Below are 57,671 nucleotides of genomic sequence, written 5' to 3'. Positions count from 1 at the left end.
ACGCGCGGGCGCGGGTTCCTCGACACGGTCCGCGACGCGCTGCTCGACGGTGGGCATGGACATGATGCTTGTCACTGTAAAGCTGAATCGCGCAGCCGCGTCACAAATCGCCGGCGGCCAATTCGCCCCCGGCGTCCCCATTCCGCGAAAACCGGCGTTATGCAACGCTTTCCGCCCCGGGCCCGCGCATTTGAATGTTTTGTCACCGGCGATATTGTCCGTTGGCTCGGCGATGTCCCGCAAATTGTGGACACGCCGCGCCACGCGGTGTCGCTAATCTGTTCCCTCTGCCACGGGCAAACGCGATACTGTCTTGGGTTGGCTGACCAACCGAAACTGGGAGGGTAAATGGGCGCCTATCAGACTGTGGTGGTGGGAACCGACGGCTCGGACTCGTCAATGCGCGCGGTAGACAGGGCGGCGCAGATCGCCGGGCCGGACGCCAAGCTGATCGTCGCCTCGGCGTACCTGCCCCAGCATGAGGACACCCGGGCCGCGGACGCACTGCGCGACGAGAGCTACAAGGTGTCCGGCACCGCGCCGATTTACGCGATCCTGCAAGACGCCAAGGAGCGTGCGCACAAGGCCGGGGCCAAGAACGTCGAGGAGCGCCCGATCGAAGGCGCTCCGGTGGACGCGCTGGTCAAGCTGGCCGAGGACGAGAAGGCCGACCTGCTGGTCGTCGGAAACGTCGGCCTCAGCACGATCGCCGGCCGGCTGCTCGGCTCGGTGCCGGCCAACGTCTCACGACGCGCCAAGGTCGACGTCCTGATCGTGCACACCACGTCCTAGGGAAACCGATGGTGGCGACCCGCGTCGCCCGGCCACGCCGCGCTCGCGATCGCCACGGCTCGATGGTGGCGACCCGCGTCGCCCGGCCACGCCGCGCTCGCGATCGCCACGGCGGAGGGACCGGGGCCTCACCAGCCCCGCTCGCGCCATTCGCCCAGGTGGGGGCGTTCGGCGCCGAGCACTGTGTCGTCCCCGTGGCCCGGGTAGATGACGGTGGAGTCGTCGTACACGCCGAACACCCGGGTGGTGACGTCGTCGAGTAGCTGGGCGAAATCGCCCGGCTGCCAGGTTTTTCCGACGCCGCCCGGGAACAGGCAGTCGCCGGTAAACAGCTGGGTGACCCCGCCCGTCGCCGGCCCGTCGAGGGCGAGCGCGATCGAGCCTGGCGTGTGTCCGCGCAGGTGGATCACGTCGAACCGCAGCTCGCCGATGTCCACGGTGTCACCCTGGGCCAGCAAACGGTCCGGCTTGACCGGCAGGGCCTGGGCGTCGATCTCGTTGGCGGCGGTCGGTGCCCCGGTGGCCGCGGCCACGGCTTCCAGCGCCTGCCAGTGGTCGAAGTGCTGATGGCTGGTCACGATCAGCGACAGCCTGGGTGCGTTTCCCCGGATCAGACCGATCAGGGTGTCCGCGTCGTTGGCGGCATCGATCAGCAAGGTCTCTCCGGTCGCGGAACACGTCACCAGATACGCATTGTTGTCCACAGGGCCCACCGAAGCCTTTAGGATCGTGGCGCCGGGTAGGGTCCGGCGCGCCGCGGTACCGGGGTCGACGTGTCCGGTGTAGTTGTCGCTTACCTCATCGGGGGCGGTCATAGCGGCCACGTTACTGGTCAAACGTTGCTTGTCGGTATGGGCACCTAGCATGGAATGCGCCGTGCGCATCAACGGCTGCAGCACCTAAAAGATCCATTGAGAGAGGGCAGCGTGGCTGACCGCCTGATCGTCAAGGGCGCCCGCGAACACAACCTGCGGGGCGTCGACCTCGACCTGCCGCGCGACGCGCTGATCGTCTTCACCGGGCTGTCGGGATCGGGCAAGTCGTCGCTGGCGTTCGACACGATTTTCGCCGAGGGGCAGCGCCGGTACGTGGAGTCGCTGTCGGCCTACGCGCGCCAGTTCCTGGGCCAGATGGACAAGCCGGACGTCGACTTCATCGAGGGCCTGTCGCCGGCGGTGTCCATCGACCAGAAGTCGACCAACCGCAACCCGCGCTCGACCGTCGGGACCATCACCGAGGTGTACGACTACCTGCGGCTGCTCTACGCGCGCGCCGGCACGCCGCACTGCCCGGTCTGCGGCGAGCGGATCGCCCGTCAGACGCCCCAGCAAATCGTCGACCAGGTGCTGGCGATGCCGGAAGGCACCCGGTTCCTGGTGCTCGCCCCCGTGGTGCGGACCCGCAAGGGGGAGTTCGCGGACCTGTTCGAGAAGCTGAACGCGCAGGGCTATAGCCGGGTCCGCGTCGACGGCGTGGTGCACCCGCTCACCGATCCGCCAAAGCTGAAGAAGCAGGAGAAGCACGACATCGAGGTGGTGGTGGACCGCCTGACCGTCAAGGCCAGCGCCAAGCAGCGGCTCACCGATTCGGTGGAGACCGCGCTGAACCTGGCCGACGGCATCGTGGTGCTGGAGTTCGTCGACCACGAGCATGACGCGCACAACCGGGAGCAGCGGTTCTCCGAGAAGCTGGCCTGCCCCAACGGGCACGCGCTGGCGGTCGACGACCTGGAGCCGCGGTCGTTCTCGTTCAACTCGCCCTACGGCGCGTGCCCCGAGTGCACCGGCCTGGGCATCCGCAAGGAGGTCGACCCCGACCTCGTGGTGCCCGATCCGGAGCGCACGCTGGCCGAGGGCGCGGTGGCGCCGTGGTCGACCGGCCACACCGCGGAGTACTTCACCCGGATGATGGCCGGGCTCGGCGACGAGCTGGGCTTCGACGTCGACACGCCCTGGCGCAAGCTGCCGGCCAAAGCGCGCAAGGCGATCCTCGAGGGCTCCGACCACCAGGTGCATGTGCGCTACCGCAACCGCTACGGCCGAACCCGTTCGTACTACGCCGATTTCGAGGGCGTGCTGGCGTTCCTGCAGCGCAAGATGGCGCAGACCGAATCGGAGCAGATGAAGGAGCGCTACGAGGGCTTCATGCGCGACGTGCCGTGCCCCGAGTGTGAGGGCACCCGGCTCAAGCCGGAGATCCTGGCGGTGACGCTGTCCGCGGGGGACCGGGGCGCCAAGTCCATCGCCGAGGTCTCCGAGCTGTCGATCTCGGACTGCGCGGACTTTCTGAACGCGCTCACCCTGGGCACCCGCGAGCAGGCGATCGCCGGACAGGTGCTCAAGGAGATCCAGTCGCGGCTCGGCTTCCTGCTCGACGTGGGGCTGGATTACCTGTCGCTGTCGCGCGCGGCGGCGACGCTGTCCGGAGGTGAGGCCCAACGCATCCGGCTGGCCACCCAGATCGGGTCCGGCCTGGTGGGCGTGCTGTACGTGCTCGATGAGCCGTCGATCGGTCTGCATCAGCGGGATAACCGCCGGCTCATCGAAACCCTCACGCGACTAAGGGATTTGGGCAACACGCTGATAGTCGTCGAACACGACGAGGACACCATCGCGCACGCGGACTGGATCGTCGACATCGGCCCACGGGCCGGTGAGCACGGCGGCCAGATTGTGCACAGCGGGACCTACAGCGAGCTGCTGGCCAACAAGGACTCGATCACCGGTGCCTTCCTGTCGGGCAAGGAATCCATTGCGATGCCGGCGATCCGGCGTCCGGTCGACCGCAAGCGACAGCTCACCGTCGTCGGCGCCCGCGAGCACAACCTGCGCGGCATCGACGTCTCGTTCCCGCTGGGCGTACTCACCTCGGTGACCGGGGTGTCCGGCTCCGGCAAGTCGACCCTGGTCAACGACATCCTGGCCACGGTGCTGGCCAACCGGCTCAACGGTGCCCGGCTGGTCCCGGGGCGGCACACCCGGGTGACGGGTCTGGACCACCTGGACAAGCTGGTGCGGGTCGACCAATCGCCGATCGGTCGCACGCCGCGGTCCAACCCGGCCACCTATACCGGAGTGTTCGACAAGATCCGCACCCTGTTCGCGGCCACCACCGAGGCGAAAGTCCGTGGCTACCAACCGGGCCGGTTCTCGTTCAACGTCAAGGGTGGCCGCTGCGAGGCGTGCACGGGCGACGGCACCATCAAGATCGAGATGAATTTCCTGCCCGACGTTTACGTGCCCTGCGAGGTCTGCCACGGCGCGCGCTACAACCGCGAAACCCTGGAAGTGCACTACAAGGGCAAGACGATCTCCGAAGTGCTGGACATGTCGATCGAGGAGGCGGCGGAGTTCTTCGAGCCGATCACCGGCATTCACCGCTACCTGCGCACGCTCGTCGACGTCGGCCTGGGTTACGTCCGGCTGGGCCAGCCGGCCCCCACCCTGTCGGGAGGTGAGGCCCAGCGCGTCAAGCTGGCCGCAGAGCTGCAGAAGCGTTCGACGGGGCGGACCGTCTACATCCTCGACGAGCCCACCACCGGGCTGCACTTCGACGACATCCGCAAGCTGCTCACCGTGATCAACGGGCTGGTGGACAAGGGCAACACGGTCATCGTCATCGAACACAACCTGGACGTCATCAAGACGTCGGACTGGATCGTCGACATGGGGCCCGAGGGCGGGGCCGAGGGCGGAACCGTGGTGGCCGAGGGCACTCCGGAGGACATCGCCGCGGTGCCCGAGAGCTACACCGGGAAGTTCCTCGCCGAGGTCATCGGCCGCGCCGCCCCGCCGCCGCGGTCGAGTCGGCGTCGCAAAGTCACCGCCTGAGCCGATCAGCCCGCGGCGGCGCCGGCTTTCGACAGCGGCGACGGGAAGCGGGGGTTGATGCGCACGCCGTCCAGCCACGCGGTGAGCTCGTCGGCGCGGCGCTGGAGGGCGCGCCGCCCGTCGCGGCCGGGCTCCTCGAGGAGCTGCAGCCGGACGCGCGCGCCGTCGTCTTGATACCAGCCGCCCATTACGCGTCCGTTCCACCACGCGGTGGGTCCGGCGTTGCCGCTGCGGTCGAACACCTCATCGCGATGGTCACCGAGGTACCACTCGCGCTGAAACCAGCCCATGGTGGTGGCGTCCAGCCCGGGCAGCAGGGCGCACCACGGGGCCGCCTCGGGCTCGGGATCGAGGTCGTCGGGCAACGCCCAGCCGGTGCCGCCGGGGCTGCCCTGCAACTCGACTTCCACCGCCCCGATATCGCTCAGGGCGTTCCGGGCCACGGTCAGCGTGCTGCCGAGCCACCACTTGATGTCGGCTACGGTGGCGGGCCCGAAGGTCGCCAGCCAACGGCGGACCAGGTCGGCCTGCGCGGCGTGCCGGGGTGGGGCCTGGACGGGCTGGCCGAGCCAGTCGCCGGTCCTGGCCCAGCGCGGCCGCGACGTGGTCCAAGCCCCATCATTCGGCCCGCGCACGATTTCGGCTCGTGCCGAGAGCACCGTCAGCACCCGCGGGGCGAGCGGAACCTGGCCGCCCCAGCGCTTTCCGGGAGCCGGGTCGTAGGTCCCGGCCAGCTCGGGCAGCGCGGCCCGCAGCTCGGTGCTGCTGGCCGGCCCGCTGTCAGCGAGATGGCGCAATACCGCCGAACAGGCGCGGTCAAGCCAGCGCTCGCCGTCGGCGGCCACACCGGCCTTGCGCACGTCGGCGGCCAGCCGGCGCCGCTCGTTCTCGGCGACCCGCTCGCTGGACGCCGACTGAATCATGGGCAGGTCGTCGCGGCCGACCAGCCACAGCGTCCGCCGCATCGCAAGCTGCCTGACCGCGGCGCGTTCCCGGTACAGCTGCAGCTCGAGGTCGGCGGTCAGGAAGCCGGGGGAGCGCGCCCACAGCGACAGATACGGCGTCGCGGGGTCGGTCGCATGCAGCCCCACCAGCCCGGCGATCACCCGCGTCAGCGGTGGTGGGTCGCTTGCCGAAAGGAAATGCCTGCGCGCCAGGCGGTTACGCCGCTCGTCGACGGTGAATCTGCGCACCTCAACGCTCGTCGGAGCGCATCGACTCCCGGATCTGCCTCAACCGCTCGGCGGCCGCGCGTTCGCGCTCCTCGAACTGTTCCTCGACCGACCGGCCCTCCGCGGACTCGGCGTCGAGCTCCGCGGCGCCCTGCGCCGTCGCGTACCGACCTTCGATCTTCTCGCGGACCGATTCGAAGGTCGGCACACCGGCGGTGTCATACCCGGGATCGGGTGGGGTTGGTTCCTCAGGCATGGCCACGCTCCCGTTCCAGATACCGCACCATCTGTTGCCAGTACACCAGTGTGAGCGCCATCTGCACCGCGATCGCGACCGCCGCCGACAGCGCCCGACGCCGGCCGGCGGCGGCGACGGCACACAGCGCGGCCACCGACGTCAGCGCGCCGATCACCAGGGCAGCGTCCCGGGGGCGACGGCTGATCCACAACTCCTCGCCCAGCATCGCCCGGGTCGACCAGGCCCGCTCGTGCGCCGGCCTGCCGAACACGAACGGGTTGACGGCCAGCCACAACGCAATCCACGCCGCATGGCGCCAGCGCCGTGTCCACGGCGGGATCAGGATCAGCGGGGTGCTGGCCCAACGGGTCCAGGCGCTCAACGGGTTGCAGTGCCGCGCGAAGATCGCACGCCGTACCCGCGCACCGGACGGCACCGGGCGGCGCCGGGCAGCGCGGGCGGGCGAGCGCCGGGCAACGGCGTCCGGGGAATTCCCGGCGTGCCCAATCGCCCTGCCAGCCACGGCAGCGCGGCGGCGAACGCCCGGTCCGCGAACGGCCAATCGTGCTTGCCGGGCTGGGGCAGCACCGCGCAGTCGATCCCGTTGGCCCGCCCGAGCGCGCACAGCGAATAGGCGGCCGCCGTCTGGTTGCCGGGGTCGGCGGCGGCCTCCCGGCCGGCGAGACGGATCGCGCCGATATCGGTGCCGGGCAGGTCGCGGCGCGTCGCCGGCGGCCCTTCGGAGGAGATTGCGAACCAGCCGGCTACGTCGGTGTACGGACCGTGCCGGCTGATCACCGTCGTCGGGTCGAACGCCGCCCACGCGTCGGCGTTGCCGCCGAAGAGCCGGGCGATGGTCTGCGCCTTGTTCCCGGCGTTCGGGAAGAAGTCGCCTGCGACGTCGACGAACGCGCTGAACATGTCGGGGTGCATGACGGTCAGGTCCACGGCGCAGGTTCCGCCCATCGACCAGCCGGCGGCGCCCCACCGGGTGCGCTCGCGGCTGACGCCGAACTTGGAAACCATATACGGGACAACGTCTTTGGTCAGGTGGTCGGCGGCGTTGCCGCGGACGCCGTTGACGCATTCGGTGTCGTTGTTGAAGGCGCCGCCGGAGTCGACGAACACCAGGACCGGCGCCTTGCCGTCATGGGCGGCCGCAAAGTCGTCGATCGTCTTCACGGCGTTGCCGGCGCGCGTCCAGTCGGCGGGCGTGTTGAACTGGCCCCCGATCATCATGACCGTCGGCAACACCGGCGGCGGGCTGCTGGTGAACCATTCCGGCGGCAGATAGACCAGCTCGCCACGGTGCTTGAAATGGGATGCGTCGGAAGGGATCACGACCGGAACCACGCTGCCGTGCGGTGGTCGCGCCCGTTTGGCGACCATGGCGGTGACGGTGGCCGGGTCGGTCTGATCGGGCAGCGGGCCGGAGGTGAGCTGGTTCCACGCCGCCTGCACGGTGGGGAAGTAGCCCACCCACAGGTTGAGCACCAGGGCGGCGCACAGCGCGCACAACGGGATGGCCAGCAGCCCGGCTCCGCGCCGCCAGCGGCGGGCGCCGCGCCACCCCAGGATCAGGACCGCGACGGCCGTGCCGGTCAACGTGATCCACAGCCACAGCGTGGCCGGCGCGGGCTCGTCGGACATGCCGCGGTCCACGATGTACCAGTGCGTCAGGTAGGCGACGGCGGCACCGGCCAGCGCAGCCGCCGGCAACCACACCGTCCGCCACCGCCGCGACCGCCAGCCGACGGCCAGCGCCAGCACGACCGCGGTCACCGCCTGGATCGTGGTGGGCAGCCAGCCGTGCATCAGCGACGTGTGACTACTTGCCAGCAACTGCGCCGTGGCGCTGGTCGTCGACGCGGTCACGGCATTCATTGTGATGCATTGTTAACCGGCCTGGAACATATTCACCGAATGTTCGCCCCGGCCGCGCCGGGCGTCCCCGGGCCGGCTAGTGGGGCTTGGCCAGCGGGAATGGCAGGGTCTCTCGGATGCTGCGGCCGGTTATGAGCATGACGAGCCGATCGATGCCCATGCCCAGCCCGCCGGTGGGCGGCATCGCGTACTCCATGGCCTGTAGGAAGTCCTCGTCGAGCTCCATCGCCTCGGGGTCGCCGCCGGCGGCCAGCAGCGACTGCGCTTGCAGGCGCCGCCGTTGCTCCACCGGATCCGTCAGCTCGCTGTAGGCCGTCCCCAGCTCGACGCCCCACGCCACCAGGTCCCACCGCTCGGCGACGCCGCGCCGGCTGCGGTGCGGTCGGGTCAGCGGCGAAACGGACGTGGGGAAGTCGATGTAGAAGGTCGGTTTCTCGGTCCGGTCCTCGACCAGGTGCTCGTACAGTTCCAGCACCACGGCACCGGCGTCCCACTGCGCCCGATACGGAATGTGGGCGGCGTCGGCGAACTTGCGCAACACGGGCACGGGGGTGTCGGGATCGATGTGCTCCCCGAGCGCTTCGGAGACCGCGTCGTGCACGGTCTTCACCGGCCAGTCGCCGGAGATGTCGACCGGGTGGAGGTGGCCGTCGTCGGTTCGGGGCCGCAGCACCATCTGCTCGCCGTGGGCGGCCTGCGCGGCGTTTTGGATGAGCTCGCGGGCGCCGTCGATCCAGACCTTGTAGTCGGCGTGCGCCTGGTAGGCCTCCAGCAGCGTGAACTCCGGGTTGTGGCTGAAGTCGACGCCCTCGTTGCGGAAGGCCCGGCCCAGCTCGAACACCCGCTCCACGCCCCCGACGCACAACCGTTTGAGGTACAGCTCCGGAGCGATGCGCAGGAACAGGTCCATGTCGTAGGTGTTGATGTGGGTGACGAACGGCCGGGCGGTCGCGCCGCCGTGGATCTGCTGCAGGATCGGCGTCTCGACCTCGATGAAGCCCTTGGCGAACAGCGTTTCCCGGACGGAGCGCAGGACGCTGCTGCGGGCCGTGAGCAGCTCGCGGGACTCCGGATTGACCGCCAGGTCGACGTAGCGGGTCCGCACCCGCGCCTCCGGGTCGGTCAGCCCCTTCCACTTGTTCGGCAGCGGCCGCAGGCACTTGCCGATCATCCGCCAGTCGCCCACGATCAGCGAGCGGGTGCCGTTCTTGGAAAAGCCCATGTGCCCGGACATCTCGACGAGGTCACCCAGGTCGATGGCTGCGGTGAAATCCGCGGTGCGCCCCTGCTCCAGGCGTGAATTGTCAAGCAGCACCTGCAGTTCGCCCGACCAGTCCCGCAGCTGCGCGAACAACACCCCGCCGTAATCGCGGATCCGCAGGATCCGGCCCGACACCGAGATGGTCTCCTGGTCGTCGGCCTCCAGCGCCCGGGCGATGGTGTGGCTGGGCGGCGACCCCACCGGATAGGCGTCAATGCCCTTGCGCCGCAGTATTTTCAGCTTGGCCAGGCGCACCCGCACCTGTTCGGGTAGGCGGGCCCTCGACTCTTCCAACTCCGCGTCGTCGCGTTGCTGCTGCAACTCGCTCACATCCGGCGCCGAGCCGTCGTGATGCAGCAGGCCCGACTCCACCAGCCTGGGCGGCACGGCGGGGTGATGGCCGGTGTGCACCCGATCGCGCCGGGTGAACGGCAGCACCAGGAAACCCTCCGCGATCACCGAGGCGACGCCGACCCGGGGGATCAGGCGCGCGTCCTCGTAGCAGGCGTAACGCGGAACCCATTCGGGTTGGTACTTCATGTTCGAGCGGTACAGCGTCTCCAGCTGCCACCACCGCGAGAAGAACAGCAGCAGCCCACGCCACAACCGGGCGATCGGTCCGGCGCCGAGTTGGGCGCCCTGCTCGAACGCCGAGCGGAACATCGCGAAGTTCAGCGAAATACGGCTGATGCCAAGGGTTTCCGCGGTCAGGGCGAGCTCGCTGACCATGAGCTCGATGGTGCCGTTGGGTGATTGCGGGGAGCGGCGCATCAAATCCAGGGAGACGCCGGTGGTTCCCCACGGGACCAGCGACAGCATCGCCACGACGGCGCCGTCGCGGTCCATCGCCTCGACCAGCAGGCAATCCCCGTCCGCGGGATCGCCGAGCCGGCCCAGGGCCATGGAGAAGCCGCGTTCGGTCTGGGTGTCGCGCCAGGCGTCCGCGCGGGTGATGGTCTCGGCCATCTCCTCGGCCGAGATGTCACGGTGCCGCCGGATGCGCACCGTCAGCCCGGCCCGGCGGGCCCGGGTCACGGCCTGGCGCACACCGCGCATGTCGGGGCCGGAAAGCCGGAAGTCCGCGGTGCGCAGGATCGCCTCGTCGCCCAGCTCGAGCGCGTTCAGCCCGGCCTCCCGATAGACCCTTGCCCCCTGCGTGCTGGCCCCCATGACGCCCGGCGCCCAGCCATAGGTCTGGCACAGCCCCAGCCAGGCGTCGATGGCCTGCGGCCACGCCCGGGGGTCGCCGATCGGGTCGCCGCTGGCCAGGCACACCCCGACCTCGACGCGGTAGGTGATGGCGGCACGGCCGCTCTGCGCGAACACCACCGACTTGTCGCGGCGCGTCGCGAAGTAGCCGAGCGAGTCGTGCTTGCCGTACAGCTCGAGGAGCCCGCGGATGGCCGACTCGTCCTCACCCGTCAGCGCGTTCTCGGCGCGCTGGGACTGGAACAGCACGATGGTCGCCAGGATCAGCGCCAGCGCGCCGAACAGGCCGAAGATCGCGTTGAGGAACACGTGCGGCCTGCCGGTGAACAGGTCCGGATCGGCCAGGGCGAATCCGACCACCCGGTTGGCCACGTAGGGGAGGCGGTCCTGGCGGGCCAGCGTTCCGGGCCACAACTCGACCAGGCCCCACGAGATCAGGATTCCGACCACATCCCCGGCGACCAGCACCGCGGCGGCCTTGACCAGCGCGCCTTTGCGGACCTTGGCCCAGAACTCCCGGTACGCCAACACCAGCAGCACGATCGCGACGATGTGCACCGAGAACCCGAGGTTCTCCCCGAAGGTCTCGGCCGCGGTGTTGTCGCCCGCGGCGATGTCGGCGACGTTCAGGCCGGCGGCCAGGATCATCTGGCCGAGCAACACCAACCAGGCGACGCGTTTGCGGGCGGTCAACGCCGCGGCCAGCAACGCGAGCACGAACGACCACGCGATGCTGGTGTCGGGGAAGTTGAACAGATAGTTGTTGATGAACTCGCGTGGGACCTTGATCAGCCACCGGATGGCGGGGGACACGCTCGCCAGCAGCGACACCGTCGCGATGACGCCCACGATCCACCCGGCCGCCGCCGGTACCCAGCGATACCGGGATTGCGACCGGCCGCGGGGTCCCGAACGGGACCCCGAACGAGAGGAAGCGAGTGTCACAGACCGCGAGGATATGCCCTCAGTCCGTGAAAAGCTTGGCGAAGCGCTAAGAGCGGCCGGCAATAATTCGCCCGGTGGCGGACGTGCGTCGGCGCCCGCCGAACGAGGCCGGGGGCGAAGTACGAAAAGCGGCCTCGTGGCTGCTAAACTGGCGTCCACGACCATCCCGGCGAAGGCCAGGAACAGTTAAGTGGAGTCCCACTCCCACCGCGGGCCACGAATTTTTCAAGGCTTTGCGGTCCGGTCACAGACATCGCGCATGTCTGTTCCGCGAGCGACGCGGGCGGCTTGACCAATGGCAGGCCGTGATCGGTCGGCATTGGGCCCTGCTACGTGCGGGGCTTTTCTGCTGGTGGTGTGGTGTTTCCGCCGCTGCATTCCGACTCGGACCCAGGCTCTGGCCGTGATGGCACGACACGTATAAGCCCAACAAGGGAGGCCCCATCAGCACTGAGACCCGCGTCAACGAGCGCATCCGCGTACCTGAAGTCAGATTGATCGGCCCCGGGGGAGAGCAGGTAGGCATAGTGCGCATCGAAGACGCACTGCGCGTCGCTGCGGACGCCGATCTCGACCTTGTCGAAGTCGCCCCCAATGCCAGGCCCCCGGTCTGCAAGATCATGGACTACGGCAAGTTCAAATACGAGGCGGCGCAAAAGGCGCGCGAATCCCGCCGGAACCAGCAGCAGACCGTCGTCAAAGAGCAGAAGCTGCGACCGAAGATCGACGATCACGATTACGAGACCAAAAAGGGTCACGTGATCCGCTTCCTGGAGGCGGGTTCGAAGGTGAAGGTCACCATCATGTTCCGCGGACGTGAGCAGTCACGGCCCGAACTGGGCTACCGCCTGCTGCAGCGGCTGGGCGCCGACGTCGCCGAATACGGCTTCGTCGAAACGTCCGCCAAACAGGATGGCCGCAACATGACGATGGTGCTGGCCCCGCACCGCGGCGCGAAGACCCGCGCCAGGGCTAGGCACCCCGAGGGACCCGGGGAGGGCGCGGCATCGGACGCCGATGCGGGCGCCGACACCCCTTCACCCAACTGACCTGAGACTGACTAGCGAGAAGTAGAGGAAACATGCCCAAGGCCAAGACCCACAGCGGGGCTTCGAAGCGGTTCCGGCGCACCGGAACCGGCAAGATCCTTCGCGAGAAAGCGAACCGTCGGCACCTGTTCGAGCACAAGCCGTCCACCCGGACCCGTCGTCTGGAAGGCCGCACGACCGTGGCGGCCAACGACACCAAGCGGGTTAACAAGCTGCTGAACGGCTGACCTTCAACAAGCCGAGCGCCGGCGCCGCTGCCGGCACCCGACCATTACTTAGAGAGTAGGAACCCCCATGGCACGCGTGAAGCGGGCGGTCAACGCCCACAAGAAGAGGCGCAGCATTCTCAAGGCCTCGAAGGGCTATCGCGGCCAGCGCTCGCGGCTCTACCGCAAAGCCAAAGAGCAGCAGCTGCATTCGCTGAACTACGCCTACCGCGACCGCCGCGCGCGCAAGGGCGAGTTCCGGAAACTGTGGATCTCGCGGATCAACGCGGCGGCTCGCGCCAACGACATCACCTACAACCGGCTGATCCAGGGGCTGAAGGCCGCGGGCGTCGAGGTGGACCGCAAGAACCTCGCCGACATCGCGATCACCGATCCCGCGGCGTTCACGGCGCTGGTCGACGTCGCCCGGGCCGCGCTGCCCGAGGACGTCAACGCCCCGTCGGATTCCGGAGAGGCCGCCTAGCCCCTGCTGACCGAACGTTCGGCCCGGGTCGCCGCGGCGGTCAAACTGCATCGCCACGTCGGCCGCCGCCGCGCGGGGCGGTTCCTCGCTGAAGGCCCCAACCTGGTCGAGGCGGCCGCCGCCCGCGGCCTCGTGCGCGACGTCTTCGTCACCGAAGCCGCCGGGCAGCGGTATGCGTCGTTGCTCGGCGCGCAGCAAGCGCAGGTCCATCTGGTCAGTGAGCGGGCCGCAAAGGCGCTGTCCGACACCGTCACCCCCGCCGGGCTGGTGGCGGTCTGCGAGATGCCGGCGACGCGGCTGGCGGACGTCCTGGCCGGTGCGCCGCGGCTGATCGCCGTCGCCGTCGAGATCGGCGAGCCGGGCAACGCGGGCACGCTCATTCGCATCGCCGACGCCATGGGCGCCCAAGGCGTCATCCTCGGCGGCCACAGCGTCGACCCGTACAACGGCAAGTGCCTGCGCGCCTCGACGGGCAGCATCTTCTCCATCCCGGTGGTCGCCGCGCCGGACACAGTCGCCGCGCTGCGAGCCGTGCGCGATGCCGGACTGCAGGTGCTGGCCACGACGGTGGACGGCGAGACGCGCCTCGACGAGGCCGCCGACCTGCTCGCCAGGCCGACGGCATGGTTGTTCGGGCCCGAATCACAGGGACTGCCAAGCGAAATCGCGGCGGCGGCGGACCACCGCATGCGCATCCCGATGTCCGGCGGTGCGGAGAGCCTGAACGTTGCGTCGGCCGCGGCGATCTGCCTCTACCAGAGCGCTCAGGCGCTGGGCGTGTTCACGCGGCCCTGACGCGCGCCCGGGCGGGCCGCAGACCCGCCAGTGACAGCGTTCCGTGCACCAGCGAGCCGGCACGCTCCATCAGCGCCTTGGCCGGGTCGAGGGGCGAGCGAAGAGCCGGGCGGGAATGGGGAGGGAAGTAGTGCATCGGCAACCCGCGCCGGTCGCGGGGCGGCCCCATGAACGTCGGCGCCTCGACCAACGGCGCGTCGCTGGGCAGCCGGCCCTCGGCGCGGCGGTAGGCGGCCAGCGCGCGCGGGTGCAGCCGGATCTCGTCGGGAACCGCCAGGAAGGCCAGCTCGACGAGCTTGCCGAATAGGCGCAGCAACACCTCGTCGCCCGGCGTCCAGCGCATGCCCGCCTTCTCGCGGACCGCGGGCTCGAACAGGCCCGCGGCGATCCAGCGCTGGCCGGCCACCAGGGGCCTGAACATCTGGTCCCAGATCGGCGTGGGCATCAGCACGAACTTGGGTTTGGGGATCCGGATCCGGAAGATGTCCAGGGTCGCCTGGTTGATCTCCAGTTGGTCGCGGCAGACGCGGTCCCAATACTCCTGGAACTCCTCCCAGGAGCCGGGCACCGGCCGCATGCTCATCCCGTACATTCGGTACCACCGCACGTGCTCGTCGAAGAGCTGGCGCTTCTCGGCCTCCGTCAGGCCCCCGCAGAAGTATTCGGCCACCTTGATCACCAGCATGAAGAAGGTGGCGTGCGCCCAGTAGAACGTTTCGGGGTTCAGCGCGTGGTACCGGCGCCCGGTCGCGTCGACGCCCTTGATGGTGTGGTGGTAGCTCGTGATCTGGCGCCCGGTCGCCGCGGCCCGGTCACCGTCGTAGACGACGCCCATGATCGGGTACACCGAGCGGGCCACCCGCTGCAGAGGCTCGCGCAACAGGATCGAATGCTCCTCGACGCCCGCTCCCAGCTCCGGATACATGTTCTGGATCGCGCCGATCCAGACGCCCATCATTCCCGTGCGCAGGTCGCCAAAATACTTCCAGGTCAGGGAATCTGGCCCGAGCGGATCGTCGGATTTGGCTGGAATGGCAGTCATCTCGGCCTCCTGCGCTCACGATAACTTTGACAACGTACGTTGTCTACGATTTCGGCCGTGCGCCCCCGCGGGTGTTATCGAGCGTGAACAGCCACGTGGCGCCTCCGTGATCAGGCGATACGTTGCGAGCTGTGACACAAAGCGCACGGCCTTCATTGCCCGCCTGCGGCGGGAGGAAATAACCTGGCCGGGTGGAAGTCGCGCGTCGCGATTCGGATTCGGGCGAGCCCGGGGCGCCGACGGTGACGCCATCCGAGCCGCCGCGGCGTTCCCCGGTCTCGGTGCACAACGCGACACAGTGGCTGCACAGCCGAAATCACAGCCCCGGCGCCGTGGCCTTCATCCGCCGGGCGCGGCGGCTGCTACCCGGCGACCCGGAATTCGGCGACCCGCTGTCCACGGCCGGCGACGGTGGCCCCCGCGCCGCCGCCCGCGCGGCCGACCGGTTGCTCGGGGATCGCGACGCGGTGTCGCGGGAGGTCAGCCTCGGGGTGTTGCAGCTGTGGCAGGCGCTGACCGAGTCGGTTGCCCGTCGGCCGGCGAATCCCGAAGTGACGCTGGTCTTCACGGACCTGGTCGGGTTCTCGTCGTGGTCCCTGCAGGCGGGGGACGAGGCGGCGCTCACGCTGCTGCGCCAGGTGGCCCGGGCCGTCGAGCCGCCGCTGCTGGACGCCGGGGGCCACATCGTCAAGCGGATGGGCGACGGCCTGATGGCCGTCTTCGGCGATCCGACGGTCGCGGTGCGCGCCGTCCTGGCCGCCAAGGAGGCGCTGAAGTCGGTCGAGGTGGCCGGTTACACCCCGCGGATGCGGGCCGGCATCCACACCGGTCGGCCCCAGCGGCTGGCGGCGGACTGGCTCGGTGTCGACGTGAACATCGCCGCGCGGGTGATGGAACGCGCCACCAAGGGCGGGGTCATGGTGTCGGGTTCGACACTCGACCTGATCGCCCAAAGCGAACTGGACGCGATGGGTGTTGTCGCCAAACGCGCACGTAAACCCGTGTTTGCGGGCAAGACCACGGGCGTTCCGGCCGACTTGGCGATATATCGTCTGAGGACTCATAGGGAGTTGACAGCGCCGGATCACAGCGCCGAAACAAACTAGCCGACATAATGGAGGCAATGTTTGGGGGCATCCTTGCCCGGCTCGCCCGGGTCCAGTTCACGTTGGGTTACGTGGCGATGCTGCTTGCCGTCAGCTGCGCCATCCTGGTGCTCGGCCCGCACGCCCACGACGTGCTGGTCGAGCGCGCCAGCACCAACCTGCACAACCTGGCCCACGGCCACGTGGGCACCCTGTTGGGCAGCGCGCTGGTCGTCGACGCCGGTCCGCTCTACTTCTGGCTGCCCTTCCTGACCTGCCTGCTAGCGCTCGGCGAGCTGCACCTGCGCACCATCAGGCTGATCGTGGCGTTCCTCGTCGGGCACATCGGCGCGACGCTGCTGGTGGCGGCCGCCCTGGCCGCGGCGGTCGAGTTCGAGTGGATGCCGGTGTCGATCACCCGGGCCAGCGACGTCGGCATGAGCTACGGCGCCCTGGCGGTGCTCGGAGCGATGACGGCGGTGATTCCCCAGCGCTGGCGGCCCGCCTGGGTCGGCTGGTGGGTGGCGGCCGGCATCGCCTCGGCGATCATCGGCGGCGATTTCACCGACGCCGGTCACACCGTCGCGGTGGTCCTGGGCGTGTTGGTGTCCGCCCGGTTCCGCCAGCCCATCCATTGGACGCCGGTGCGCATCCTGATGCTGGCCGCCTCCGCGGGCTTCGGATTCCTGCTGCTGGCCCACCACTGGGGGACCATGGCCGGCGCGCCCGCGTTCGGCCTCCTGGGCGCGTTGGCGGCGCACAAGCTCGTGCAGTTCCTCAACGGGCGCACCGGGCGCACGGCGCTGGACGACGCCGCCCTGGCCGGTGCGCAGCCGGTCGCGGCGGGCTAGACGCCGGGCCGCCTCACCCCGAAGCGCCCGCCGGGCAGCACCAACCGCATCACTATGATCGGCACTTGCCGCTGGGCAACTTCCTCCCAGCCCCTCATCAGCAAGGAGAGTGTCGCCGCGTGGGTGCTCAGCCCGTCGACCTGTCGCCGGATGCCTTGGCCAAGGCGGTCGGCGTCGCCCAGAAGGCCATCGCGCTCGCCGGCGATCTGGACGCGCTCGCGCGGGTGAAGACCGAGCACCTCGGCGACCGTTCCCCGCTGGCGCTGGCGCGTCAGGCGTTGGGGGGCGTCCCCAAGGGGGAGCGCGCCGACGCCGGCAAACGGGTCAATTCCGCGCGGACCGAGGTCCAGCGCAGCTACGACCAGCGCCTGGCCGCGCTGCGCGCCGAACGCGACGCCGCGGTGCTGGTCGCCGAAAGCGTCGACGTCACCCTGCCGTCGACGCGCCAGCCACCCGGCGCGCGGCACCCGATCACCATCCTGGCCGAACACATCGCCGACACTTTCATCGCGATGGGCTGGGAGCTGGCGGAGGGGCCGGAGGTCGAAACCGAGCAGTTCAACTTCGACGCCCTCAACTTCCCGGCGGACCACCCCGCGCGCAGCGAGCAGGACACGTTCTACATCGCACCGGACGATTCCCGGCAGCTGCTACGCACCCACACCTCGCCGGTACAGGTGCGCACCCTGCTCGCCCACGAGCTGCCCGTCTACATCGTCTCGATCGGCCGCACCTTCCGCACCGACGAGCTGGACGCCACCCACACCCCCGTCTTCCACCAGGTGGAGGGGCTCGCGGTGGACCGCGGCCTGTCCATGGCCCACCTGCGCGGCACCCTGGACGCGTTCGCCCGCGCCGAGTTCGGGCCCGAGGCGCGCACCCGCATCCGGCCGCACTTCTTCCCGTTCACCGAACCTTCCGCCGAGGTCGACGTGTGGTTCGTCGGCAAGAAGGGCGGCGCCGGCTGGGTGGAGTGGGGCGGCTGCGGCATGGTGCACCCCAACGTGTTGCGGGCCGCGGGCATCGACCCCGAGGTGTACTCCGGCTTCGCCTTCGGCATGGGCCTGGAACGCACGCTGCAGTTCCGCAACGGCATCCCCGACATGCGTGACATGGTCGAGGGCGACGTGCGGTTCTCGTTGCCGTTCGGGGTGGGTGCCTGATGCGGATCCCCTACAGCTGGCTGCGGGAAGTGGTGGCGGCCGGCGCCCCGGGCTGGGACGTCAGCCCCGCCGACCTCGAGCAGACGCTGGTGCGGATCGGCCACGAGGTGGAGGAGGTGGTCGCGCTCGGTCCGGTCGACGGCCCGCTGACCGTGGGGCGGGTGACCGCCATCGAGGAGCTCACCGGCTTCAAGAAGCCCATCCGCGCCTGCCAGGTCGACGTCGGCGAGCCCGAGCCGCGCGACATCGTCTGCGGGGCAACCAACTTCGCCGTCGGCGACCTGGTGGTGGTGGCCTTGCCCGGGACCACGCTGCCCGGCGGGTTCGCCATCGCGAGGCGCAAGACCTACGGCCGCGACTCCGACGGCATGATCTGCTCGGCGGCCGAACTCGGTTTGGGCGCAGACCATTCCGGGATCCTGGTGCTGCCGCCCGGCACCGCAGAGCCGGGCGCCGACGGCACCGCGGTGCTGGGACTGGACGACGTGGTCTTCCACCTGGCGATCACCCCCGACCGGGGCTACTGCATGTCGGTGCGCGGGCTGGCCCGCGAGGTCGCCTGCGCCTACGACCTGGACTTCGTCGACCCCGCGGACGTCAAACCCTTGCCCGCCAACGGCGAGGCCTGGCCCCTGGCCGTCCAGCCCGAAACCGGTGTCCGGCGCTTCGCGCTGCGGCCCGTGACCGGCATCGACCCCGCCGCGGTGTCGCCGTGGTGGCTGCAACGCCGGCTGCTGCTGGCCGGCGTCCGCGCGACCTCGCCAGCGGTGGACGCCACCAACTACGTGATGCTCGAGCTCGGCCACCCGATGCACGCGCACGACTGCGATCGCATCTCCGGCGGCCTCGGCGTGCGGTTCGCCCGGGCCGGCGAGACCGTCGTCACCCTCGACGACATCGAGCGCCGGCTGGATCCGGCCGACGTGCTCATCGTCGACGACCGGGCGACGGCCGCGATCGGCGGCGTGATGGGCGCGGCGAGCACCGAGGTGCGCGCCGACTCCACCGACGTGCTGCTCGAGGCCGCCGTGTGGGACCCCGCCGCCGTCTCGCGCACCCAGCGCCGGCTGCACCTGCCCAGCGAGGCCGCCCGGCGCTACGAGCGCGGCGTGGACCCGGCCATCTCGGTGGCCGCGCTCGACCGGTGCGCCGCGCTGCTCGTCGAGATCGCCGGGGGAGCGGTGTCGGAGAAGCTGACCGACTGGCGGGGCGACCCGCCGACCGACGACTGGTCGCTCCCGCCGATCCGGATCCCCGCCGAACTGCCCGACCGGATCGCCGGGGTGGCCTACCCGCCCGGGACCGCCGCGAGGCGCCTGGCGCAGATCGGGGCTTCGGTGAGCGACGAGGGCGACACCCTGACGGTGACGCCGCCGAGCTGGCGACCCGACCTGCTGCAGCCCGCCGACCTCGTCGAGGAGGTGCTGCGGCTGGAGGGCCTGGAGGCCATCCCGTCGGTGCTGCCCGCGGCGCCCGCGGGCCGGGGCCTGACCGCGGTGCAGAAGCGTCGCCGCGCCATCGGCAAATCGCTCGCGCAATCCGGGTATGTCGAGATCCTGCCGACGCCGTTCCTGCCGGCGGGCGTCTTCGATTTGTGGGGCCTGCCGGCCGACGACCCGCGGCGCGCCACCACGCAGGTGCTCAACCCGCTCGAGGCCGACCGCCCGCACCTGGCCACCACGCTGCTGCCCGCCCTGCTGGAGGCGTTGGTGCGCAACGTGTCCCGCGGGCTGGTGGACGTCGCGCTGTACGCCCTGGCGCAGGTGGTGCAACCGACCGAGCAGACCCGCGGCGTGCAGCCCATTCCCGTGCACCGCCGGCCCACCGACCACGAGATCGCCCTGCTGGACGCGTCGTTGCCCCGCCAGCCGCAGCACGTGGCCGCCGTCCTGGCGGGCCTGCGCGAACGCCGCGGCCCGTGGGGCCCCGGCCGCCGTGCCGAGGCCGCCGACGCGTTCGAGGCGGCCCGCATCATCGCCCGCGCCAGCGGGGTCGAGGTGAGCCTGCGGGCCGCCCGGCACCTGCCGTGGCACCCGGGCCGGTGCGCCGAGGTGCTCGTCGGGGAGACCGTCGTCGGCCATGCGGGGCAGCTGCACCCGGCGGTGATCGAGCGCTCCGGACTGCCGAAGGGTACCTGCGCCGTCGAGCTCAACCTCGACGCGATCCCCATCGCGGTGGCGCTGCCGGCGCCCCGGGTGTCGCCGTTCCCGGCGGTGTTCCAGGACGTCAGCCTGGTGGTGCCGGCCCACGTCCCGGCCCAGGCGGTGGCCGACGCCGTCCGGGAGGGCGCCGGCGAGTTGCTCGAAGACCTGCAACTGTTCGACGTCTTCACCGGCCCGCAGGTCGGCGAGGACCGCAAGTCGCTGACGTTCGCCCTGCGCTTTCGCGCGCCGGACCGCACGCTGACCGAGGACGACGCCAGCGCGGCCCGCGACGCCGCGGTGCGACGCGCCGCCGACGCGGTCGGCGCCGAACTGCGCACCTAGCCCGCCCTTGTAATGGATTTGCAAAGCAATGCATAACCATGCAGAATCGGCGGAATGGCCGACGTATTGAGGGTGGCGGTTGCCGGGGCCAGCGGCTATGCGGGCGGGGAGATCCTGCGCCTGTTGCTCGGGCATCCGGCCTACGCCGACGGCCGCCTCGCCATCGGGTCGCTGACCGCCGCTTCCAGCGCCGGCAGCACGCTCGGCGAGCACCATCCGCACCTGACGCCGCTGGCGCAGCGCGTGGTCGAGACGACCGACCTCGCCGCGCTGGCCGGGCACGACGTGGTGTTCCTGGCCCTGCCGCACGGGCATTCGGCGGCGCTGGCCGAACAACTCGGCCCCGACGCGCTGATCGTCGACTGCGGCGCCGACTTCCGGCTGACCGATGCGGGCGCCTGGGAGCGGTTCTACGGCTCCCCGCACGCCGGCAGCTGGCCGTACGGGCTGCCGGAGCTGCCCGGCGCGCGGGAGCGGCTGCGCGGCGCGCGCCGCGTCGCGGTGCCGGGCTGCTACCCGACCGCGGCGCTGCTGGCGTTGCTGCCGGCGGTGGCCGAGGACCTGATCGAGCCGGCCGTCACGGTGGTCGCCGTCAGCGGCACCTCGGGCGCGGGCCGGGCCGCCAAGACCGACCTGCTGGGTTCCGAGGTGATCGGGTCCGCGCGGGCCTACAACATCGCGGGCGCCCACCGGCACACGCCCGAGATCGCCCAGGGTCTGCGCGCCGTCACCGACCGCGACGTCACGGTGTCGTTCACGCCGGTGCTGATCCCGACGTCGCGCGGCATCCTGGCCACCTGCACCGCCCGCACCCGCGCGCCGCTGTCGCAGCTACGGGCCGCGTACGAGAAGGCCTATGACGGGGAGCCTTTCGTGCACCTGCTGCCCGAGGGCCAGCTGCCCCGCACCGGTTCGGTGATCGGCAGCAACGCCGCCCACCTCGCCGTCGCGGTGGACGAGGCCGCAAGTGCGTTCGTGGCCATCGCCGCCATCGACAACCTGGTGAAGGGCACCGGTGGCGCCGCCGTGCAATCCATGAATCTCGCGCTGGGTTGGCCGGAGACCGAAGGCCTTTCGGTGGTCGGGGTCGCGCCGTGACCCACCTTGCCGAGGCGCGCCTGGTGCGCGAACAGGGCGTCACCGCGCCCGCCGGGTTCCGGGCCGCCGGCATCGCCGCCGGCATCAAGGCGTCCGGCAACCGCGACCTGGCCCTGGTCTTCAACGAGGGACCCGACTACGCGGCCGCCGGCGTGTTCACCCGCAACAAGGTCAAGGCCGCGCCCGTGCTGTGGACCCAGCGGGTGCTGACCACCGGCGCGTTGCGTGCGGTGATCCTCAACTCCGGCGGCGCCAACGCCTGCACCGGTCCCGGCGGCTTCCAGGACGCCCACGCCACCGCGGAGGCCCTCGCGGCCGCGTTGTCGGACTGGGGGACCGAGACGGGGGCCATCGAGGTCGCGGTGTGTTCCACCGGCCTGATCGGGGACCGGTTGCCGATGGACAAGGTGCTCGCCGGGGTCCGGGCGGTCGTGCAGGACATGGCCGGCGGGATGAGCGGAGGAGACGAGGCCGCGCGCGCCATCATGACCACCGACACGGTGCCCAAACAGGTTGCGCTGCACCACCCGGGCAACTGGACGGTCGGCGGGATGGCCAAGGGGGCGGGCATGCTGGCGCCCTCGCTGGCCACCATGCTCTGCGTGCTCACCACCGACGCGGCCGTCGACGCCGCCGCGCTCGACACCGCGCTGCGCCGCGCCACCGCCCGCACCTTCGACCGCCTCGACATCGACGGCAGCTGTTCGACGAACGACACCGTGCTGCTGCTGGCGTCGGGCGCCAGCGAGATCACCCCGTCCCAGGCCGAACTCGACGACGCCGTGCTGGCGGTCTGCGACGACCTGTGCGCGCAGCTGCAGGCCGACGCCGAGGGCGTCACCAAGCGCGTCACCGTGACCGTGACCGGGGCCGTCTCCGAGGACGACGCGCTGACCGCCGCGCGGGTGATCGCCCGCGACAGCCTGGTCAAGACCGCGGTGTTCGGGTCCGACCCCAACTGGGGCCGGGTGCTGGCGGCGGTCGGCATGGCGCCGGTCACCCTCGACCCGGACCGGATCCGGGTGTCGTTCAACGGTTTTGCCGTGTGCGTCGACGGCGTCGGAGCGCCCGGCGCCCGCGAGGTGGACCTGTCCGGCGCCGACATCGACATCACGGTCGACCTGCGTGTGGGCGACGCCTCCGCCGCCGTCCGCACCACCGACCTGTCGCACGCGTACGTCGAAGAGAACTCGGCGTACAGCTCATGACAGTCAACACTCAAGAGCTGTCCACCGCGGTCAAGGCGCAGGTGCTGGCCGAGGCGCTGCCCTGGCTCAAGCAGCTGTACGGCAAGGTCATCGTCATCAAGTACGGCGGCAACGCCATGACCGACGACACGCTGCGGCACGCGTTCGCCGCCGACATGGCCTTCCTGCGCAACTGCGGCATCCACCCCGTCGTCGTGCACGGCGGCGGCCCGCAGATCACCGCCATGCTGCGGCGCCTGGGCATCGAGGGCGACTTCAAGGGCGGCTTCCGGGTCACCACACCGGAGGTGCTCGACGTGGCGCGGATGGTGTTGTTCGGGCAGGTGGGTCGCGAACTGGTCAACCTGATCAACGCGCACGGGCCCTACGCCGTCGGCATCACCGGCGAGGACGCGCAGCTGTTCACCGCCGTGCGGCGCAGCGTCACCGTGGACGGCGTGGCCACCGACATCGGCCTGGTCGGGGACGTCGAGCGGGTCAACACCGCCGCGGTGCTGGATCTGATTGCGGCGGGCCGCATTCCGGTGGTGTCGACGCTCGCGCCGGACGCCGAGGGCGTGGTGCACAACATCAACGCCGACACCGCCGCGGCGGCGCTCGCCGAGGCCCTGCGGGCCGAAAAGCTGCTGATGCTCACCGATGTCGAGGGCCTCTACACCAGCTGGCCGGACCGGGATTCGCTGGTCAGCGAGATCGACACCGCGACACTGTCCCAACTGCTACCCACGCTGGAGGCGGGCATGATTCCCAAGGTCGAGGCGTGCCTGCGGGTGGTCACCGCGGGCGTGCCGAGCGCGCACATCATCGACGGCCGGGTCGAACACTGCGTGCTGGTGGAGCTTTTCACCGACGCGGGCACCGGGACCAAGGTGGTGAGCGCGTGACCAAAGGGGATCTGATGCAGCACCGCTGGCAAGCCGTGATGATGAACAACTACGGCACCCCGCCGCTGGCCCTGGCCGCCGGCGACGGCGCCGTGGTCACCGACGTGGATGGCAACACGTACCTCGACCTGCTCGGCGGCATCGCCGTCAACGTCCTGGGCCACCGCCACCCCGCCGTCATCGAGGCCGTCACGCACCAGATGACGACGCTGGGCCACACCTCCAACCTCTATGCCAGCGAGCCGGGCATCGCGCTGGCCGAAGAGCTGGTCGCCCTGCTCGGTGCGGACGCGCCCGCGCGGGTGTTCTTCTGCAACTCCGGAACCGAGGCCAACGAGGTCGCGTTCAAGCTGTCGCGGCTGACCGGGCGCACGAAACTGGTTGCCGCGCAAGGCGGTTTCCACGGCCGCACGATGGGCTCGCTGGCGCTGACCGGCCAGCCGAGCAAGCAGGCGCCGTTCGAGCCGCTGCCCGGCTTCGTCACCCACGTGCCCTACGGCGACGCCGACGCGCTGGCCGCCGCCGTCGACGACGCCACCGCCGCGGTGTTCCTCGAACCGATCATGGGCGAGGGCGGCGTCGTCGTCCCGCCCGGGGGCTATCTGACCGCCGCGCGCGACATCACCGCGCGGCACGGTGCCCTGCTGGTGCTCGACGAGGTGCAGACCGGAATGGGCCGCACCGGAGCGTTTTTCGCCCACCAGCACGACGGCGTCACCCCCGACGTCGTGACCATGGCCAAGGGCCTCGGCGGCGGGCTGCCCATCGGCGCCTGCCTGGCCGTCGGGCCGGCCGCCGAGCTGATGACCCCCGGCCTGCACGGCAGCACCTTCGGCGGCAACCCGATCTGCGCCGCGGCCGCGCGGGCGGTGCTGCGGGTGATCGCGGGCGAGGACCTGGTCCGGCACGCCGAGGTGCTGGGCAAGTCGCTGCGCCACGGCATCGAGTCGCTGAACCACCCGCTGATCGACCACGTGCGCGGCCGCGGGCTGCTGCAGGGCATGGTGCTGACCGCGCCGCGCGCCAAGGACGCCGAAAACGCCGCGCGCGACGCCGGATTCCTGGTCAACGCCGCCGCGCCGGACGTCGTCCGGCTGGCCCCGCCGCTGATCGTCACCGAGGCCCAGCTCGAGACCTTCGTCGAGGCGTTGCCGGCCATTCTGGACAGGGCCGCGGCATGACGCGCCATTTCCTGCGCGACGACGACCTGTCGCCCGCCGAGCAGGCCGAGGTGCTGCAGCTCGCCGCCGAACTCAAGAAGGACCCGTTCAGCGCCCGGCCGCTGGAGGGCCCGCGCGGCGTCGCGGTGCTCTTCGACAAGAACTCCACCCGCACCCGGTTCTCCTTCGAGGTGGGCATCGCCCAGCTCGGCGGGCACGCCGTCGTCGTCGACGCGCGCAGCACCCAGCTGGGTCGCGACGAGACGCTGGGCGACACTGCGCGGGTGCTGTCCCGCTACGTCGAGGCCATCGTGTGGCGGACCTTCGCCCAGGACCGGCTCGAGGCGATGGCCGAGGCCGCCGCGGTGCCCGTGGTGAACGCGCTCTCCGACGAGTTCCATCCCTGCCAGGTGCTCGCCGACCTGCAGACGATCTCCGAACGCAAGGGATCGCTTGCGGGACTGCGTATGTCCTACCTCGGCGACGGCGCCAACAACATGGCCCACTCGCTACTGCTCGGTGGGGTGACCGCCGGCATGCACGTCACCGTCGCCGCGCCCGACGGCTTCGCCCCCGCGCGCGCGTACGTGGCGGCGGCCCGCGCGCGGGCCGAGACCACCGGCGGCTCGGTCGCCCTGACCGCCGATCCGGACGCGGCGGCGACCGGGGCCGACGTCCTGGTGACCGACACCTGGACGTCGATGGGGCAGGAGGACGACGGGCTGGACCGCCGCACACCGTTCCGGCCCTTTCAGGTCAACCAGCGGCTGCTCGGCCTGGCCGATCCGGAAGCCATTGTGCTGCACTGCCTTCCGGCCCACCGCAACGACGAGATCACCGACGAGGTGATGGACGGGCCGGCCAGCGTCGTGTGGGACGAGGCCGAGAACCGGCTACACGCCCAGAAGGCGCTGCTGGTGTGGCTGCTGGAGCGGTCCCGATGACCCGCTCGAAAACCACCCCCGAGATCACCCGGGCCGGCCGCCAGGACCGCATCGTGGCGATCCTGTCGTCGGCGTCGATCAGCAGCCAAAGCGAGCTCGCCGCCCGGCTGGCCGACGAGGGCATCGAGGTCACCCAGGCCACCCTGTCACGCGACCTCGAAGAGCTGGGCGCGGTGAAGCTGCGTGGCGCCGACGGCGGCGTCGGCGTCTACATCGTCCCCGAGGACGGGAGCCCGGTGCGCGGCGTCTCCGGCGGCACCGCGCGGTTGTCCCGGCTGCTCAGTGAGCTCTTGGTCTCCGCCGACGCCAGCGCCAACCTCGCCGTGCTGCGCACCCCGCCCGGCGGCGCCAACTACTTGGCCAGCGCGATCGACCGCGCGGCGTTGCCGTACGTCGTCGGCACCATCGCCGGCGACGACACCGTCTTCGTGGCCGCCCGCGAGCCGATGACCGGCGCGGAGCTGGCCCGCACCCTCGAAACTCTCACCACAACCTAAGGAGATTGGTTCATGTCAGATCGCGTCATCCTGGCGTATTCCGGCGGACTGGACACGTCGGTCGCGATCAGCTGGATCGGCAAGGAAACCGGCCGCGAGGTGGTGGCGGTCGCGATCGACCTCGGCCAGGGCGGCGAGGACATGGAGGTCGTCCGCCAGCGGGCCCTGGACTGCGGCGCGGTGGAAGCCGTCGTCGTCGACGCCCGCGACGAGTTCGCCGAGGGCTACTGCCTGCCCACCATCTTGAGCAACGCCCTCTACATGGACCGCTACCCGTTGGTGTCGGCGATCAGCCGGCCGCTGATCGCCAAGCACCTGGTGGCGGCGGCCCGCGAGCACGGCGGCACCACCGTCGCGCACGGCTGCACCGGCAAGGGCAACGACCAGGTCCGGTTCGAGGTCGGATTCGCTTCGCTGGCACCGGATTTGGAGGTGCTGGCCCCGGTCCGCGACTACGCGTGGACGCGGGAGAAGGCGATCGCATTCGCCGAAGAGAACGCCATCCCGATCAACGTCACCAAGCGCTCGCCGTTCTCCATCGACCAGAACGTGTGGGGACGCGCGGTGGAAACCGGCTTCCTGGAACATCTTTGGAATGCGCCCACCAAGGACATCTACGCCTACACCGAAGACCCCACCATCAACTGGAACACCCCCGACGAGGTGATCGTCGGGTTCGAGCGCGGCGTCCCGGTGTCCATCGACGGCAAACCGGTGTCGGTGCTGGCCGCCATCGAGGAACTCAACCGCCGCGCCGGCAGCCAGGGCGTCGGCCGCCTGGACGTGGTCGAGGACCGGCTGGTGGGCATCAAGAGCCGCGAGATCTACGAGGCCCCGGGGGCGATGGTGCTCATCACCGCCCACACCGAGCTCGAACACGTCACGCTGGAGCGCGAGCTGGGCCGCTTCAAGCGGCACACCGACCAGCGGTGGGCCGAGCTGGTCTACGACGGGCTCTGGTACTCCCCGCTGAAGACCGCGCTGGAGGCGTTCGTCGCCAAGACCCAGGAGCACGTCACGGGCGAGGTCCGAATGGTGTTGCACGGCGGGCACATCGCGGTCAACGGCCGGCGCAGCGCGCAGTCGCTCTACGACTTCAACCTGGCCACCTACGACGAGGGCGACAGCTTCGACCAGTCGGCCGCCAAGGGCTTCGTCTACGTGCACGGGCTGTCGTCCAAGATCGCGTCCCGCCGGGACCTGGCCACATGACCGCGAGCGACCGTGTCTGCACGACGACACGCCGCATTGTGCGTACAAACGCGGTCGCTCGCGCGGGGGCGAGGGCCGAAGCGTGAGCACGCGCGAGGGGTCGCTGTGGGGCGGGCGGTTCGCCGACGGCCCGTCGGACGCGCTGGCGGCGCTCAGTAAGTCCACCCATTTCGACTGGTTGCTGGCCCCCTACGACATCGTCGCCTCGCGGGCCCACACCGTGATCCTGTTCCACGCCGGGCTGCTCACCGCCGAGCAGCGCGACGGGCTGCTGGCCGGGCTGGACAGCCTCGCCGAGGACGTGGCCGACGGCAGCTTCGCGCCGCTGGTGACCGACGAGGACGTGCACGCCGCGCTGGAGCGCGGGCTGATCGACCGGGTCGGCGCCGACCTGGGCGGCCGGCTGCGGGCCGGGCGGTCGCGCAACGACCAGGTGGCCACCCTGCTCCGGATGTGGCTGCGCGACGCAGTGCGTCGGGTCGCCGACGGGGCGCTGCAGGTGGTGGCCGCGCTGGCCGCCCAGGCCGCCGCGCACCCGACGGCGATCATGCCGGGCAAGACGCACCTGCAGTCCGCCCAGCCGGTCCTGCTGGCCCACCACCTGCTCGCGCACGCGCACCCGCTGCTGCGCGACGTCGACCGCATCGTCGACTTCGACCGGCGCGCGGACGTGTCCCCGTACGGCTCGGGGGCGCTCGCCGGCTCGTCGCTGGGGCTGGACCCGGACGCGATCGCCGCCAAGCTGGGATTCAGCACCGCCGCGGACAACTCCATCGACGCGACCGCCGCCCGGGATTTCGCCGCCGAGGCCGCGTTCGTCTTCGCGATGATCGCCGTGGACATCTCGCGGCTGGCCGAGGACATCATCCTGTGGAGTTCGACGGAGTTCGGCTACGTCAGGTTGCACGATTCGTGGTCCACCGGCAGCTCGATCATGCCGCAGAAGAAGAACCCGGACATCGCGGAGCTGGCCCGCGGCAAGTCCGGGCGGTTGATCGGCAACCTGGCCGGCCTGCTGGCGACGCTGAAGGCCCAGCCGCTGGCCTACAACCGCGACCTGCAGGAGGACAAGGAGCCGGTGTTCGACTCGGTCGCCCAGCTGGAGCTGGTGCTGCCGGCGATGGCCGGCCTGGTGGCCAGCCTGACGTTCGACGTCGAGCGGATGGCGGCCCTGGCCCCGGCCGGCTACACGCTGGCCACCGACATCGCCGAATGGCTGGTGCGCCGCGGGGTGCCGTTCCGGGCCGCGCACGAGGCCGCCGGGGCCGCGGTGCGCGCGGCCGAGGGGCGCGCCGTCGGACTCGACGAGCTCACCGACGACGAGTTGGCCGCCATCAGCCCCGAGCTGACGCCCCAGGTGCGGGAGATCTTGACGGTCGAGGGCTCGGTGTCGTCGCGCGATCGGCGGGGCGGCACCGCGCCCGCCCGGGTCGCCGAGCAGCTCGAAGCCGTCTTGGCCCGCAGCGAGGAGCTCGGCGCGCGGCTCGGCGGCCGCGAATCATGACGTTCATTTACGCTCCGGTCAATTCCAATCCGACTAGAATTCCGGCTGAAGCGATGCGGCTGAACCTGTCATGCCGGATCCTCGTCATCAAGGGGTGGGACCAATGAGCGTCGTCGCGGGCGTGTCCGGTGCCTTGCCGCCGTATCGCTACTCCCAGCGAGAGCTCACCGACTTCTTCGTCGGCATCCCGGACTTCGAGGGCTACGAGGACATCGTCCGGCAGTTGCACGCCAGCGCCAAGGTCAACAGCCGCCACCTGGTGCTGCCGCTGGAGCGGTACCCCACGCTGACCGACTTCGGCGTGGCGAACCGGATCTTCATCGACAACGCCGTCGACCTGGGCTGCGAGGCGCTCTCGGGCGCGCTCGACGAGGCGGGCCTACGGCCGCAGGACCTGGACGTGCTGATCACGACGACGGTCACCGGCCTCGCGGTGCCGTCCCTGGACGCCCGGATCGCCGGGCGGCTGGGGCTGCGCGACGACGTCCGCCGGGTTCCGCTGTTCGGCCTGGGCTGCGTGGCCGGGGCCGCGGGCGTGGCCCGGCTGAACGACTACCTGCGCGGGGCGCCGGACGCCGCCGCGGCACTGATCTCGGTCGAGCTGTGCTCGCTCACCTATCCCGGCTACAAGCCGTCGCTGCCCGGCCTGGTCGGCAGCGCGCTGTTCGCCGACGGGGCGGGCGCGGTGGTGGCCGTCGGCGAGCGCCGTGCCGAACGGATGGCCGCCGGCGGGCCCGCGATCCTGGACTCGCGCAGCACCCTGTACCCCGATTCGCTGCGCACCATGGGCTACGACGTCGGCGCGGCCGGCTTCGAGCTGGTGCTGGCCAAGGACCTGGCCCAAGTGGTCGAGGAGCATATCGAGCGGGACGTCACCGGCTTCCTCGGGGAGCACGGGCTGACGACCACCGACATCGGCGCCTGGGTCAGCCATCCCGGCGGCCCGAAGATCATCGACGCGATCAACGCGAGCCTGGGCCTGCCGCCGGACGCGCTCGAGCTGACCTGGCGTTCGCTGGGCGAGATCGGCAACCTCTCGTCGGCGTCGGTGCTGCACGTGCTGCGAGACACCCGGGCCAAGCCGCCACCCAGCGGCAGCCCCGGCCTGATGATCGCGATGGGTCCGGGATTCTGTTCCGAGCTCGTCCTGCTGCGCTGGCACTGACACCCAAGGCGTTGCTTTTGTCTGCCTTCGGAGAAACCTCGTGATGACATTTCCTTGCCCGGGCCGCGTTTCATGACCGGCGACTCCGACGAGCTGGTCAGGGCGCTCCGCGCGGCGCTGAAGGACAACGAGCGGCTGAAGCGCGAGGCCCGCGAATACCTCGCCGCGGCAACCGAACCCGTGGCGGTGGTCGGGATGGGTTGCCGGTACCCGGGGGGCGTGGATTCGCCGGAGGCCCTGTGGCAGATGGTGGTCGAGGGCCGTGACGTGGTCTCGGAATTCCCGGCGGACCGCGGCTGGAACCTGGCCGGCCTGTTCGATCCCGACCCCGACGCGGTGGGAAAGTCCTACGCCCGGTGCGGGGGCTTTTTGGCCGACGTCGCCGACTTCGACGCCGCCTTCTTCGGCATCGCGCCCAGCGAGGCGCTGGCCATGGACCCGCAGCAGCGCCTGCTGCTCGAGGTGTCCTGGGAGGCGTTGGAGCGGGCCGGGATCGACCCCGCCGAGCTGCGCGGTTCGGCGACGGGCGTGTTCGCCGGGATCTTCCACGGCTCCTACGGCGGCCAGGGCCGGGTGCCGGGACACCTGGAGCGCTACGGGTTGCGCGGATCCACGCTGAGCGTGGCGTCGGGCCGGGTGGCCTACTCGCTGGGCCTGGAGGGCCCGGCCATCTCGGTGGACACGGCCTGTTCGTCGTCGCTGGTGGCGCTGCACCTGGCGGCGCGGTCGCTGCGCGCCGGCGAATGCGACCTGGCGCTGGCCGGCGGCGTGACGGTGATGGCCACCCCGGCGATGTTCATCGAGTTCAGTCGGCAGCGGGCGCTGGCGGCCGACGGGCGTTGCAAGGCGTACGCCGGCGCCGCCGACGGCACCGGCTTCTCCGAGGGCGTCGGCGTGCTGGTGCTGGAACGGCTGTCCGACGCGCGCCGGCACGGGCATCAGGTGCTTGCGCTGCTGCGCGGGTCGGCGGTCAATCAGGACGGCGCCTCCAACGGGCTGGCGACGCCCAACGGGCCCTCGCAGCAGCGGGTGATCCGGGCCGCGCTGGCCGACGCGCGCCTGCGCGCCGCGGACGTGGACCTGGTGGAGGGGCACGGGACGGGCACCACCCTCGGGGATCCGATCGAGGCGCAGGCGGTCTTGGCCACCTACGGCCAGGACCGGCCGGCCGACCGTCCGCTGTGGCTGGGGTCGATCAAGTCCAACATGGGCCACACTTCGGCGGCGGCGGGCGCCGGCGGGGTGATCAAGATGGTGCAGGCGGTCCGGCACGGGCTGATGCCCAAGACGTTGCACGTGGATGTGCCCACGCCGCACGTGGATTGGTCGGCCGGCGCGGTGTCGCTGCTGACCGAGGCGCGGGAGTGGCCCGCGCAGGACCGGCCGCGCCGCGCCGGGGTGTCGTCGTTCGGGATCAGCGGCACCAATGCGCACGTCATCGTCGAGCAACCACCGCTGGAGCCCGAAAGTCCCGCGCCGGCCGGCGATGACGCGCCCGCGCCGTGGGTGCTGTCGGCCCGGTCGGCCGACGCGCTGGCCAACCAGGCGTCCCGGTTGCTGGCGCGGGTGCACGACGACCCGGGTGTGCGGGCGGTCGACGTGGCCTGGTCGCTGGTGTCGACGCGGTCGCTGTTCGAGCACCGCGCCGTGCTGGTCGGGGACCGTGAGCGCCTGCTGGCGGGGCTGGCCGACCTGGCTGATCTCGCCGCCGGCGCGCCGGGGGCGGGTGCGGTGGTGGGCCGGGCGCAGCCGGTCGGCAAGACGGTGTTCGTGTTTCCCGGTCAGGGCTCGCAATGGGTCGGCATGGGATCCGAATTGCTCGACAGCTCACCGGTTTTCGCCGAACACCTGCAGCGCTGCGAGAAGGCGCTCGCCGAACACGTGGACTGGTCGTTGGTCGACGTCATCCGCGGGGCGCCCGGGGCGCCCGGACTGGACCGGGTGGACGTCGTGCAGCCGGCCCTGTGGGCGGTGATGGTGTCGCTGGCGGAGTTGTGGCGATCGCTGGGGGTGGTCCCCGACGCGGTGATCGGCCACTCGCAGGGCGAGATCGCGGCGGCGTATGTGGCGGGGGCGCTGTCGCTGGAGGACGCCGCCCGGGTGGTCGCGCTGCGCAGCCGGCTGCTGGTGGGGTTGGCGGGCGCGGGCGGCATGGTGTCGCTGGCCTGCGGGGTGGCCCGGGCCGAAGAGTTGATCGCCGGGTTCGGCGATCGGTTGAATGTGGCTGCCGTCAACGGTGTTTCGGCGGTGGTGGTGTCCGGTGAGGTGGCGGCGCTCGACGAGTTGATGCGGTGTTGCGAGGGCGGCGACGTGCGGGCCCGCCGGATCGACGTCGACTATGCCTCCCACTCCCGGCACGTCGACGCCATCGGCGCGGCGCTGGCCGAGGCGCTGGCCGGGATCGAGCCGCGCTCGTCCTCGGTCACGCTGTTCTCCACCGTGACCGGCGAACCGCTGGACACCGCGGGGCTGGACGCCGACTACTGGTTCCGCAGCATCCGGCAGACGGTCCAGTTCGAGCGGGCGGTGCGGAACGCCTGCGGCTCCGGGTACGGCGTGTTCGTGGAATGCAGCCCGCATCCCGTGCTGCTCGCCGCCGTGGAGGAGACGCTGGCCGATTGCGGCCACGACGCGTTGGTGGTCCCCTCCCTGGGCCGCGACGACGGTTCGCTGCAACGGTTTTGGCTTTCGGCGGGTCAGGCCCACGTGGCCGGCCTACCGGTAGACTGGCGGGCCACGATGGCCGGCCTGGGTGGGCGGCGCGTGGAATTGCCGACGTACGGGTTTGTGCGGCAACGGTTTTGGCTGCCAGGCGGCGCGACGGGATCGGGAGACGTGGCAACTCTGGGGCTGGCCGGCGCGCGGCACGCGCTGCTGGGCGCGGTGGTGGCGCGGCCCGACTCCGGCGGCGTGGTGCTCACGGGCCGGCTGTCGACGGCCGCCCAGCCGTGGCTGGCCGACCATGCGGTGGGCGGCACCGTGTTGTTCCCCGGCGCGGGATTTGTGGAGCTGGCCATCCGCGCCGGCGACGAGGTCGGGTGCGGTGTCCTGGAGGAGTTGACGTTGTCGGCCCCGCTGGTGTTGCCGGCCGCGGACGGCGTCCAGGTGCAGGTGGTGGTCGGCGCCGCCGCCGAGTCGGGGCGTCGCGAGGTGTCGGTGTACGCGGCCGGCGCGCAGTCGGAGTGGGTGCTGCACGCCCAGGGCCTGTTGGGCGCGGCGGCGGTGGCGCCGGCCGCGGACATGTCGGTGTGGCCGCCGGTGGGGGCGACGCCGGTGGAGGTGGGCGACGCCTACGCGCGGCTGGCGGAGCGGGGCTACGAGTATGGCCGGGCATTCCGCGGCCTGCGGGCGATGTGGCGGCGGGGCGACGAGATCTTCGCCGACGTCGCGTTGCCGGACGACGCCGGTGCGACGGACGGTGGCTTCGGCATGCACCCGGTGTTGCTGGACGCGGCGCTGCACGCGATCGGCGTGGCCGCCGGGCAGGGCCAGACCGTGTTGCCGTTCTCCTGGCAGGGGGTGTCGTTGCACGCGGCGGGCGCATCGCGGGCGCGGGTCCGGATAACACCCTCCGGTGCCGGGGCGGTGTCGGTGGAACTGGCCGACGGCTCCGGGCTGCCGGTGTTGTCGGTGCGCTCGTTGGCGATGCGCCCGGTTTCGGCCGAGCAGCTTTCGCTCGCGGCGGCGCCTGCCGAGGGCTTGTTCGAGGTGGCGTGGTCGCCGGTCGCCTTGAGCGGCAACGGCTTCGACCGGGACGTCACCGTGTGGGGGCCGGGCGCGCACGGCGGCGACGTGGTGCGCTCGGTGCACGCGGCCACCACCGAGGCGCTGGGCGCGCTGCAATCGTGGTTGGGCGAGGCCGGGTCACCGGTGGTGGCCGTGCAGACCCGCGGCGCGGTGGCGCTCCCCGGTGAGGACGTCACGGACCTGGCCGGCGCGGCGGTGTGGGGGTTGGTGCGCTCGGCGCAGGCCGAGCACCCGGGCCGGGTGGTGTTGATCGACTCGGACGGATCGCTCGACGCGCGGGCGGTGATCGGCTGCGGCGAGCCGCAATTGGCGGTCCGCGACGGCGTGGCGTACGCGGCCCGGATGCGGCCGGCGCGCAGGGGATCGGTTCTGCGGCTGCCGCCCGGGGGCTGGCGGCTGGACGCCGGCGCCGGCGGCACGCTGGAGGACCTGGTGGTGAGCCCTTGCCCGCCGGTGGAATTGGACGCCGGCCAGGTCCGGGTGGCGGTGGCCGCGGTCGGGGTGAACTTCCGGGACGTGCTGGTCGCCCTGGGCATGTATCCGGGCGGTGGCCGGCTGGGGGCCGAGGGCTCGGGCGTGGTGGTCGAGGTGGGTCCCGGTGTGACCGGGCTCTCCGTCGGTGACGCGGTCATGGGGCTGCTCGGGGTGGTCGGGTCCGAAGCCGTGGTCGATCAGCGGGTGGTGACCCGGGTGCCCGAGGGCTGGTCGCTGGTGACGGCGGCGGGTGTGCCGGTCGTCTTTCTCACCGCGCTCTACGGGCTGTCGGAGCTGGCGGGCCTGCGTGCCGGCGAGCGGGTGCTGGTGCACACCGCCACCGGCGGGGTGGGGATGGCCGCGGTCCAGCTGGCGCGGCACTGGGGTGCGGAGGTGTTCGCCACCGCGAGCCGCGGCAAGTGGGACACCCTGCGCGCCATGGGATTCGACGACGACCACATCGGCGACTCGCGGACGCTGGAGTTCGAGCAGAAGTTCTCGGCCGCCACCGGCGGGGCCGGTGTCGATGTGGTGCTCAATTCCCTGGCGGGCGAGTTCACCGACGCGTCGCTGCGGCTGCTGGCCCCCGGCGGGCGCTTCATCGAGATGGGCAAGACCGACGTCCGCGATCCGCACGACGTCGCCGAACGGTACGGGGGCGCGCGGTATCGCGCCTTCGACCTGATGGAGGCCGGCGAAGACCGCACCGCCGCGATGCTGGCCCGGATCGTGCAACTGCTTCACGACGGCGCCGTGAAACCGTTGCCGCTCAAGACCTTCGACGTCCGCTGCGCCTCGGCGGCCTACCGGTTCGTCAGCCAGGCCCGGCACATCGGCAAGGTCGCACTCACCGTCCCGTCCGGGCCCGGCGCGGTGCTCAGTGGGTGTGGCGGGCTCGCCGGCGGCAGCGTGGTGATCACCGGCGGCACCGGCATGGCCGGCTCGGCGCTGGCCCGCCACCTCGTCGACCGGTATCGCGTGGCCCACGTGGTGCTGGCCAGCCGCGCCGGCGCCGGGGCCCCGGGGGTCGCGGAGCTGGTGGATCGCCTGCAGGAGGCCGGCGCCCGGGTGACGGTGGTGGCCTGCGATGTCGCCGACCGCGACGCGGTCGCGGCGATGCTGACGCAGATACCGGACGAATATCCGCTGCGCGCTGTGGTGCACGCGGCCGGCATCCTCGACGACGGGCTGGTCTTGTCCCTGACCCCGGATCGGGTGGATGCCGTGTTGCGGGCCAAGGTCGACGGCGCCTGGCACCTGCACGAGCTGACGCGCGAACAGGATCAGTCGGCGTTCGTGGTGTTTTCGTCGATGGCCGGAATCGTGGGCACTCCCGGCCAGGCCAACTACGCCGCCGCCAACAGCTTCCTCGACGGGCTGGTCGCGTACCGGCGCGCGCACGGGCTCCCGGGCCTGTCGCTGGCCTGGGGCCTCTGGGAGGAGGCGTCGGCGATGACAGCCCATCTCGGCGAACGCGACAAGGCCCGGATGAGCAGGCTCGGGATCGCGCCACTGTCCACCGAGCAGGCGCTGGAGTCGTTCGACGCCGCGATGCTGGTCGAGGCCCCGGTGCTGATGGCCGCCCGCCTGGATCGGGTCGCCCTGTCCGACAACGCCGCCGCGCTGCCCCCGCTGTTGAGCGAGCTGGCCGCCCGCACCACCCGCCGCGTCATCGACGACGTCGACACGACCGCCCTGATGACCGGGCTCGCGGCGCGCCTGCACGGCTTGGCCCCCGAGGCGCGACAGCGTGAGCTGGTCGACCTGGTCCGCGGCAACGCGGCTACGGTGCTGGGGCTGCCGAATCCCGCCGACATCAACGCGGGCCGCGCGTTCCAGGATCTCGGCTTCGATTCGCTCACCGCCGTCGAGCTGCGCAACCGGCTGAAAACCGCCACGGGGCTTACGCTTTCACCCACGCTGATCTTCGACTATCCCACGCCGTCGGTGCTGGCGGAGCACCTCGACGGTCAGCTGTCCGCCGGCCCGAGCGACCAGCCGGACCTGATGGACCGCTTCACCGACATCACCCGCGAACTGCAGGCCCTGCTGGCCCAGCCCAGTTGGGACGCGGGCGCCAAATCGGCGCTGCGGGCCCGGCTGCACAACCTGCTCGCCACCCTGGACCCCGACGATCACCCCGACCCCGAAGGCCTGGACGCCGACCTCGATGCCGCCACCGAAAGCCAACTCTTTGCCATCCTCGATGAAGAACTCGGCCGCTGAGACCACGATGCCGGACACCTCGCAGCACGTCGACTACCTCAAGCGACTGACGGCCGATCTCAGGCGGGCGCGGCGACGCGTCTCGGAGCTGGAGGGCCGGCTGTCCGAACCGATCGCGGTGGTCGGCATGGCGTGCCGCTACGCGGGCGGGGTGGATTCGCCGGAAGCCCTGTGGCAGTTGGTCAATGAGGGCCGCGACACGGTGTCGGACTTCCCGGCGGATCGGGGCTGGGACGTCGAGGGGCTGTACGACCCGGATCCCGACGCGGCGGGCAAGATGTACACCCGGCAGGGCAGCTTCCTGCGCGACGCGGCGGACTTCGACGCCGGGTTCTTCGGTGTAGGGCCCAGCGAGGCGCTGGCGATGGATCCCCAGCAGCGGTTGATGCTCGAGATCTCGTGGGAGGCGTTGGAGCGGGCCGGGATTGACCCGCTGGGGTTGCGGGGCTCGGCGACCGGCGTGTTCGCCGGCGTCATCCATGCCGGTTACGGCGGCGAGGTGAAGGGCGAGCTGGAGGGCTACGGGCTGACCGGTTCGACCCTGAGCGTGGCGTCGGGGCGGGTGTCCTATGTGTTGGGGCTGGAAGGCCCCGCGGTGTCGATCGACACGGCGTGTTCGTCGTCGTTGGTGGCGATGCATCTGGCCGCGCAGTCGCTGCGCTCCGGGGAGTGCGACCTGGCGCTGGCCGGCGGGGTCACGGTGATGGCCACGCCCGCCGCGTTCGTCGAGTTCAGCCGCCAGCGGGCGCTGGCGCCGGACGGCCGGTGCAAGGTGTACGCCGGCGCCGCGGACGGGACGTCGTGGTCGGAGGGCGCGGGCGTCCTGGTGCTCGAGCGGCTGGCCGACGCGCGGCGGATGGGGCATCCGGTGCTCGCGGTGCTGGCGGGTTCGGCGGTGAACCAGGACGGCGCCTCCAACGGGCTGACCGCGCCCAACGGGCCGTCGCAGCAGCGGGTGATCCGGACCGCGCTGGCCAACGCCGGGCTGACCGCCGCGGACGTCGACGTGGTCGAAGGCCACGGCACGGGAACGGTGTTGGGTGACCCGATCGAGGCCCAGGCCCTCCTGGCCACCTACGGGCAGGACCGGCCGGCGGACCGGCCGCTGTGGTTGGGGTCGATCAAGTCCAACATCGGTCACACCTCGGCCGCGGCGGGGGTGGCCGGGGTGATCAAGATGGTGCAGGCCATGCGCCACGGGGTGATGCCCAAGACGCTGCACGTGGATGTGCCGTCGCCGCATGTGGATTGGCAGTCGGGCGCGGTGTCGCTGTTGACCGAGCCACGGCCGTGGCCGGCCCGCGACGGGCGCCGCCTGGCGGGGGTGTCGTCGTTCGGGATCAGCGGGACCAACGCCCACGTGCTCGTCGAGCAACCCCCCGCGGACCCCGAAGCCGTTGCGGCGCAGGGCGACCGGCCGGACACGGTGGTGGCGTGGGTGATCTCGGCCCGCTCGCCCGACGCGCTGGCGGCACAGGCCGCGCGGCTGTCGGCCCACCTGGACGCCGAGCCGGACCTGCACCCGGTGGACGTGGGCTGGTCGCTGGCCACCACCCGGGCGGCCCTGGACCACCGCGCGGTGCTGGTCGGCGGCGACCGCGACACCCTGCTGGCGGGGCTCGCGGGCGTCGCGTCGGAGGAGCCGGGCCGGGGGGTGGCCGTCGGGCGCACGCGCGCGGCCGGTAAGCGGGTGTTCGTGTTTCCCGGTCAGGGCTCGCAGCGGCTCGGGATGGGGCGGGACCTGCACCGGCGCTTCCCGGTGTTCGCCGAGGCGTTCGACGAGGCCGTGGCGGCGGTGGACGCCCACGCCCGGCTGCCGCTGCGCGACGTGATGTGGGGCGGCGACCCGGAGTTGTTGCAGAGCACGGAATTCGCCCAGCCGGCGCTGTTCGTGCTCGAGGTCGCCCTGGCGGCGCTGTGGCGGTCGTGGGGCGTGACGCCCGACGTGGTGATCGGCCACTCGGTGGGGGAGATCGCGGCGGCCTGCGTGGCCGGGGTGTTGTCGCTGCAGGACGCGGCGCGGGTGGTGACCGCCCGCGGCCGGCTGATGGCCGCGCTGCCGGACGGCGGGGTGATGGTGGCGGTGACCGCCGCCGAGGCCGACGTCGCGCCGCTGCTGAACGGCGGCGTCAGCATCGCGGCGGTCAACGGCCCGGACGCGGTGGTGCTGTCCGGTGACCGGGCCGCCGTGACGGCCGTGGCGGACCGGCTGGCCGAGCGCGGGAGGCGGGTGCGGCAGCTGGCGGTCTCGCACGCGTTCCACTCGTCGCTGATGGAGCCCATGATCGAGGAGTTCTCCGCGGTGGTGGCCGCGGTGTCGCCCAGCGCGCCGCGAATCGAGTTGGTGTCCAACGTGACCGGGCGACTGGCCGGGCCCGGATACGGGTCCGCCGACTACTGGGTCGAGCACGTGCGCCGTCCGGTGCGGTTCGTCGACGGGGTGCGGTGCGCCGAATCGCTGGGCGGCGGCGCGTTCCTGGAGGTGGGTCCGGGCGCGGCGTTGACGGCCGCGGTGGAGCAGTCGCTGGCGGCCGAGCCGGCCGTGTCGGTGGTGTCGATGCCCAAGGACCGCCCCGAAGTCGACTCGCTGCTGCTGGCGGCCGGGCAGCTGTTCGCCTCCGGCGCCGACGTCGACTGGGCCGCGGCGTTCGCCGGCCTGGCCGCCCGCCGGGTCGACCTGCCGACGTATGCCTTTCAGCGGCGCAGGTTTTGGTTGTCGGCGGAGTCGATGGGCGCCCGCGACACCGCCGGCCTGGGCCTGGCGGCGGCCGAGCATGCCCTGTTGGGCGCGGTGGTGGAGCGGCCCGATTCGGGCGGCGTGGTGTTGACGGGCCGGCTGTCGGCGGCGGCCCAGCCGTGGCTGGCCGATCACGCGGTGACCGGGACGGTGTTGTTCCCCGGCGCGGGGTTCGTCGAGCTGGCGCTGCGGGCCGGCGACGAGGTGGGCTGCCCGGTGATCGAGGAGCTGACGCTGTCGGCGCCGCTGCCGCTGCCGGCCGCCGGCGGGGTCCGCGTGCAGGTGGTGGTCGACGCCGCCGCCGAGAACGGATCCCGGGCCGTCGCGGTGTATTCGCAGGCCGGCGCGGAGTGGACGGTGCATGCGCAGGGCGTGCTGAGCGAGGGCGCGCCCGGACCGGGAACGGATCTGTCGGTGTGGCCGCCCATCGGCGCCGCGGAGGTCGACGTGACGGGCGCGTACGACGACCTGGCGGCGCGCGGCTACGGGTACGGTCCGGCCTTCCGCGGCCTGCGGAGGGTGTGGCGCCGGGGCGCCGAGACCTTCGCCGAGGTGGAGGCCCCGCAGCAGGCCGGTGTGACGGTGGGCGGCTTCGGGATTCACCCGGTCGTGTTGGACGCGGCCCTGCACGCCCTGGGGGTCGCCGACGAGCGGGGCCAGACCGTCCTGCCGTTCTCCTGGCAGGGGGTGTGCCTGCATGCGGCCGGGGCGTCGCGGGTCCGGGTGCGGCTGGCCCCGGCGGGCGAGGGAGCCGTCTCGGTCGAACTGGCCGACTCGTCGGGTGTGCCGGTGCTGTCGGTGCGCGAGCTGGTGACGCGTCCGGTCTCGGCCGCGCAGCTGTCGGCGGCCGTCGCGGCGCGATCCGGCGGCGGGGAACTGTTGGAGGCCGTGTGGTCCCCGATCACGTTGCCCGACGACGCCGTCGGCGCGGAACCCGAGGTGTGGCGGCCGCCGGCGGGCGGCCCCGAGGTGGTCGGATCGGTGTACACCGCCACCCACGAGGCGCTGCGGGTGTTGCAGTCCCGGGGCGAGGGCGCCCCGCCGCTGGTGGTGCAGACCCGCGGCGCGGTGGCGCTGCCCGGCGAGGACGTGCCGGACCTGGCCGGCGCGGCGGTGTGGGGGCTGGTGCGGTCGGCGCAGGCCGAGCATCCGGGCCAGGTGGTGCTGGTCGACACCGACGGGTCGCTCGATCTCGCGTCCGTGATCGGTTGTGGGGAACCGCAATTGGTGGTCCGCGACGGCGTCGCCCACGGCGCCCGGCTGAAGCCGCTCAAGGCGCACCCCGTGTTGCGGTTGCCCGAGCCGCCGTCGGTGTGGCGGCTGGCGGCCGGCGACGCCGGCACGCTGGAGGACCTGGCGGTCGAGTCCGGCCCGCCGGCCGACCTGGCGGCCGGGCAGGTGCGGGTGGCGGTGGCGGCCGCCGGGGTGAACTTCCGCGACGTGTTGGTGGCCCTGGGCATGTACCCCGGCGCGGCGCAGCTGGGCGCCGAGGGTGCCGGGCTGGTGACCGAGATCGGACCCGGCATCACGGATCTGGCCGTCGGCGACCCGGTCACGGGAATCGTGGGCCTGACGGGGTCGGAGGCCGTCGTCGATCGGCGGCTGGTGACGCGGGTGCCACCGGGCTGGTCGTTCGCCGACGCCGCCGGCGTGCCGGTGGTGTTCCTCACGGCGTATTACGGGTTGTCGGTCCTGGGCGGGGGGTGGGCATGGCTGCCGTGCAACTGGCCCGGCACTGGGGCGCCGAGGTCTTCGCCACCGCCAGCCGCGGCAAGTGGGACACCCTGCGCGCCATGGGTCTGGACGACGAGCACATCGCGGATTCGCGGACGCTGGACTTCGAGCGCGAGTTCTCCGCCGCCACGGGCGGCGCCGGGATGGACGTCGTGCTCAACTCGCTCGCCGGCGAGTTCACCGACGCCTCGCTGCGGCTGCTGGCCCCCGGTGGGCGCTTCATCGAGATGGGCAAGACGGACCTGCGCGACCCGGCGGCCCTGGCCGATGTCGCATACCGCGCGTTCGATCTGATGGAGGCCGGGCCTGACCGCATCGCCGAGATGCTGGCCGAGTTGATGCGGTTGTTCGCGGACGGGGTGCTGAAGCCGTTGCCGGTCAAGGCCTTCGACGTGCGGTGCGCCGCGGACGCCTACCGGTTCGTCAGCCAGGCCCGCCACATCGGCAAGGTCGTGCTCACCATGCCCGACGGGCCCGCCGGGCTGGGCGGCGGCACCGTGCTGATCACCGGCGGGACGGGCATGGCGGGGGCGGCGGTGGCCCGCCACCTGGTCGACCGCCACCGGGTGCCGCACATCGTGTTGGTCAGCCGCAGCGGGGAGGGGGCCGACGGCCTGCCCGAGCTGGTCGCCGAGCTGCGCGGCGCCGGGGCGCAGGTGTCGGTGGTGGCCTGCGATGTCGGCGACCGGGACGCCCTGGCGCGGGTGCTGGCGCAGGTACCGGCGCACCTCCCGCTGCGCGGGGTGTTCCATGCCGCGGGCGTGCTGGACGACGCGGTGATCGCGTCGCTGACGCCGGAGCGCATCGACACGGTGTTGCGGTCCAAAGTCGACGGCGCGTGGCACCTGCACGAGCTGACCCGGGGGCTGGATCTGGCGGCGTTCGTGGTGTTTTCGTCGATGGCGGGAATCGTCGGCGCGCCGGGCCAGGGCAACTACGCGGCGGCCAACAGCTTCCTCGACGGCCTGGTGGCTTACCGCCGGGCCCACCGGTTGCCCGGCCTGTCCATCGCCTGGGGGATGTGGGAGCAGGCCTCGGCCATGACGCAGCACCTCGGCGACCGCGACAAGGCGCGGATGAGCCGCGCCGGGCTCGCCGCGCTGTCCACCCGCCAAGCGCTGGACCTGCTGGACGCCGCGCTGCTGGCCGAGCCCCCTGTCGTGGTGGCCACCCGGCTCGACACCGCCGCGCTGGCGCACGCCGGCGCCGCGCTGCCGCCGTTGTTGAGCCAGTTGGCATCTCGGCCGGTGCGGCGGATCCTCGACCCGACAGACATGGTGTCGTTGACTGGTCTGCGGGCGCGGCTGGAGGGACTGGCCCCCGAGCAGCGGCGCCGTGAGCTGGTGGAGCTGGTGAGCGGCAATGCCGCCACGGTGTTGGGTCACAGCACCGCGGACGTCGGCGCCGAGCAAGCCTTCGCCGATCTCGGCTTCGACTCGCTGACCGCCGTGGAGCTGCGGAACAGGCTGAAAATCGCGACCGGGCTGACCCTTTCGCCGACGCTGATCTTCGATCACCCGACGCCGGCGGCGCTGGCCGAGCATCTCGACGCTCAGCTGTCCACCGGGCCGAGCGGTGAGCCGCCCGATCGCATGGCCCGCTTCAACGACGTGATCCGCGAGATGCAGGCGCTGCTCGGCCGATCCGACTTCAGCCCCGGCGACAGGGCGCAGCTCGCCACCCGGCTGGAGGGCCTGCTGGCCGGCCTGACCGGCCCCGCGCCCGCCCCGTATCCCGACCACCCCGACGACCCGTTCGACGACGACATCGCCACCGCCACCGAGAGCCAGCTCTTCGCCATCCTCGACGAAGAGAGCGGCCCCTAGCATGACCGACGTCGCCATCATCGGCCTCGCATGCCGATTCCCGGGCGCGGAGAACCCACGCGACTTCTGGGGCGTGCTGCGCGACGGCCGGGAGGCGACGCGGCTGCCCGGCGACGTCGCGGAGTTCGACGCCGATTTCTTCCACCTCTCGCCGCGCGAGGCGTGCGCGATGGACCCGCGCCAACGATTGGCCCTCGAACTGGCTTGGGAGACGTTCGAAGACGCGTTTGTGGTGCCGGAAACCGTTCGCGCTGAGTCTGTTTCGGTGTACATCGGGGCGATGGCCGACGATTACGCGGTCCTCACGCTGCGCGACATCGCCGACAACCTCGACCACCACTCGTTCGCCGGTATCAGCCGGGGAATGATCGCCAACAGGGTGTCCTACGCCCTCGGGTTGCACGGGCCCAGCATGACCGTCGATTCCGGGCAATCCTCTTCGCTGACCGCGGTGCACCTCGCGTGCGAGGGCCTGCGTTCCGGCGAATCGACGCTGGCGCTGGCCGGCGGCGTCCATCTCAACCTGGCCGACGAAACGGCAATGCTGGAGCGCGAATTCGGGGCGCTGTCGACATCGGGTCACACCTACGCGTTCGATCCGCGCGCGGACGGCTACGTCCGTGGAGAGGGCGGCGGCCTGGTGCTGCTCAAGCCGTTGCCGGCGGCCCTGCGCGACGGGGACCGCATCCATGCCGTCATCCGGGGCAGCGCCGTGGGCAACGCGGGGCACAGCGCCGCGGGCCAGACGGTGCCCTCGGTCTCCGCCGAGGCCGACGTGATCCGGCGGGCGCTTGCCGCCGCCGGCCTGGGCAGCGGCGACATCGACTACGTCGAGGCGCACGGCACCGGGACGAGGGTCGGCGACGCGGCGGAAACACAGGCGCTGGGGGAGGTGTTCGGCGGGCGCGGCCGTCCGCTGGACGTGGGATCGGTGAAGACCAACATCGGCCACGCCGGCGCCGCCGCGGGCATCGCTGGCCTGCTCAAGGCCGTGCTGGCCGTGCGCCATTCGGTGATTCCGCCGAGCCTCAACCACGCCGGGGCGAATCCCGACCTCGATCGCCTGGGGCTGCGGGTCACCACCGCCGCGCAGCCGTGGCCGAGCACGGAGCGCGCGCGCCGCGCCGGGGTGTCGTCGTTCGGCATGGGCGGCACGAACGCGCACGTCGTCGTGGAACAGGCCCCCGCGCAACCGGATACCCCCGCGGGGGTGCCCGACGGGCCGGTCGCGTGGGTGCTGTCGGGCCGCTCCGGGCGCGCCCTGGCCAGCCAGGCGCGGCGGCTCACGGAATGGCTGGCGGACTCGGAGGCGACCGCGCCCGACGTGGCGTGGTCGCTGGCGACGACGCGTTCGGTGTTCGACCATCGGGCGGTGCTGGTGGGTCACGATCGCGAGGCGCTGACCCGCGACCTGGCGGCCTTGGCCGCCGGGGAGCCGGCCCCCGGGCTGGTGGTCGGCCACGCCGGGCCGGCGGTCAGGACGGCCTTCGTGTTCCCCGGCCAAGGCTCGCAATGGCCGGGGATGGGCCGCGGGCTCCATCACCGGTTTCCGGCGTTCGCCCGCGCGTTCGACGAGGCCGCCGCCGCGATGGACACCCACCTGCGGGTGCCGTTGCGCGAGGTGATGTGGGGCGGCGATGCGGAGTCGTTGCAGGACACCGAGTTCGCGCAGCCGGCGCTTTTCGTTCTCGAGGTGGCCCTCGCCGCCCTGTGGCGGTCGTGGGGGGTGACACCCGATGTGGTGCTGGGCCATTCGGTGGGGGAGATCGCGGCGGCGTGTGTGGCGGGCGCGCTGTCGCTGGCCGACGCGGCGCGCGGCGTGGCGGCCCGCGGCGGATTGATGGCCCGGCTGCCGGCGGGCGGGGTCATGGTGGCGGTGAGCGCCGGCGAGGCGGAGGTGACCCCGATGCTGGGCGCGGACGTCAGCATCGCCGCGGTCAACGGACCGAACGCGGTGGTGCTCTCCGGTGGGCGGGACGCGGTTGCCGCGGTCGCCGACCGCCTGGCGGGCACCGGCCGGCGGACGCACCGGTTGGCGGTCTCGCACGCTTTCCACTCGCCGTTGATGGAACCGATGCTCGACGAGTTCGCGCATCGGATCTCCGGCGTCGAACCGCGACAACCCCGAATCTGCCTGATATCCAACGTGTTCGGAGAGCCCGCCGCCCCCGGATACGGATCCGTGCGGTACTGGGTCGAACATGTGCGCCGGCCGGTGCGTTTCCTCGACGGCGTGCGCGCCGCCGAGGCGTTGGGGGTGACGGCGTTCGCCGAGATGGGCCCGGGCGGTGGGCTGAGCCCGGCGGTGGACCAGTCGCTGACCACCGAGCGGCCGATCTCGGTGGTGACCATGCCCAAGGACGGTCCCGAGATCGAGTCGCTGCTGCACGCGGCCGGCCGGCTGTTCACCGCCGGTGTCGGCGTCGGCTGGCCGGGCGTGCTGTCCGGCGCGGGGGGCCGCCGGGTCGACCTGCCGACGTACGGGTTTGCGCGACAACGGTTCTGGCTGTGGGATAAACGGGATGCGCTGCCGGCCAAGGTGAGTCGGTCCCCGGACCTGACCGAGCGGTTGCACGCCCTGCCGCAGGCGGACCAGCGGAGGCGGCTGGTCGAGCTGGTCTGCGAGCACGTCGCCGCCGTCTCGGGACACCCCGATGGCCGGGCCATCGACCGCGACCGCGCCTTCGCCGACCTCGGGTTCGACTCGCTGACAGGCGTCGAACTGCGCAACCGGCTGACCACCGCGACCGGCCTGGCTCTGTCGCGGACCCTGATCTTCGACTATCCCACGCCCGCGGCGCTGGCCGATCATCTGCGGCAGCAACTGTTCCGCGGGGACGGCGACGAATCCGACGACGACAAGCTGTGGTCTGCGCTGCGCAGCATCCCGGTCGCCGAGCTCCGCAGAGCCGGATTGCTTGACAAGCTTCTGCTGCTCGCCGGTAAGCCGGAAGACGTTGTCGCCGAACCGCTCATCAGCGGTGACGAGATCGATTCCCTGACCCCGGACGCGTTGATCGCGATGGCGCTGAATTCGGGTGACGACGAGGACGCCACACGATGAAACGCCAAATCAATTACACACACGTCGAATACGTCAATCTTTTGCCGGAATACCGCGAACCGCATAAGCTTCGGGGATCGGCGAAAGTCCCAGTCAAGCTGGGATCCAAGCAAGAGGGTTGGGCATGAGCGTCATCGCGGGTGTGTTCGGAGCGTTGCCGCCGCATCGTTACAGCCAGGCCGAAATCACCGACCAGCTCGTCGAATTCCCGGCACTCAAGGAGCACGAGGGAGTTGTGCGGCGGCTGCACGCCGCCGCCAAGGTCAACAGCCGTCACCTGGTCCTGCCGCTGGAGCGTTACCCGTCGCTGACCGATTTCGGTGAGGCCAACGAGATCTTCATCGAACACGCCGTCGAACTCGGTTGCGAAGCGCTGCTGGGCGCGCTCGACGAGGCCGGCCTGCGACCGCAGGACATCGACATGATCGCCACCACCACGGTGACCGGCGTTGCGGTGCCGTCGCTGGACGCGCGGGTCGCCGGTCGGCTGGGACTGCGCCCGGACGTGCGTCGGGTGCCGCTTTTCGGGTTGGGCTGTGCGGCCGGGGCGGCGGGCGTGGGCCGGTTGCACGACTATCTGCGCGGCGCACCGGACGGCGTCGCGGCCCTGGTGTCGGTCGAGCTGTGCTCGCTCACCTTCCCAGCGGTCAAGCCCACCGTGTCGGGCCTGGTCGGCACCGCCATGTTCGGCGACGGGGCCGCCGCCGTGGTCGCGGTCGGCGACCGTCGCGCCGACCGGCTGAGTCCGAACGGGCCCGACATCGTCGACTCCCGGAGCCGCCTGTATCCCGAGTCGCTGCACATCATGGCCTGGAACGTGAGCCCGGCCGGGTTGCACCTGGTGATGTCCCCGGAGCTGACTGACTTCATCGACCGCTACCTGGCCGACGACGTCAGCCGGTTACTGGGCGCCCACGGCCTGACCAAGGACGACATCGGCGCCTGGGTGGCCCATCCCGGCGGTCCCAAGGTCATCAACGCGATCGCCGGGAGCCTCGAGCTGCCACCCGATGCCCTCGAGCTGACCTGGCGCTCGCTGGGTGAGATCGCGAACCTGTCGTCGGCCTCGGTGCTGCACATCCTGCGTGACACCATCGCCAAGCCGCCGCCCGGCGGCGGCCCCGGGCTGATGGTCGCGATGGGCCCGGGGTTCAGCTCCGAGCTGGTGCTGTTGCGCTGGCGCTGAGGCGCTCAGTTCGCCGCCGCGGGCGAGTCCAGGAAGCCTTGAACGGCCTCGGTGAGGATTAGGCCGCCACGGGTGTTCAGGTGGATGCCGTCGATGTGGAACTCCCACCCGTTCATCCGGGAGATTTCGTCGAAGCTGCGCCGCAGCACCGCCTCCCGGATCAGGTAGTCGCGGTAGAACGCCGGGAAAGAGAACCGGGTGAACGGCTTGGCGGTGCCGGCGCGGACCATTTGGTCCTGGAACGCCTCGGCGAACCCGAGGTAGTCCGTCCCCTCCCGCGCCGCCACCGCCCGGATCGCGGCGTTGTAGGCGGCGAACTCCTCGTTGAGCCGAGCCTGGACGGCGTGCCCCGAATGCGGGTCTTCCCCCACGGGCGCCAGGGAACTCAGCGCGATCCTGGCGCCGGTCTCCAGGCGCAGCCTGCGCGCGATGAGTTCCAGGTTTTCCTCGAACCGCCGCGCGGTCGGCTCGGCGGGCAGCCCCTTCCACACGCGCACCACCCTGCGGAAGTTCGGAAAGACGCCGGCCAGGATGTCGTTGGTACCGATCAGGACGATCACCCGGTCGGGCCGGATGGCGGTCACGCGGCGCAGCCGCCGGACGGTGTGGAAGGACAGGTCGCCGCCGACGCCGAAGTTCACGAACCGGAACCGACTGTTGCGCGGCCGATTCTGCAATTCGGTGATCCACCGGTAGGCCCCCTTGGCCGCGGTGGTGCTCGAGCCTACGCAGGCAACGGTTTCGGTGGGGCCTGAAGTCACAGTCGCATTATTCGAGAATCTCCGACAGATCCAGCCACCGACTCTCCGTCGAGGCGACCTCATCTTCCAGCGCGCGCAGCTCCGCGGTGAGCCGCGCGATGCCGACATGGTCGGCCTGGTCGTGCCCGGCCAGCTCGTGGTGTTTGTCGGCGATCTGGTCGGCCAGGCGCGCGAGCCGGCGGTCGATGCCGGCCAGCTCCTTCTCCGCGGCCCGCCGTTCGGCTCCCGACATCCCCGCCGCCTCGGGGCGCGCCGGCTGGGCGGGCGCGCCGGTGCGCGCCGCGGCCAGCCGCAGGTACTCGTCGATGCCGCCGGGCAGGTGGCGCAACCGGCCGTCGAGGATGGCGTACTGCTGGTCGGTGACCCGCTCCAACAGGTAGCGGTCGTGCGAGACGACGATCAGGGTGCCCGGCCACGAATCGAGCAGGTCCTCCATCGCGGCCAGCATGTCGGTGTCGACGTCGTTGGTGGGCTCGTCGAGGAGCAACACGTTGGGTTCGGACAGCAGGGTGAGCATCAGCTGCAGCCGCCGCCGCTGCCCGCCGGAGAGCTCGCCGACGCGGGCGGAGAGCTGGCCGCCGCCGAAGCCGAGCCGCTCCAGCAGTTGGGCCGGCGTCACCTCGCGGCCCTCGACCTCGTACCCCCCGCGCAGCCCGCCCAGCACGTCGGCGATCCGGTCGTCGCCGAGGCCGGCCAGGGCGTCACCCTGCTGGTCCAGGACCGCCAGCCGCACGGTCTTGCCGCGCTTGACCCGCCCGGTGTCCGGCGTCACCGTGCCGGCGATCAGCCCCAGCAACGTCGACTTCCCGGCACCGTTGGCCCCGACGATGCCGGTGCGTTCGCCCGGCGCGATCCGCCACTCGATATCGCGCAGCACCGGCCGACCGTCAAACGAGACCGACACGTCGAGCAGGTCGATCACGTCCTTGCCGAGCCGGGCCGTCGCCAGCTTGGCCAGCTCGACGGTGTTGCGCAGCGGCGGCACGTCGGCGATCAGCTGGTTGGCCGCCTCGATGCGAAACTTGGGCTTCGAGGTGCGCGCGGGTGCACCGCGCCGCAGCCACGCCAGCTCCTTGCGCATCAGGTTCTGCCGCTTGGCCTCGGTGGCGGCGGCCATCCGGTCCCGCTCGACGCGCTGCAACACGTACGCCGCGTAGCCGCCCTCGAACGGCTCCACGATGCCGTCGTGCACCTCCCACGTCGTGGTGGCCACCTCGTCGAGGAACCAGCGGTCGTGCGTCACCAGCAACAGCCCGCCGGTGTTGCGCGCCCAGCGCTGTTTGAGGTGCTCGGCCAGCCAGGTGATGCCCTCGATGTCCAAATGGTTGGTCGGTTCGTCGAGGGCGATCACGTCCCAGTCGCCGACCAGCAGCTGCGCCAGCTGGACCCGGCGGCGCTGGCCGCCGCTGAGCGTGGCGGTCGTTGCGTCCCAATCGATGTCGGCCACCAGGCCGGCGACCACGTCGCGGACCCGCGCGTCGCCGGCCCACTGGTGTTCGGCCGCCTCGCCCACCAGCGTCCAGCCGACCGTGCGGCCCGGCTCCAGGGTGTCTGCCTGGCTGAGCGCGCCGACCCGCAGGCCGCTGCGGCGGGTCACGCGGCCGGAGTCGGGTTGCAGCTGCCCGGTCAGCAGCCGCAGCAGGCTCGACTTGCCGTCGCCGTTGCGCCCGACGATGCCGATGCGCGCGCCGTCGTTGACGCCGAGCGTGACCGATTCGAATACCAGCTGGGTCGGGTATTCGAGGTGGACGGCCTCGGCCCCCAATAGGTGCGCCACCGGCCCGACCCTACTGGCGCTATTGGAGGGTCAGCAGCGCCCGGTCGATTTCGCGTTGGGTCTCCGCCGACGCCTGGCTGGCCAGGGCGCCCAGAAAGCGGCCGGCGAGGTCGCGCAGTTTCAGGTTGGTCTCCTGGGAACGCCACACCAAAATGTCGAACGCCCGCTCCGCGGAGATGCCGTAGGCGGCCATCAGCACGCCCTTGGCCTGCTCGATGCGGGCGCGGGCGTCGGCGACCGCCGACAGCACGTTGTTGATGTCGGTCTGCAGCGAATCGGTGACGTCGACGTAGAAACCGGACGTCCCGACCAGGGTCCCGCTGTCGTCGAGCATCCGGTCGCCCGCGACGACCACGCAGTGGGTGCGCCCGCCGGTGTCGATGATGCGGTGGCGGCTGCTGAACGCCTTGCCCCGCATGACGCGGTCGAGGACGGCCGCGACGCGATCGCGGTCTTCAGGGTGCTTGTGCTTGAGCAGCAGGTCCGTGGTGGGCTCCACCTGCCCCGGCTGGTAGCCGTGCATGCGGGCGACCGCCGGTGACCACTCCCAGCGGTGCCCGTCCAGGAAGAACCGGAACCGGCCGACGCTCTGCGGCTCGCCCAGGCCCAGAACCAAATCGACCGCGTTGAGGTCTTGCTCGTCGACGGCGTCGGACATGAACGCCTCACACGCCGAGGCCGCCGAACCGTCGTCGGCGGAGTCCCCGTTGCGTCCCTGCACGGCTTCGTCGTCAAAGTTCACGGTCATCGTGGGCTGTCCTTCAGATCCGTAACTATGTCCTCCGCATATCAATGCCCACTTTTGCGGGAGTCCATTCATCGGATCAGGATTTCCGGTAGTGCTCGGCGTCGGCGCGTTTGAACTCCAGGCCCAGACCCGGCCGGCGCTGATCCGGCCGCAGCGCGCCGCCGTCGGGGGCCAGCGCGCCGTCGAACAGCAGGTGTTCGATGCGGTGGTGATCGTGGAAGTACTCCAGGTGGCGCAGGTTGGGGATGGCGCTGGCCACGTGGGCGTGCAGGTTGGGGGCGCAGTGCCCGGACACGTCGACGTTGTGGGCGGCGGCCACCGCTGCGGCCCGCAGCCAGTCGGTGATGCCGCCGCAGCGGGTGACGTCGATCTGCAGGCAGTCGACCGCCCCGGCGGCGAGCATCCGGTTGAAGTAGGCCAGGTCGTAACCGTACTCGCCGGCGGTGACGTCCGGGGTCACCTGGTCGCGGACCTCGTTCAGCCCGGCCAGGTCGTCGGACGAGACGGGCTCTTCGAACCAGGTGACGTCGTGGTCGGCCATGGCGTGGGCCACCCGGATCGCCTGCTTGCGGCGGTAGCCGCCGTTGGCGTCGACATACAGTTCGACGTCGGGCCCGACCACCTTGCGGGACAGCGCAATCCGGTCCAGGTCGCGGCGCTCGTCGGAGCCCCACGACTCGCCGATCTTGATCTTGACGCGCGGGATCTTCCACTCGCCCACCCAGCGTTCGAGCTGGGCGGGGGTCTGACGCTCGTCGTAGGGGGTGAACCCGCCGCTGCCGTAGATCGGGACCGCGTCGTGTGCCATGCCGAGTAGCCGGCACACCGGCAGGTCCAGCAGCTTGCCCTTGAGGTCCCACAGGGCGGTGTCGACGGCCGAGACGGCGCACGACACCAGCCCCGGCCGTCCGTTGTTGCGCATCGCCCGGACCATCGCCTGCCACCGACCGGTGATGTCCAGGGCGCCGTGTCCGGTGAGCGTCCCGGCGAGCGGCCCGTTGATCAACTCCGCGCACGCGCCGTCGGCGTAGGTGTAGCCGATCCCGCGCCGCCCGCCGGCGGCGACCTCGGCCAGCACCAGCGTGGTCGACGACCAGGGCAGGGTGCCGTCGGCTTCCGGTGCGTCGGTAGGGATTTCGTAGGACTGGGCGGTGACGTCGTCGATGCGGGCGTCGACGCTCATCGGGCCCACCGGCGCGCGGCGAGCCACCCGCCCAGTCCCGCCGCGCCCAGCGCGCCGGCCCCGCTGATCATCGCGTGCTGCGACGCCCACAGTTGCGGGCTCAGCGTGTGCGATTTGTCGTCGAACCCGCCGTGGGCGCCGTGGTCGCTGCCCGGCTCCTCGTCGAGCGGCTGCCACAGGTTGTGCGGGCGCCCGGCGCGCACGGGCTCCTCGGTCTGCTGCGAGTCGTACCCGGTGCGGCCCAGGTAACGGTCCAGCAGCGGCGCCACGAATTTCTGCGCCAGCAGCGTCACCGCGGTACTGTCACCGACCCAATATTGTTTGCGCCCAGGGTGATCCGCGGCATACAGGACGCCGCGGGCGGCCACCTCGGGCTGGTAGATCGGCGGCACCGGTTGCGGATGGCGGGGCAGCCGGGACAGCACCCAGGAGAACTGCGGGGTGTTGACCGCGGGCATCTGGGCCACCGTGACCCGCACGTTCGAGCGCTCGTGCAGCAGCTCGCAGCGCAGCGATTCGGTGAACCCGTTGATGGCGTGCTTGGCGCCGCAGTACGCCGACTGCAGCGGGATGGATCGCTGGCTGAGCGCGGAACCGACCTGCACGATGGTGCCGCGGTCGCGGGGCCGCATCTTGGCCAGGGCCGCCATCGTGCCGTGCACGTACCCGAGGTAGGACACCTCGGTCACGCGTTTGAACTCCTCGGAGCTGATCTCGTGGAACGGCGCGAACACGGAGGTGAATGCGACGTTGACCCAGACGTCGATGGGTCCGAAGGCCGCCTCGGTCTCGTCGGCGGCGGCGACGACGGCCGCGTGGTCGGCCACGTCGGTGGGGATGGTCAGCGCCTTGCCGCCCCCGGATTCGACGTCGCGGGCGGCGCCGTCCAGCCCGGCGGACCCGCGGGCGAGCAGGGCGACGTTCGCCCCGCGCTGCCCGAACAGTTTGGCGGTGGCCCGGCCGATGCCGGCGCTGGCCCCGGTGATCACGATCGTTTGTGTGGTCGGTGTCATCGCCTGATCTCCCTTCGTGTCAGTCATGGTGGGCGTCGTCGGCGAGGGTGGCCGTGCATTCGAGCATCAGCGCGTGCGCGAAGGCCTGGGGGAGGTTGCCGCGCAGCTGGCGCTGCCTGACGTCGTATTCCTCGCAGAACAATCCGGGGGGCCCGCAGGCGGCGCGGTTGCGTTCGAACCAGCGCATCGCGCAATGGGCATGGCCCATTTGGTGTTCGGCGAGCGCCATCATGAATCCGCAGAGCAGGAAGGCGCCCTCGGCGTCGCCGAGGTCGCGCTCGTCGTGCCGGAAGCGGTAGACGAACCCGTCGTGGCTGAGCTGCCTGCGGACGGCGTCGAGTGTGGCGCGGGTGCGCGGGTCGTCGACGGGCAGGGCCCCGCGCACGGGAGGCAGCAGCAGCGACGCGTCCACTCCGGGCAGCCGCGGGCTGCGTTGCCAGTAGCCGCCCTGCGGGTGCAGGCTGCCGGCGGCGGTGTCGGCCAGGATGGCGTCGGCCAGCGACGCGCTGGCGGCCACCTCGGTGCCGCCGCCCGCCACCTTGGCGATGGCGCGCAGCCCGGCGACACAGGCCAGCCTGGACTGCGTCCAGTGCTCGTTGTCGATCTCCCAGATCCCCGCGTCCGGCTCCCGCCAACGCTTTTCGATCGCGCCGATGGCGGCCTGCGCGGCGCGCCAGCCCTCGACATCGAGCCGGCCGGCGTGGCCCGCGCAGGCCAGCAGCTGCAGCGCCTCGCCGAAGACGTCGAGCTGGAATTGCTGGTTGACCCAGTTGCCCACCTTGTCGGTGCCGCCGGGGTAGCCGGGCAGGTCGAGGGTTTGCTCGCTGGGCACGCTGCCGCCCGTGACGGTGTAGGCCGGCTTGAGGTCGGGTCCGTGTTCCAGCAGCCGGCCGCCGACGAATTCGACCGCGCGGTCCAGCAATTCGGTCGCCCCGACGCTGGCGGCGGCGATGCCGGCGTACACCTGGTCCCGGATCCACGCGTAGCGGTAGTCGTAGTTCTGGTTGGTGTGTGCGCGCTCGGGCAGGCTCATCGTGGCGGCGGCGACCATGCCGCCGCCGCTGCTGGTCAGCCCGCGCAGCACCGCGTAGGAGTGCCGCGCGTCGCGCGGGGCGACGGTGCCGGTCAGCTCGGGCATGCTGCGGTGCCACGCGGCCTCCGTTGCGTCCCAGGCGACGTCGGGGTCGGGCGGCCGGTCGGGGAGCGCGCGTTCGGAGAGCTCCAGGACGAAGTCGTGCTGACCGCCCTCGTCGACGGTCACCTCACAGGCGAGCACGTCCCCGTGGCCGCGCGCCCCGGTGACGGCGCGCGCGTCGCAGCCGCCGAGCCAGCGCCACCGTAACCGCCCCGACTTTCCGCTCCACACCCCGTCGTCGACGCTCAGGTCGCCGGAGCCGTGCCGGCCGAACGCGGCGCTCGGCTGCAGCAACAGCCGCACCCGCGCGGTCCCGCGGCAGCCCATCAGCCGGCGCAGCAGCACCACCCGGTCGGGATCGCCCGGGAAGGCCAGCGCCTCGCGGCATTCCACGATGCCGTCGCGGGTGATCCACCGGTTGCGCCAGATCAGGGTGCCCGGCTCGTAATAGCCGCCCCACACGTGCCGGACGTCGGTCGGGGTGATCGCGTAAACCCCATCGCCGCCAATGAGATTCGAGAACACGGCGTCGGAATCCCACCGCGGGGCGCACATCCACGCGACGTCGCCCTGCGGACCGATCAGGGCGCCCCGTTCGCCGTCGGCGAGCAGCGCGTACTCGCGCAGCACCCGCGGGGAAAAGGTCACCTCGACATCGATCGTGCGGTCAGACACGGACCCCCGCCTTCGCCGGCCGGCTTGCCGGGGCGTCCCTGCCGATCTTGCCGGTCGCCATCCGTTCGGCCAGCCGCGAAGCCAACGCCATGATCGTCAGCGCCGGGTTCGCCGAGCCCTGCGTCGGGCAGACCGAGCCGTCGGTGAGGAACAGGTTCGGCACGCCCCACACCCGGTGGTCGGAATCGACCACCGAGTTGTCCGGGCGGGTGCCCATGCGCGCACCCCCGATCAGGTGGGCGAACCGTTCGATGGTCAGCACGTCCTGGGCGCCCGACGCGTGCAGGATGTCGTCGATCACCTTGGTGGAGTAGGCCATGTTGGCCTTGTCGTTGTCGCACAGCGTGTAGTCGAACCTGGCGACCGGGATGCCGTACGCGTCCGTCTCCTGGGCGAGGGTGACCCGATTGTCCGGCAGCGGCAACAGCTCGTTGAGCACGCCGATGGTCGCCCAGTGGTTGTAGTCGCGCATGTACTCCCGCAACGCCCGCCCCCAATGCCCGTCGGCGAGCACGTGTTCGGCCCAGCCGATCGGCATGGGGGACACGGTCTGGATGGCGAAGCCGCGGGCGAACCCGCGGGACGGGTCCGTCTCGTAGAACTGCTCCGAGGACACCTCCGGGGGTGGCGCCTTGTACATCCGGACCTCTTCCGACCACCGGCCCGCCGACTGCGTGGCGCCCTGCACCATCACGTAGCGACCGACCTGGTCGTCGTTGTTGCCCAACCCGTTCGGGAAGCGCTCGCTGGCCGAGTTCAGCAGCAACCGCGGCGTCTCGATGGAGTACCCGGCGATCGCGACGACCTTGGCCCGCTGCAGCCGTTCGTTCCCGCCCACTTCGTCGTAATAGACCACCCCCCGTGCGGCGCCGCTGTCGTCGAGTTCGACGCGCGCCGCCATGCAATGGGCGCGCACCTCCACGGCGTGGGCCAGCGCGTCGGGCAGGTGCGTGACGTACGGGCTGGCTTTGGCGTTGACCTTGCAGCCCTGCAGGCAGTAACCGCGGTAGATGCAGTGCGGGCGGTTACCGAAGGTCCCGTTGACGATGCCGACGGGCCCCACCCGCATCTCGATGCCTAGCTGCATGGCGCCCCGCCACAGCTTGGCGGCCGCGCCCGAAATCGGGTGCGGGGAAAAGGAATAACGATGCGGGTAGCCCCAGGGCCAGTTCTGCCCGGCGACCGGCAGCTCCAGCTCGATCCGCTCGTAATGCGGGCGGACGTCCTCGTAGCGGATCGGCCAGTCCGCCCCTACACCGTCGAGGGTGTAGGTGTGGAAGTCGCTGGGATGGACCCGCGGCGTGTAGCCGGCGTAGTGGACCATCGAGCCGCCCCCCCCACGCCCGGAGTTGTTCTTGCCCAGCTCGATCGGGTCCTCACCGCCGATGATGCGCTTCTGCGTCCAGTACAGCGCGTGCGAACCCGCCTCATCGGACACCCAGTCCTCGTCGGGGTGCCAGAACGGGCCCGCCTCGAGGATGACGACCCGCCAGCCGGCCCGCGCGAGGCGCTGGGCGAGCACCGATCCGCCGGCGCCGGCGCCGACGACCACCAGGTCGACCTCGTCGTCGTCGCGGTAGCGCTGCATGGTCTTCTCGCCGGGCAGGTCGCGCGAGTGCACGTCGAGCAGGAACCGCGATTCGTTGTCCTTGGGCCCGACGGCTCCCCTGAGCAGTCCGCGGAGTCGGTCACCCATCACAGTTCACCGTGTTGCACCACGCGGACCGGGTCCTCGTCCGTGGCGCCCCTCGTCTCGAATGGTTCGCGGGCCGCGGCATCCCCGGTGGCGCCGCCCAGGCGCATGAACCCGCGCGGGTAGGCCGGGCCCCCGAATCCGATCTCGTTCCATGCCCAGGGGTGAGAGTAGAACCCGGACAACACCATTCGCATGCACACCGACCACGCGCGCTTGACGTTGAGGCGCTCCCAGGTGCCACCGTCCAGGGCGCCGTCGGAGAACCGGTCGATGATCGCCTCGCGGGTGTCGGGCTCCGCGTCGGCGAACGAGGCCTTGCCGTAGCGGCGGGACGCGGTCTCGTCCAGCGCCCGCAGCACCAGCCGCCAGGTGTCGCGGTCGTCGGGCATGTCGGCGTACTGGTAGCCGTCGAGCCGGCCGTCGGCGAGCTTGGAGTCGACCGACTCGGGCACGGGCACCCGCGGCTCGGTGTCCTGGGCGAGCACGGTGTCACAGAACGCGCGCAGGCACGGCTCCTCGTCGGCGGTGAAGAACCGCAGCGGCCCGGGCGGCTCCAGCCGGGCCAGCACCACCTTCTTGGTGGCCTCGTCCCAGGTGTCGGCCGTCTCCAGCACGTCGAAATCCGGGTAGCGCCCGATCATTTGGGGCGTGGTCCCGCGGCGTTGTCTGGGCAGCCAGGACGGGTGCGGGGGTTTGCGATCCGGTCGCAGGTTGGGCAGGTGGTCGGGGCGGGCGGTGTCTGCCATCGCGCTCAGCCCCGGAACCGCTCGCGTCGCAGGATCGAGGCCAGCAGCCCCATCCCGCCGACCATGCACATCAGCCCCGGCGCCGCGATCGGCGGGCCCATGGGCACGTTGTAGGACGCGTTCTTCCATCCACCGGGCTTGCGGGCCCCCCCGCGCGCGTGCAGGTATTCGCCCATGAGGCCGTTGGCCGTGTAGATGCCGGCCGTGATCGGCAGCCAGAGTTTGGCCCAGCGCCGGGAGAACCCCCCGCCGATTCCGGCGACCACCACCGGCGGGGTGACCACGATCGGGCTCCACATCCACTTGTTGCCGAAGCTCGCCTTGTAGTGCTCGAAATAGATCTCGGCCGTGGTCACGAGGGCCGCCATGGCCGTCAGCCCGGACAGCGAGCGTTCGAAGCGGCCGTGCGCGACGTCGTACAACGCCCGCTCGCCCAGCTGAATCGCCTCGTGCTTGCGCCGTCCGCCGTTGCCTAACAACAACATTTGATTGCCTTCCTTTAGCTCGTGGATCGCTGGTCATCCGAGTTACTGGCCGGGGTGGCGCCCGTGGGGCATGACGCGAGCGGGCGGTGGTCCGCACACCGAGAACGACGCCATGCCGTGACGGTCCGGGGCGGTTTGCCCATGCGTCACCTCACTTTTGAACCGAAACACGCTCAGGCAGCCAGCGCGATGAAGACTCGCGATGGCTGCCCAGAGAACTGGTAAGCGCCCAGCTGTGTGTTTCAACCGAGGTGGCCCCGACGGCGCGTCGTGACCGAAGCGCATTCGGTGCGT

38 protein-coding genes and 2 pseudogenes (1 of these 40 cut by a window edge) are annotated in these 57,671 nt (G+C 71.4%); 23 read left to right on the top strand and 17 right to left on the bottom strand.

What is annotated here, in order from left to right:
- Nucleotides 1–63: the 5' end (the start) of a glycosyltransferase family 39 protein gene (locus C1737_RS07340; protein ID WP_102417602.1), read on the bottom strand. Its footprint begins 1,509 nt before the window's first position; only the first 63 of its 1,572 coding nucleotides appear in the window; the start codon lies at nt 61–63; the stop codon falls past the left edge of the window.
- Nucleotides 64–348: 285 nt separating this feature from the next.
- Between C1737_RS07340 and C1737_RS07330 the strand changes: the two genes are divergently transcribed.
- Nucleotides 349–792 (top strand): universal stress protein, encoded by a 444-nt coding sequence (locus C1737_RS07330; RefSeq protein ID WP_067917084.1) that lies wholly within the window; start codon nt 349–351, stop codon nt 790–792.
- A gap of 128 nt (nt 793–920) precedes the next feature.
- Here the strand turns inward: C1737_RS07330 and C1737_RS07325 are convergent, their stop codons facing one another.
- Nucleotides 921–1,607 carry an MBL fold metallo-hydrolase gene (locus tag C1737_RS07325; protein WP_067917082.1) on the bottom strand — a complete coding sequence of 229 codons (687 nt, stop codon included), beginning with the start codon at nt 1,605–1,607 and terminating at the stop codon, nt 921–923.
- Nucleotides 1,608–1,718: 111 nt separating this feature from the next.
- On the opposite strand from C1737_RS07325, the gene uvrA reads away from it, so the two are divergent.
- Entirely contained in the window at nt 1,719–4,622 is a 2,904-nt protein-coding gene (gene uvrA / locus C1737_RS07320; protein WP_102417601.1) for an excinuclease ABC subunit UvrA, read from the top strand.
- A 5-nt stretch (nt 4,623–4,627) separates the two neighbouring features.
- Here uvrA and C1737_RS07315 read toward each other — a convergent pair whose 3' ends face one another.
- From C1737_RS07315 to lysX, 5 genes are all read right to left on the bottom strand, one after another.
- A complete protein-coding gene (locus C1737_RS07315) occupies nt 4,628–5,815 on the bottom strand; it encodes a winged helix DNA-binding domain-containing protein (protein ID WP_102417600.1) in 1,188 nt (395 codons plus the stop codon).
- Between the two features lies 1 nt (nt 5,816).
- Nucleotides 5,817–6,050 carry a hypothetical protein gene (locus C1737_RS07310; RefSeq protein ID WP_102417820.1) on the bottom strand — a complete coding sequence of 78 codons (234 nt, stop codon included), beginning with the start codon at nt 6,048–6,050 and terminating at the stop codon, nt 5,817–5,819.
- Complete coding sequence (locus C1737_RS07305; RefSeq protein WP_369807507.1) at nt 6,043–6,414, bottom strand: hypothetical protein; 372 nt, start codon at nt 6,412–6,414, stop codon at nt 6,043–6,045. The genes C1737_RS07310 and C1737_RS07305 overlap by 8 nt, the downstream gene beginning before the upstream one ends.
- Complete coding sequence (locus C1737_RS07300; RefSeq protein WP_233214678.1) at nt 6,411–7,916, bottom strand: alpha/beta hydrolase family protein; 1,506 nt, start codon at nt 7,914–7,916, stop codon at nt 6,411–6,413. The genes C1737_RS07305 and C1737_RS07300 overlap by 4 nt, the downstream gene beginning before the upstream one ends.
- A gap of 76 nt (nt 7,917–7,992) precedes the next feature.
- On the bottom strand, nt 7,993–11,346 hold the full coding sequence (lysX, locus tag C1737_RS07295; protein WP_369807519.1) for a bifunctional lysylphosphatidylglycerol synthetase/lysine--tRNA ligase LysX: 3,354 nt from the start codon (nt 11,344–11,346) through the stop codon (nt 7,993–7,995).
- Between the two features lie 428 nt (nt 11,347–11,774).
- On the opposite strand from lysX, the gene infC reads away from it, so the two are divergent.
- From infC to C1737_RS07275, 4 genes are all read left to right on the top strand, one after another.
- Nucleotides 11,775–12,380 carry a translation initiation factor IF-3 gene (infC, locus tag C1737_RS07290; RefSeq protein WP_082972717.1) on the top strand — a complete coding sequence of 202 codons (606 nt, stop codon included), beginning with the start codon at nt 11,775–11,777 and terminating at the stop codon, nt 12,378–12,380.
- A gap of 32 nt (nt 12,381–12,412) precedes the next feature.
- Nucleotides 12,413–12,607 carry a 50S ribosomal protein L35 gene (gene rpmI / locus C1737_RS07285; RefSeq protein ID WP_068051530.1) on the top strand — a complete coding sequence of 65 codons (195 nt, stop codon included), beginning with the start codon at nt 12,413–12,415 and terminating at the stop codon, nt 12,605–12,607.
- Nucleotides 12,608–12,674: 67 nt separating this feature from the next.
- Entirely contained in the window at nt 12,675–13,070 is a 396-nt protein-coding gene (gene rplT / locus C1737_RS07280) for a 50S ribosomal protein L20 (protein WP_046184507.1), read from the top strand.
- A gap of 3 nt (nt 13,071–13,073) precedes the next feature.
- Entirely contained in the window at nt 13,074–13,865 is a 792-nt protein-coding gene (locus tag C1737_RS07275) for an RNA methyltransferase (protein WP_102417598.1), read from the top strand.
- Here C1737_RS07275 and C1737_RS07270 read toward each other — a convergent pair.
- Nucleotides 13,852–14,907, bottom strand: a complete 1,056-nt coding sequence (locus tag C1737_RS07270) for an oxygenase MpaB family protein (RefSeq protein WP_102417597.1) — start codon at nt 14,905–14,907, stop codon at nt 13,852–13,854. The genes C1737_RS07275 and C1737_RS07270 overlap by 14 nt on opposite strands.
- Nucleotides 14,908–15,098: 191 nt before the next feature.
- Between C1737_RS07270 and C1737_RS07265 the strand changes: the two genes are divergently transcribed.
- From C1737_RS07265 to C1737_RS07185, 17 genes and pseudogenes are all read left to right on the top strand, one after another.
- A complete protein-coding gene (locus tag C1737_RS07265) occupies nt 15,099–16,013 on the top strand; it encodes an adenylate/guanylate cyclase domain-containing protein (protein ID WP_067917067.1) in 915 nt (304 codons plus the stop codon).
- 17 nt (nt 16,014–16,030) lie between these two features.
- Nucleotides 16,031–16,843, top strand: a complete 813-nt coding sequence (locus tag C1737_RS07260; protein WP_102417819.1) for a rhomboid-like protein — start codon at nt 16,031–16,033, stop codon at nt 16,841–16,843.
- Nucleotides 16,844–16,962: 119 nt separating this feature from the next.
- Complete coding sequence (gene pheS / locus C1737_RS07255) at nt 16,963–18,006, top strand: phenylalanine--tRNA ligase subunit alpha (RefSeq protein ID WP_102417596.1); 1,044 nt, start codon at nt 16,963–16,965, stop codon at nt 18,004–18,006.
- Nucleotides 18,006–20,492: a phenylalanine--tRNA ligase subunit beta gene (pheT, locus tag C1737_RS07250; RefSeq protein WP_102417595.1), complete on the top strand. Its 2,487-nt coding sequence runs from the start codon at nt 18,006–18,008 to the stop codon at nt 20,490–20,492. Before pheS ends, pheT begins: the two co-directional genes overlap by 1 nt.
- A gap of 38 nt (nt 20,493–20,530) precedes the next feature.
- A pseudogene (gene argC, locus C1737_RS07245) lies at nt 20,531–21,590 on the top strand (N-acetyl-gamma-glutamyl-phosphate reductase).
- The gene (argJ, locus tag C1737_RS07240) at nt 21,587–22,798 is read left to right on the top strand and encodes a bifunctional glutamate N-acetyltransferase/amino-acid acetyltransferase ArgJ (RefSeq protein WP_102417594.1); all 1,212 of its coding nucleotides are present in this window, start codon (nt 21,587–21,589) and stop codon (nt 22,796–22,798) included. Before argC ends, argJ begins: the two are co-directional and overlap by 4 nt.
- Entirely contained in the window at nt 22,795–23,682 is an 888-nt protein-coding gene (gene argB / locus C1737_RS07235) for an acetylglutamate kinase (protein ID WP_067917056.1), read from the top strand. The genes argJ and argB overlap by 4 nt, the downstream gene beginning before the upstream one ends.
- A gap of 14 nt (nt 23,683–23,696) precedes the next feature.
- Nucleotides 23,697–24,863 (top strand): acetylornithine transaminase, encoded by a 1,167-nt coding sequence (locus tag C1737_RS07230; RefSeq protein ID WP_102417818.1) that lies wholly within the window; start codon nt 23,697–23,699, stop codon nt 24,861–24,863.
- Entirely contained in the window at nt 24,860–25,786 is a 927-nt protein-coding gene (argF, locus tag C1737_RS07225; protein WP_067917053.1) for an ornithine carbamoyltransferase, read from the top strand. Before C1737_RS07230 ends, argF begins: the two co-directional genes overlap by 4 nt.
- Nucleotides 25,783–26,283 carry an arginine repressor gene (locus C1737_RS07220; protein WP_067917051.1) on the top strand — a complete coding sequence of 167 codons (501 nt, stop codon included), beginning with the start codon at nt 25,783–25,785 and terminating at the stop codon, nt 26,281–26,283. The genes argF and C1737_RS07220 overlap by 4 nt, the downstream gene beginning before the upstream one ends.
- Nucleotides 26,284–26,295: 12 nt before the next feature.
- On the top strand, nt 26,296–27,495 hold the full coding sequence (locus C1737_RS07215; RefSeq protein WP_102417593.1) for an argininosuccinate synthase: 1,200 nt from the start codon (nt 26,296–26,298) through the stop codon (nt 27,493–27,495).
- 82 nt (nt 27,496–27,577) lie between these two features.
- Entirely contained in the window at nt 27,578–28,999 is a 1,422-nt protein-coding gene (gene argH, locus C1737_RS07210; RefSeq protein ID WP_102417592.1) for an argininosuccinate lyase, read from the top strand.
- A gap of 103 nt (nt 29,000–29,102) precedes the next feature.
- Nucleotides 29,103–30,164, top strand: coding sequence for a type III polyketide synthase (locus C1737_RS07205; protein WP_067917044.1), 1,062 nt, complete (start codon nt 29,103–29,105; stop codon nt 30,162–30,164).
- A 72-nt stretch (nt 30,165–30,236) separates the two neighbouring features.
- On the top strand, nt 30,237–36,611 hold the full coding sequence (locus C1737_RS07200) for a type I polyketide synthase (protein ID WP_102417591.1): 6,375 nt from the start codon (nt 30,237–30,239) through the stop codon (nt 36,609–36,611).
- A 7-nt stretch (nt 36,612–36,618) separates the two neighbouring features.
- Nucleotides 36,619–42,908 (top strand): annotated as a pseudogene (locus tag C1737_RS07195) (SDR family NAD(P)-dependent oxidoreductase).
- Nucleotide 42,909: 1 nt separating this feature from the next.
- On the top strand, nt 42,910–45,972 hold the full coding sequence (locus C1737_RS07190) for a type I polyketide synthase (protein WP_102417590.1): 3,063 nt from the start codon (nt 42,910–42,912) through the stop codon (nt 45,970–45,972).
- Nucleotides 45,973–46,096: 124 nt separating this feature from the next.
- Nucleotides 46,097–47,158, top strand: coding sequence for a type III polyketide synthase (locus C1737_RS07185; RefSeq protein WP_102417589.1), 1,062 nt, complete (start codon nt 46,097–46,099; stop codon nt 47,156–47,158).
- A 5-nt stretch (nt 47,159–47,163) separates the two neighbouring features.
- On the opposite strand, the gene C1737_RS07180 is transcribed toward C1737_RS07185, so the two are convergent.
- The 9 genes from C1737_RS07180 to C1737_RS07140 form a co-directional block, all read right to left on the bottom strand.
- Nucleotides 47,164–47,919, bottom strand: a complete 756-nt coding sequence (locus tag C1737_RS07180; protein ID WP_158243956.1) for an SGNH/GDSL hydrolase family protein — start codon at nt 47,917–47,919, stop codon at nt 47,164–47,166.
- Nucleotides 47,920–47,926: 7 nt separating this feature from the next.
- Nucleotides 47,927–49,696, bottom strand: a complete 1,770-nt coding sequence (locus tag C1737_RS07175; RefSeq protein ID WP_102417588.1) for an ABC-F family ATP-binding cassette domain-containing protein — start codon at nt 49,694–49,696, stop codon at nt 47,927–47,929.
- Nucleotides 49,697–49,715: 19 nt separating this feature from the next.
- Nucleotides 49,716–50,444, bottom strand: coding sequence for a PAS and ANTAR domain-containing protein (locus C1737_RS07170; protein ID WP_067920982.1), 729 nt, complete (start codon nt 50,442–50,444; stop codon nt 49,716–49,718).
- A gap of 76 nt (nt 50,445–50,520) precedes the next feature.
- Complete coding sequence (locus C1737_RS07165; protein WP_102417816.1) at nt 50,521–51,627, bottom strand: enolase C-terminal domain-like protein; 1,107 nt, start codon at nt 51,625–51,627, stop codon at nt 50,521–50,523.
- Entirely contained in the window at nt 51,624–52,640 is a 1,017-nt protein-coding gene (locus C1737_RS07160; RefSeq protein WP_102417587.1) for an SDR family oxidoreductase, read from the bottom strand. The genes C1737_RS07165 and C1737_RS07160 overlap by 4 nt, the downstream gene beginning before the upstream one ends.
- A 19-nt stretch (nt 52,641–52,659) precedes the next feature.
- Nucleotides 52,660–54,450, bottom strand: coding sequence for a glycoside hydrolase family 15 protein (locus C1737_RS07155; protein WP_068092843.1), 1,791 nt, complete (start codon nt 54,448–54,450; stop codon nt 52,660–52,662).
- Nucleotides 54,443–56,146, bottom strand: a complete 1,704-nt coding sequence (locus C1737_RS07150) for a GMC family oxidoreductase (RefSeq protein WP_102417586.1) — start codon at nt 56,144–56,146, stop codon at nt 54,443–54,445. Before C1737_RS07150 ends, C1737_RS07155 begins: the two co-directional genes overlap by 8 nt.
- Complete coding sequence (locus C1737_RS07145; protein ID WP_102417585.1) at nt 56,146–56,892, bottom strand: gluconate 2-dehydrogenase subunit 3 family protein; 747 nt, start codon at nt 56,890–56,892, stop codon at nt 56,146–56,148. The genes C1737_RS07150 and C1737_RS07145 overlap by 1 nt, the downstream gene beginning before the upstream one ends.
- Nucleotides 56,893–56,897: 5 nt before the next feature.
- Entirely contained in the window at nt 56,898–57,377 is a 480-nt protein-coding gene (locus C1737_RS07140; protein WP_102417584.1) for a hypothetical protein, read from the bottom strand.
- Nucleotides 57,378–57,671: the final 294 nt, after the last annotated feature.

The organism is Mycobacterium sp. 4858 (genome assembly GCF_900240975.1).
GTDB lineage: Bacteria > Actinomycetota > Actinomycetes > Mycobacteriales > Mycobacteriaceae > Mycobacterium.
This window is presented reverse-complemented; position numbering and strand designations above follow the sequence as displayed.

Bases quoted from the DNA above. Each gene is read 5' to 3' on its own strand.
- C1737_RS07150 (WP_102417586.1), bottom strand. From the start codon at position 56,146: ATGGGTGACCGACTCCGCGGACTGCTCAGGGGAGCCGTCGGGCCCAAG.
- C1737_RS07140 (WP_102417584.1), bottom strand. From the start codon at position 57,377: ATGTTGTTGTTAGGCAACGGCGGACGGCGCAAGCACGAGGCGATTCAG.
- C1737_RS07330 (WP_067917084.1), top strand. From the start codon at position 349: ATGGGCGCCTATCAGACTGTGGTGGTGGGAACCGACGGCTCGGACTCG.
- C1737_RS07170 (WP_067920982.1), bottom strand. From the start codon at position 50,444: ATGACCGTGAACTTTGACGACGAAGCCGTGCAGGGACGCAACGGGGAC.
- argB (WP_067917056.1), top strand. From the start codon at position 22,795: ATGACAGTCAACACTCAAGAGCTGTCCACCGCGGTCAAGGCGCAGGTG.
- C1737_RS07145 (WP_102417585.1), bottom strand. From the start codon at position 56,892: ATGGCAGACACCGCCCGCCCCGACCACCTGCCCAACCTGCGACCGGAT.
- C1737_RS07160 (WP_102417587.1), bottom strand. From the start codon at position 52,640: ATGACACCGACCACACAAACGATCGTGATCACCGGGGCCAGCGCCGGC.
- C1737_RS07215 (WP_102417593.1), top strand. From the start codon at position 26,296: ATGTCAGATCGCGTCATCCTGGCGTATTCCGGCGGACTGGACACGTCG.
- C1737_RS07260 (WP_102417819.1), top strand. From the start codon at position 16,031: ATGTTTGGGGGCATCCTTGCCCGGCTCGCCCGGGTCCAGTTCACGTTG.
- argF (WP_067917053.1), top strand. From the start codon at position 24,860: ATGACGCGCCATTTCCTGCGCGACGACGACCTGTCGCCCGCCGAGCAG.
- C1737_RS07220 (WP_067917051.1), top strand. From the start codon at position 25,783: ATGACCCGCTCGAAAACCACCCCCGAGATCACCCGGGCCGGCCGCCAG.
- C1737_RS07185 (WP_102417589.1), top strand. From the start codon at position 46,097: ATGAGCGTCATCGCGGGTGTGTTCGGAGCGTTGCCGCCGCATCGTTAC.
- C1737_RS07310 (WP_102417820.1), bottom strand. From the start codon at position 6,050: ATGCCTGAGGAACCAACCCCACCCGATCCCGGGTATGACACCGCCGGT.
- C1737_RS07230 (WP_102417818.1), top strand. From the start codon at position 23,697: ATGCAGCACCGCTGGCAAGCCGTGATGATGAACAACTACGGCACCCCG.
- rplT (WP_046184507.1), top strand. From the start codon at position 12,675: ATGGCACGCGTGAAGCGGGCGGTCAACGCCCACAAGAAGAGGCGCAGC.
- C1737_RS07205 (WP_067917044.1), top strand. From the start codon at position 29,103: ATGAGCGTCGTCGCGGGCGTGTCCGGTGCCTTGCCGCCGTATCGCTAC.
- pheT (WP_102417595.1), top strand. From the start codon at position 18,006: ATGCGGATCCCCTACAGCTGGCTGCGGGAAGTGGTGGCGGCCGGCGCC.
- C1737_RS07325 (WP_067917082.1), bottom strand. From the start codon at position 1,607: ATGACCGCCCCCGATGAGGTAAGCGACAACTACACCGGACACGTCGAC.
- C1737_RS07300 (WP_233214678.1), bottom strand. From the start codon at position 7,916: ATGAATGCCGTGACCGCGTCGACGACCAGCGCCACGGCGCAGTTGCTG.
- C1737_RS07165 (WP_102417816.1), bottom strand. From the start codon at position 51,627: ATGAGCGTCGACGCCCGCATCGACGACGTCACCGCCCAGTCCTACGAA.
- C1737_RS07200 (WP_102417591.1), top strand. From the start codon at position 30,237: ATGACCGGCGACTCCGACGAGCTGGTCAGGGCGCTCCGCGCGGCGCTG.
- rpmI (WP_068051530.1), top strand. From the start codon at position 12,413: ATGCCCAAGGCCAAGACCCACAGCGGGGCTTCGAAGCGGTTCCGGCGC.
- C1737_RS07190 (WP_102417590.1), top strand. From the start codon at position 42,910: ATGACCGACGTCGCCATCATCGGCCTCGCATGCCGATTCCCGGGCGCG.
- C1737_RS07270 (WP_102417597.1), bottom strand. From the start codon at position 14,907: ATGACTGCCATTCCAGCCAAATCCGACGATCCGCTCGGGCCAGATTCC.